We start from the raw sequence: 56323 nt of genomic DNA on the forward strand, positions 1-56323 counted from the left end.
TCACCTTCACCCGCCGCGCCGAATCCGGCTACACCGCCGGCCGGTTCTTCGGCCCCTCCTGGGCCTCCACCATCGACGAACGCCTGGAAATCGACACAATCGGCGTCCTCCACATCACCGACCACGGCCAACTGATCACCTACCCCCACCCCGTCCCCGGCCGCCCCGTCCTCCCCGGGACGGGAACCGCCCGCCACGCGCTCGCCCGCCTCGACAACGGCGACTACACGATCACCGACCCGGACACCGGCCGCACCCGCCTCTACACCGCGCCGCCCGGGGAACCCGGCGGGGACGGCACGGCGTGGCTGGCGCAGATCAGCGACCGCAACCTCAACACCATCACCTTCGACCGCACCGACGACGGCACACCCCTGGCCCTGGTCCACTCCGCCGGCTACCACCTGACCCTCACCACCGCCGGAGGCCACGTCACCGCACTGGCGCTGCTGGACCAGGGAGAGAGCCACCCGGTCCGGTCGTACGGCTACACGGACTGGGATCTGACCTCGGTCACCAAACCCTCCGGCGCCACCCTCACCCTCGCGTACGACGCCCACCACCGCATCACGGCCTGGACCGACTCCAACAGCAGCCGCTACGACTACACCTACGACCACCTTCACCGCGTGATCGCCGAAGGCGGCGAGGCCGGCCACTTCCGGCTCACCCTGACCTACACCGACCCCGACCCCGACACCGGCCACCGCACCACCACCCTGACCACAGCCGAAGGCCACACCACCCGCCATCTCATCGGCGACGGCTGCCGGGTGCTGGCCACCACGGACCCACTCGGCCACACCACCCGTTTCACCCACGACACCCGGGGCAATCCGCTGACACGCACCGACCCACTCGGACGGACCACGGCATACGCCTACGACGAGGAAGGCAGACTCGCCGTCGTCACCCGGGCGGACGGCGCCGAACTGCGAGCGGTCCGCGGTGATCCGAGCCGGCTCACCGAGGTCACCGAGGTCGCTGAGGTCATCGACTACGACGGCACCCGTCTGCGCCAGGAGCACGACGAACGCGGCAACCGGACCGCGGTCACGGACCAGGCCGGCCACACGTCGCGCTACACCTACAACGGGAACGGCCATCTCTCCTCGATCACCGACGCGCTCGGCGCGGTGACCACGGTCCGCTGCGACCGTGCCGGGCTCCTCCTCGAAGTGTCCGATCCGCTCGGCGGCACCACCCGGTACGAGCGGGACGCCTTCGGCCGCACCGTACGCGTCACGGACCCTCTGGGAGCGACCACACAGCTCGACTGGAACGCCGACGGTGAACCGGCCCGCCGCACCGGACCGGACGGCTCCGTGGAGAGCTGGACGCACGACGGCGAGGGGAACTGCGTCAGCCACACCGATGCCAGCGGGCTGACCACCCGCTTCGAGTACACCCACTTCGATCTGCTGGCGGCCCGCACCGGCCCGGACGGGGTGCGGTACACCTTCCGGCACGACGCCGAGGCGCGGCTCACCGGGGTCACCAATCCGGCCGGCCGGAGCTGGACCTATGCCTACGACCCGGCCGGGCGGCTCATCTCCGAGACGGACTTCGACGGCCGGACCCTCACCTACGGCCTCGATGCCGCCGGGCGGGTCACGAGCCGTACCGACGCGACCGGCGGGGTGATCACCTTCGTACGCGACCTCTTCGGCCGCGTGACCCGGAAGGAGGCGGGTGGCGCCGCGACGACCTACGCCTACGACGCGGCCGGGCGTCTCGTCCACGCGATCGGGCCGGACAGCGAGCTCGTCCATCAGTACGACCGGCGCGGGCTGCTCAAGACCGAGATGGTCAATGGCCAGGTCACCACGTACGGATACGACAGAGCGGGCCGTCGCGTCCACCGGATCACTCCCACCGGGCATCGCACCACCTACGGATACGACGCCGGCGGACGACGCAGCCATCTCACCCCGGGCGGCCACCGCATCACCTTCGCGCACGACGCGGCCGGGCGGGAGCGCGAACGCGTCTACGGCGGCGCACTCACCGTCGCCTCGGCGTGGGACCCGGCAGGCCGCCTCGTCGCCCAGCACCTCTCCACGGGCGACCGCGTCCTCAACCGGCGCACCTACGGCTACCGGGCGGACGGCCACCTCACCGCGGTCGACGACGCGCTCCGCGGCCCGTCCCGCTTCGAACTCGACACGGCCGGCCATGTCATCGCCGTTTCGGCAGCTGACTGGACCGAGTCCTACGCCTACGACGACCTCGGCAACCAGACCTCGGCCTCCTGGCCCACGACCCACCCCGGCCACGATGCCACCGGACCCCGGGTCTACCACGGCACCGCCCTGACGAGGGCGGGAAGCATCCGCTACGAGCACGACGCCCTCGGCCGCATCACCCTGCGCCAGAAGACCCGGCTGTCACGCAAACCCGACACCTGGCGCTATGAGTGGGACGCCGAGGACCGCCTCACCGGCGTCGTCACCCCGGACGGCACCCGCTGGCGCTATCTCCACGACCCAGTCGGCCGCCGCACCGCCAAGCAACGCCTCGCCACCGATGGCCGGACCGTCGTCGAGGAGACCCGCTTCACCTGGGACGGCACCACCCTCTGCGAGCAGACCAGCACCGGCCCGGGGCTCCCCCGCCCCGTCAGCCTGACCTGGGACCACCACGGTCCGCGCCCGCTCGCCCAGACCGAACGCATCCTCGGCACCGACACCCCCCAAGCGGTGATCGATGAACGCTTCTTCGCCATCGCCACCGATCTCGTCGGCACCCCCACCGAACTCATCGACGAAACGGGCGACATCGCCTGGCGCACCCGCACCACCCTCTGGGGCACCACCACCTGGAACGCCGACGCCACCACCTACACACCCCTCCGCTTCCCCGGCCAGTACCACGACCCGGAAACCGGCCTCCACTACAACTACTTCCGCCACTACGACCCGGAAACCGCCCGCTACCTCACCCCGGACCCGCTGGGACTGGCCCCGGCACCCAACCCGATCGCCTATGTCCACAACCCGCACAGCCGGGTCGACCCCCTGGGCCTCGCACCCGGCCTGTGCCCCGAGCGCATCGAGGGCGGAGGCTGGGACACCCGAGGGAAGAACCCGCTGAACATCGTTCCGCCGGACGCGTCGGTCCGCCAACTGACTCCTGACCCGAACGGAGGAGCGCAAAAGGGCGTCGAATACAAATGGACCGACCCGATCACCGGTAACGCAGTCCGCATGCGCATCCATGACGCGGACAAAACCGCACCCGAGGGATCTCACGCATACAATGGGGACATCTACAGGATCTCCATCGGCGGAAGATACCAGGACGAGTCCGGAGTGCTGCACCACCGGCAGGTCCACAACGAAAGAAGCCCGCACTACAACCCCGATGCCGCGAACAGCACCCATATCCCCTGGCCCAGCGAGTACCAGCTACCCTACTAGTTCGACGGAGCAGCCATGCCCCTCACCGCAGGACAACTGCGTGAGCTTGTCCGCCAAGTGACGGATACGGACCCCAAGCAGCGAGAACTCGGAGCGGACCGCGTTTCCGACTGGCTGGGAAGCTACTCACCGAGCGACATCAACACGCTCTGCGGAATCCTCTCCATGAGTGCGGCAGTCGAGGACAATTCCGCCACGGCCGAGGCACAGTTGAACGCACTCACCGAATTGGGATCGACCGGTTCCGTGCACGCGGAATACATCTCACGGCTCCGGGAGATCAATCTGGATCGCCTTCACCCGAATCTCGTGGAATATGTGAACGACCTCCTGGAAACCCCTTGAGTTTCCCCGCGGACAGCTGAACTCCGGTGCGGTCAGGAAGAGGCCGGTTGCCCGTGCCCGGGCAACCGGCCTCTCATCCGTTACGGCACGAGCCGCAGCAGGCGGTTCGGGGAGCCGGTGCCGATGGAGGTGAGGACGTTGGGGGTCGCGCCGTTCACGAGGGCGGTGGAGACGGCCGCCGGGGAAGCGCCGGGGTGGCTGGTCAGATAGATCGCGGCGGCGCCGGAGACGTGCGGCGCGGCGAAGGAGGTGCCGTTGCCCGTGTAGGTGGCGGTGTCGGAGTTGTTCCAGCCCGCCGTGATGTCGGAGCCCGGGGCGAAGATGTCCACGACCGGGCCGTAGTTGGAGTAGCTCGCCTTGGCGTCGGTCCTGGTCGTCGCGCCGACGGTGATCGCGGTGGCCACCCGGGCGGGGGAGTAGTTGGAGGCGGGGGCCGCCGAGTTGCCGGCGGCGATGGAGTACGTCACGCCCGCCGCGATCGACCGGCTCACCGCGTTGTCCAGCGCGGTGCTGGGGCCGCCGCCGAGCGACACGTTCGCGATGGAGTTGGCGACACGGTTGGCGGTGATCCAGTCGACACCGGCGATGACCCCGGCGGTGGTGCCGGAGCCATTGTTGCCGAGGACCCGGACCGCGACGATCTTCGCCTTCTTCGCCACCCCGTAGGTGGTCCCGGCGGCGGTGGTGGCGACATGGGTGCCGTGGCCGTAGCCGTCCTGGGCGATGTTGTCGTTGTCGATGAAGTCGTAGCCGTTGAAGGCCCGTCCGGCGATCTGCTGGTGGCTGATGCGCACCCCGGTGTCGAGGACGAAGACGGTCGCGCCGCCGCCGGCCGAGTCCGGGTAGGTGTAGGTGCCGTTCAGCGGGAGGTTGGCCTGGTCGATCCGGTCGAGACCCCAGGGCGCGTTGGTCTGGGTGGCGGTCGAGTGGACCCGCTGGTCCTGCTCGACCGAGGCGACCGCCGGATCGGCGGCGAGGCGCCTGGCCTCGGTGGCGCTGAGCGCGGCGGCGTAGCCGTTCAGGGCCGAGGTGTAGGTGCGCTTGATCTGGCCGCCGTAGCCGGCTATCAGCTGCTTGCCGCGGGCCTCGGAGGCCTGGAAACCGGCCGTCCGCTTCAGCGTGACGATATAGCTTCCGGGCACCGCGCCGGCCGCCCCGGCGTGCAGGACTCTGCCTTCCGGCTGGGCCGCCTGAGCGGGTAAGGCGGTGCCCGCTCCGACCGTCAACGCCACAGTCGCCGCGGTGGCGATCGCCGCGGCGACGCGCCGCCTGGTGGTGCGCACTGCTGCCATGGGGAGGTCCTCCTCGGACGGTGGCGCGCCTCCGGGTGGGGCGCGTCCAGTGGGTGCGGCGGTACGGGGTTCGTCCGCCGCACCCGACGATGGCGCGGTGTTCCGGGGCGGAGCAAGGAGGGACGAGAAGCTGTCATGAGCGCGACATGTTGCGTGACGGGCGTCAACTCGCCGTACACACGGCGCAATACGGCCGTCGTCTGTTGTGCACGATCCAGGGCGGGCGGGGGGAGCCGTACCGGCGGGCGGGGGGGGTGCGCGGTGCGAGCGGGGGGGAGCGGTACCGGCGGGCGGGGGTGCGCGGTGGGGGGTGCCGGCGGGCGCCGGTCAGGTCGCGTTCAGCGCCACCGTCGGATGGAGGCGGGAGGCGCGGACCGCCGGGTAGAGACCCGCGATCACACCGATCAGCAGGGTCGCGGCGAGACCGCCCGCCAGCGACCACGGCGGGACCACCGCCGTCCAGCCCTGGACCCGCGCGAAGGCGTGGGTCGCCGCCGCGCCCAGCAGGGCTCCCGTCACACCGCCCAGACCCGAGAGCAGCAGGGACTCGGTCAGGAACTGGAGCCGGACCGCGTTGCGGGTCGCGCCCAGGGAGCGGCGCAGACCGATCTCCCGGCGGCGCTCCAGAACGGAGATGACCATGGTGTTGGCAACACCCACCCCGCCGACCAGAAGGGCCACGGCGCCCAGGCCGAGCATCAGGGCCGTCAGCCCCTCGTCGGTGGCGGCCTTGGCGGCCAGCGCGTCCGACGGGCGGGAGACCTTGATGCCCGCACCGCCGCCGCCGGGGTCGATGGTGCGGGCCAGGACCGCGCGCACCTCCTCCACCGAGGCGTCCGTGGAGCGCTCGAAAACGGTGGTGGGGTGGCCGTCGAAGCCGAAGTACCGCTCGGCCGCGGGGAAGCCCACCATCGCCACCCGGTCCAGGACGGGGACCAGTTCAAGGGGTTTCAGGATGCCGACCACCACCACCCGGGTGTCGTTCATCATGATCGTCTCGCCGGTGCGGACGACACCGAGGCGCTCCGCCGCCACCGCGCCGAGAACCGTCGTGGGGAGGCGTTCGCCGCCCGGGGTCAGCCAGGTGCCCCGGGCGACCTCGCCACCGAGGGCGGAGAGCAGGTCGAGACGGGCCGCCTGGGTCGTGACACCGGCGGTGCGCTCCTGCGGGACCAGGTCGCTGCGGCGGACGCGGGCGTCGACATCGGCGGTGGCCGTGGCGTGCTGCACCGGGCCGATGCGCTCGACCATCGCGACCGCGTTCCGGGGGAGCCTGATCGCCTTCCCGGCCGGGTCCTCGCCCGCCTCGGCGGTGAGGAGGTTGGTGCCGAGGCGGTCGAGCCGGGCCATCAGATCCGCGCGGCTCGACTCGGAGAGGCCGACCACCGCGACCATGGTCGCGATGCCGATGGCGATCCCGAGCGCGGAGAGCACCACGCGTGCGCGCCGCGCGCGCAGCCCGACCGCGCCGACCCGGAGGATGTCGCCGAGGGAGAGGCGGGAGGGTTTGAGGGTGTCTCTCATGGGGTGGTGCCTTCCGCTCGGGCGGCACGGGCGGAGCCGGCCGAGCGGGTCGCGGGTGACCCGTCGGCCGTGACCGCGCCGGGCCCGTCCGCACGCGCACCACCGGCGCCGGGCTCATCCCCGACGACGACGGCAACCTCCGCCGCACGGACCGCACCGGACCCCTCCGCACGATCAGCGCGCACCTCCTCGGCACGCACCGCCCATGCCTCTCCCCCGCGCACACCGCTACCGGCACGGGCCCCGTCGGCCGGGACAGCACCGGACCCACCCGCACGATCAGCACACACCTCCTCGGCACGCACCACACGCGCCCCTCCCCCGCGCACACCGCTACCGGCACGGGCCCCGTCGGCCGGGACCGCGGCGGGCCCGGCAGGCCCCGTGTCCGAGACGATCTCGCCGTCCCTGAAGCGCACCCTCCTCGGCAGCGAGGCCGCGATCCCGGTGTCGTGGGTGATCACACAGATCGTGGTGGACTCGGCGTTCAGCTCGCGCAGCAACTCCATGACGATCTCGCCTGACGCGGTGTCCAGCGCCCCGGTCGGCTCGTCCGCCAGCAGCAGCAGGGGGTTGCCGACGACGGCGCGAGCGATGGCCACGCGCTGCTTCTCGCCGCCCGAGAGTTCGCCCGGGGTGTGCGAACGGCGGTGGTCCAGCCCCACCCGGGCGAGCGCCTCGCGGGCCCGGGCGCGCCGCTGCCCGCGCGGTACACCCGCGTACAGCAGTCCGTCGGCGACGTTGTCCACCGCGTCGCGCCCCGCCGCCAGGTGGAAGTGCTGGAAGACGAAGCCGATATGGCGGGCGCGCAGGGCGGAGAGCCGGGAGTCGGAGAGCCGGGACACATCGTGGCCGGCGATCCGGACGGTGCCGGTGGTGGGCTTGTCAAGAGTGCCCATGACCTGGAGCATCGTGGATTTGCCGGAGCCGGACGGGCCGACGACGGCCACCAGTTCGCCCGCGCCGACGGTGAGGTTCACCGCGCGCAGGGCGTGGACACCGCCGGGGTAGGACTTGCCGAGGTCCCGCAGTTCGATCACCGGGGTGTCCGTCATGACCTCGCCACTCCCACCCGCAGACCCTCGCGCACATCCGGGCCGCTGACCTCGATCTTCCCGTCGGCGGTCATCCCGGTCTCCACCCGCACCATCGTCGAGCCGGCGCCCCGGACGACCTCCAGGCCGTAGCCGCCGTCCTCGCCGCGCAGGGCGACGACCGCCTCGACCGGAACCGCGAGCACGCCCTCGCGCGCCTCGCTGACGAAGCTCACGCTCGCGGTCCCCCTGGCGTCCTCGCCGGAGGCCGCGCGCGCACCGCCGTTCAGGACGATCTCGACGGTGATGCCGTCCTGGGCGCCCGCGCCGGCGCCCTCGCCCTCCCCGCCGCCGTCCGCCTCGGGGCGCACCGTCCCGATGACCTTGCCGGTCGCGGTCCGCCCGCTCGGCAGGGCGACCTCGACCCTGGTCCCCTTCGAGGTGAGCGGACCGTCCGTCTGCTCCAGTTCCGCCCGTACGACGGGCTGGGTGGAGGCGATCGTCAGCACCTGCCCGCCGGGGGCGACCTGGTCGGCGAGTGCGGCGTCGGCGGAGGCCACCTTCACCCGGCCGGGCTGGAAGACGACATCGCCCCGGCCGACCCTGCCGGTGGTCTCGCGGTTCAGGGACTTCTGCCACCGCTTGACGGCGTCCGCGGTGTCCTCGCCGTACCAGATGTCGACGGCGAGCCCCGCCCCGTACCCCAGATCCCGCAGATTGCGCTCCAGTTGGAGGACGTCGCTGCCCCGGTCGCCCTCCTTCATCTCCCGGAACATCGGGACCGGCCCGTAGAGGAGGGTGACGGGCTTGTCGTTCAGCTCGTACAGCGCCTGGCCCAGGGACAGCGTCCGGCCCTCCTCCGCCGCCACCGTGACGGTGCCCTCGACGGCGGACCTGACGGCGCGGCGCTGGGCGAAGTCGAGCCGGCCGTCGACCGTCTTGGACTGGACGAGATCCGTCCGTACGACCTTCGCGGTGGCGGGCGGGCGGTCGCCCGCGCCGCCGGAGGGGCCGGGGCCGCCGCCGTCGCCCAGCAGGAGCGTTCCCCCGGCGACAGCGGCGGCGACGGTCGCGGCGCCGAGGGTGAGGGTGAGCGGGGCGGCGCGGAGCCTCACTGCATACCGCCGGCGGCGTCGATCAGCTTGGACGCGCACGCCCTCTCGGCCTTCTTGTACGCCGGGGAGTGCGGGTCGAGCACCGGGGACGCCGGGCTGGGGTCGCCGCCGGGGATCACCCTGCCGCCGCTCATGGTGGGGTTGGTGAACCGGGAGAGCCCGTTGTCCCGCATGCACGTGGCGTGCGCGAGCATCGACTCGTACGCCTTCTGCTCGTCGCGTTCGGGCTCGGCGTCCATCGCGGCCTGGAGTTCCGGGAGGCAGACATTGTCCCGGCCGGCCTTGATGCCGGAGTTGCGGCCGGGCCGGGAGCCGATCTCATGGATCCTCGTCCAGTCGGGATAGCCGCTGAGCCTGGGATCGGGGTAGTCCTTGTAGCCGCCCCTGGCGCGCATGCACTGGACGAACGTCACCTGGGCGTCGTAGTAGGCGCTCTTGCCCCTCGGCCGGGACTCCGCGCCCGGACCGCTCCCGCCTCCGCCCCCGCTCTCCGGGGCGCTCGCGGACGGCTCCCCGGGCACATCGGCGACCGCCTCGCTCCTCTCCGGCCCGCCGGAGCTGTCGCCGGTGCCGCCGCAGGCCACCGAGAGGGCGAGGAGGGGAGCCGCGACGAGCGCGGTCAGCCGCAGCCGGGCGGCGGGACGGGAGGGTGTCTTCAGGCTCATGGCCCCACCCTCGCCATGCCACGTGATGGCCCTTCCATGGCCACATGATGGGAACGTAACAATGCTCCCGACCTGCGTATCCGTCCCCGGCCCGGGTGCCCGGAGACGGGCGGCGGTGCCCATAATCGACCGCATGCCGCATGTGCTGCTCATCGAGGACGACGCGTCCGTACGGGACGGAATGGAGCTCGTGCTGCGCCGGCACGGGTACGGCATCGACACGGCCGCCACCGGCGAGGAGGCCCTCGCCCTGCTGGACGGGCCGCGCGGCGCGTCGGTCGAACTGGCGGTACTGGACCTGATGCTGCCCGGCATGGACGGCTTCGAGGTGTGCCGGCGCATCCGCGCCAGGACCACCACCCTGCCGGTCATCATGCTGACCGCGCGCGGAGACGACCACGACATCGTCACGGGCCTGGAGGCGGGCGCCGACGACTATGTGGTGAAGCCGGTCACCGCCCCCGTGCTGGAGGCCCGCATCCGGGCGGCGCTGCGCCGGGCGGAGCCGGCCGCGCGGCGGGGTTCGGACGCCGATCTCGCGGGGCTGGTGATCGACCGGGCCGGGCTGACCGTCACCAAGCACGGCGCCCCGGTGCCGCTGCCCCCCACCGAGCTGCGGCTGCTGCTGGAGCTGTCGGCCTCCCCCGGCCGGGTCTTCAGCCGGGAGCAGCTCCTCCAGTCGGTCTGGGACCACACCTTTCTGAGCGACTCCCGGCTGGTGGACGCGGCGGTCGGCCGGCTGCGGGCGAAGCTGGAGGACATACCGGCGAAGCCCCGGTACGTCCAGACGGTGCGGGGCTTCGGCTACCGCTTCGGGCCGCTGTGAGCGGCGGGCGACGCGGGGAGCGCGAGGAGCGCGAGGAGCACGGGCGGCCGGGGCGGCGCGGGGAGCGCGAGGAGCACGGGCGGCCGGGGCGGCGCGGGGAGCGCGAGGAGCACGGGCGGCCGGGGCGGCGCGGCGGCTCCGGGTGGCGGCGGCCCCGGCGGCTCGTCGGCGGGCTGCGGCTGCGGCTCGTCGTCGCCTTCGTGATCGTCGCCCTGGCCAGCGCGGTGACCGCGACCGCCCTCGCCTACCGGGACGCCCGCACCGCCGTGCTCCAGCGCACCCAGAACGCCGCAGTCGACGACATCCGCCAGCGGGTCGGCGCGGTCGCCGCCGACTTCGATCTGCCGCCCGACCAGCGGTCGCTGGCCCGTTTCGCGGCGAAGGTGTCGGAGGGCATCGGCGCCCGGATCGTCGTCGCCCGCTACCAGGACCTCTCCGCCGTCTCCGACGCGCTCGCCGAGACGGAGGGCCGGATCACCACCGAGCTGCGCGCCGCCGTGCGCGCCGGTGAGGGGGCCCGGTTCCAGCGGGTGATGTGGCGCGGCGAGCCCTATCTGACCGTCGGGATGCCCGTGCGGTACGCCGACGGGGACCGCCGCACCTCCGGTCTGGAGGTCTTCGCCATCACCGATCTGCGGGCCGAGCGGGACGACACGGCCGCTCTGCTGGACTCGGTGCGGGCGGGCACCGTGCCGGTGGTGGTGCTCGCCGCCGTCCTGGCGCTGCTGGCCGCGGGGACGGTGCTGCGCCCGGTGCGGAAGCTGGGCCGGGCCACCCGGGAGCTGGCCGCCGGGGACCTGGGCAGCCGGGTCGCGGTCACCGGCCACGACGAGCTGGCGGAGCTGGCGCGGACGTTCAACGAGACCGCCGACGCGCTCCAGGCGTCCGACGCGGAGCTGCGCGAGCAGGAGGCGAAGGCGCGCCGCTTCGTCGCGGACGTCTCGCACGAACTGCGCACCCCGCTCGCGGCGATGACGATGGTGGCGACGGTGCTGGAGGAGGACGCCGACCAGCTCCCGCCGGACGCGGCGCGCGCGGCCCGCACCGTCGGCGCGGAGACGGCCCGGCTGGCGAGGCTGGTCGACGATCTGATGGAGATCTCCCGCTTCGACGCGAAGGCGGCCCGGCTGAACGCGGCCGAGACGGATCTCGCCGACACGGTACGGGCGTCTCTGGAGCTGCGGCGCTGGACGGACCGGGTGGAGACGGAGCTGGACGAGGGCGTACGGGCGGTGGTGGACCGGCGCCGGGTCGATGTGATCGTCGCGAATCTGGTGGGGAACGCGCTGCGGCACGGCGCGCCGCCGGTCACCGTGGGGCTCACGGCGGACGGCCCGTGGGTGGTCCTGTCGGTGGCCGACCGCGGCCCGGGGCTGCCGCCGGCGGCGCGGCAGCGGGTCTTCGACCGGTTCTACAAGGCGGACGCGGCCCGCACGCGCGGCGCCGTCGACGACAGCGGGCAGGGCAGCGGCCTCGGAACGGCCATCGCGCTGGAGAACGCGCGGCTGCACGGCGGCACGATCGAGGTGGCCGGCGCACCGGGCGGCGGCGCGCTCTTCACCCTGCGGCTGCCGCTGCGCGGGGCGGAGGAGGGTACGCGGTGAGGGCCGGGCGAGGGGTCGTGGCCGGCGTGCTGGGGGTGGCCCTCCTGGGCTGCGGCGTCCAGCCGACCGGGGTGGTGGGCGCGGGTGAGCCGGCGTCCGGGCTGACGCGCGGGATGCGGCTGTACTTCGCGTCCGACGGCGGGCTGCGCAGTGTGCCGCTGCTCGACAGGAGGCTCGGGAACCTCGGCGCGGTGGTGAAGCTGCTCGCCCAGGGCCCGTCGCTCGCGGAGCGGCAGGACGGTCTGACCACGCTGGTGAACGGTCTCGGCGGCTACACGGTCAGCGGCGAGGGCGACCGGGTCACCGTGGGCCTCGTGGGCGCGTACACCCTGACGGGCGGTGAGCAGGCCAAGGGCCAGCTGGTGTGCAGTCTGGCGCGCGGCCAGTCCGTGCTCGACCCGCGGGTCGAGGCGGACGAGGTCGAGGTCACCTTCCGCCCCACCGAGGGACCGGAGCTGGGCCCGTACACCTGTGAGACCTTTCTCAGCGGGTGAGGCGGGTGAGGCGGGCGCGGGGCGCGCGGTGCCGGGAGGCCGGGCCCGGAGTGCCTGCCGCCGGGAGGCCGGGCGCGGGGCGGGCGGTGGCGGGGAAGCCCGCGCGCCGCGCCGGAAACGCTGTCCTCCCGGCCGATCAATATCTGTCGCGGTGGGATGAGAATTCACCGCAAGGCGCCATGAGAGTTTCTGGCACAACAGGCGGAGCAGAATTAATTACCACACCCGGCGGGTTCCGGCGTGCTACTGTCGATCTCAGTTGCAGTTTTGATTCCCAGAACTTCTAGCGCCTCCACCAGCCCTCACAGGCCGATGGGAGTGCTTCTGTATTTCCGGTCTTTTTCCGGGCGGGGCAATCATCGCGGCGACGCGGAGTCCACACGGTGTGGGCTCCGGGCACTGCCCCGAAGGAGAAATTGACATGGCTGCTGGTACCGTTAAGTGGTTCAACGCTGAAAAGGGTTTTGGCTTCATCGAGCAGGATGGTGGCGGCCCTGACGTGTTCGCCCACTACTCGAACATCGCCGCCCAGGGCTTCCGCGAGCTGCAGGAGGGCCAGAAGGTGAACTTCGACATCGCGCAGGGCCAGAAGGGCCCGACGGCCGAGAACATCGTTCCCGCCTGACGCTGACGCGCACTTCGCAGCTGGGGCCCGCACCTTGGGGTGCGGGCCCCAGCTCGTTGCATTTCTCCATGATTCCGCCGGGCGCACCGGCCCACTCGGGCCACCCGTCCCCCCGGATTCGCTTTCGCATGACACCCGGCTCGTTCACGCGGTTCTCTGCGCTGCTCATCAGCTGCGGGAACCCCTTGATACGTGCCGTATCGAGGAAGGTTCCGCATGAACCGCACACGTACGAATAACCGCACGAATAATCGCTCGAACGAGCGCCCGACCGAGCGTTTCACCCGCACCAGGTCGGGAGGCACGGGGTCCGGTTCGGGCGCGGGCCGGAGCGGCAACCGCTCCGGCGGACCGCGCCGTTCCGGTGGCCCGGCCCGGCGGACCCGGTCCCAGTCGGGCGAGTTCGCGCTGCCGGTGACGGTCACGCCCGCGCTGCCCGCCGTGGAGGCGTTCGCCGACCTCGCGATGCCGAGGCCGCTGCTGGCGGCGCTGACCACCGAGGGTGTGAGCGTCCCCTTCCCCATCCAGGCGGCGACCCTGCCGAACTCCCTCGCGGGCCGCGATGTGCTCGGCCGCGGGCGCACCGGATCGGGAAAGACCCTCGCCTTCGGCCTCGCGCTGCTCGCCAGGACCGAGGGCCGGCGCGCCGAGCCCCGGCAGCCGCTGGGCCTGGTCCTCGTCCCCACCCGTGAGCTGGCCCAGCAGGTCACCGACGCCCTCACCCCCTACGCGCGCTCGCTGAAGCTGCGGCTGGCGACCGTGGTCGGCGGGATGCCGATCGGCCGGCAGGCCGGCGCGATCCGCGCCGGGGCGGAGATCGTCGTCGCGACCCCGGGCCGGCTGAAGGACCTCATCGACCGCGGCGACTGCCGGCTGGACCAGGTCGGCATCACCGTCCTGGACGAGGCGGACCAGATGGCCGATATGGGCTTCATGCCGCAGGTCACCGCGCTGCTCGACCAGGTGAACCCGGACGGGCAGCGGATGCTCTTCTCGGCCACGCTGGACCGCAACGTGGATCTGCTGGTGCGCCGCTACCTCAGCGACCCGGTGGTGCACTCCGTCGACCCGTCCGCGGGTGCGGTCACGACGATGGAGCACCATGTGCTGCACGTCCACGGCACCGACAAGCACCGGACGACCACCGAGATCGCCGCCCGCGAGGGACGGGTGATCATGTTCCTGGACACCAAGCACGCCGTGGACAAGCTCACCGTCCATCTGCTGAACAGCGGGGTGCGGGCCGCGGCGCTGCACGGCGGGAAGTCCCAGCCGCAGCGCACCCGGACCCTGACCCAGTTCAAGAACGGCCTGGTGACCGTGTTGGTGGCCACCAATGTCGCCGCGCGCGGCATCCATGTCGACAACCTCGACCTGGTGGTGAACGTCGACCCGCCGAGCGACCACAAGGACTATCTGCACCGCGGCGGCCGGACCGCCCGGGCCGGTGAGTCCGGCAGCGTGGTCACCCTGGTCACCCCGCAGCAGCGCCGTGACATGGTGCGGCTGATGGCGGACGCCGGGATTCGCCCGCAGACCACCGAGGTCCGCTCCGGCGAGGAGGCGCTGAGCCGCATCACCGGCGCGCGCACCCCCTCCGGCGTACCGGTCGTCATCAAGGCGCCGGTGGCCGAGCGCCCCAAGCGCGCGGGCGGCGGGACCGGCTCCCGCACCCGGCGCGGCCGTACCGCCCAGCGCCCGCGCACCGGCGGCGGCACCGGACAGACGGGCCGGCGCCCCTCCCAGCGGGGCTCCGCTCTCGGCTCCGCGGCCTGACACAGGCCCCCGGGCCGCGCCGGTCCCGCCGACCGGTGCGGCCACCGCATCGACAGCCCTTCCCCCTCTTCCCTGTGAGGCATCATGCGCTGCGTTATCGCCCGGTTCCCGTTCGAGCTGACCAAGAGTGGCGTGCTGGAGTCGATGAAGGGCGTCAAGCCCGAGCCGATCACGGGTGACTCGGTGATCATCGGCCGCCGGCACTACCCCGTGAAGCAGGTGGGTGAGGTCATCACCCGGCAGGACCGGCGCGACTTCACCGCCGACGAGGTCACCCGGGCCATGGCGGCCCTGGGCTTCACGTGCCGCGCCCTCCCCAAGGCCGAGCCCGCGCCCGTGCTGACCCCGGTCCAGATGGCGTCGGCGATGCTCGGCGCCCCCGTGCCCGTGTAGCGGATACGGCCGGGGACACGGCACCACCAGAACAGAGCAGCACCAGGGCCCGACCGGCGCACGCCGGTCGGGCCCTGGTCGTGTGCGCCCCCTCCACCGGGGCAGAAGAGAAGAGCCGCAGATTATTTCCCTCCCGCGGCGCGGAAAATCTGATCCCGCCGGAGTAGACATGGGGAAGTGCCGGGGTTACGTTTCTCGCGTGGGCGCCGTCATGGGCATCCAGCGGAAACGAGGGGAGGAATCAGACACCACCGGGACCGCCCCGCCCCCGGGCGGGCCGGCGGAAGGGACGCCGGTGCGGCGGGATCGCCGGCGGATGGTGTTGAATTTCCTTCGGGGCCCTGGTGCCGTACGGCACCGGGGCCCTCGACGCGTCGCACAACGAGGTGAGAATGACAGCAGATACTCCGCTCAGTGGCCGTCTGGACGACGACGACTACCCCGCGTACACGATGGGACGGGCCGCCGAGATGCTCGGCACCACTCCCGGATTCCTCCGGGCCATCGGGGAGGCACGGCTCATCACCCCGCTCCGTTCGGAGGGCGGGCACCGCCGGTACTCGCGCTATCAGCTCCGTGTCGCCGCCCGCGCCCGCGAGCTGGTCGACCAGGGCACCCCGGTGGAGGCCGCCTGCCGCATCGTGATCCTGGAGGACCAGCTGGAGGAGGCCCAGCGGATCAACGCCGAGTACCGGGCCGCGGCGGAGTCGTCCGACAGCCCTCGCTGAGCCCACCGGGCGGGAAGTGCGGAAGCAGCTCCTCCGCCAGTTCGGCCATCACCTCGGCGGCCGGGCGGGTGTTGTGGCGGAGGTTCATCATCAGCTGGTTGACCCCGGCCGCCTCGTGGGCGGCGAAGAGTTCCAGCAGCGGCTCCCGCCCCATCGACCAGCCCTGCGGCAGGGCGCGGGGCGCCGAGCGGGGGTTCTCGTGGAGGACCAGATACCCCGCCTGCGCGTACGGCTTGAACCGCCCGCTGCCCGGCTCGCCGGTGAGCCGGCGCCAGCGCGCGGTGTTGAGGCGCTGCTGTTCGGGGGCGAGCGCGGTGTAGAGCCAGCCGTCGGCGTGCTCGGCCGTCCACTCCAGGGTCTGTCCGCCGCGCCCGGTCATCAGCATCGGCAGCCGCCCGTGACGGGGCTTGGGGATCACTTCCGCTCCGGGGGCGAGCTGCCCCAGGGACGAGGTGTGGCCGTCGGTCGACGTGGACGTGAGATGGCGGAGATACGACCAGCCGTCCCGGAGCCGGGCCGGTCCGCCGGTCCGGGGCACCCCGAAGGCGGGCACCTCCGACGGCCGGTCGCCGCCCGCCAGGCCCAGCAGCATCCGGCCGGACGAGAGCTGGTCCACGGAGGCCGCGGCCTTGGCCACATGAACGGGGTGCCGCAGCGGGAGGACCGTGCTCGCGGTTCCCAGGGTGATGAGCCGGGTGGTGGCGGCGAGCATCCCCAGATAGACCCAGGGGTCGTAGAGCTGGCCGCCGTCGCCCTCGCCCGGGACGAGCAGCGGGACATCGCGCAGCCACAGGGAGGCGAAGCCGGCCTCCTCCGCGGCGGTCGCGAGGGCCAGATGACCCGTCATGGACGGGATGTCGCCGGTGAAGGACTCCAGAGGGGCGATCAGACCGAGCGTCATCCGCCCCGGCGGGAAGGCCCGGGCCATCCCCGGGTGGGCGCTCCCCGGGGCGGGCTCCCGCGCGGAGCCGGTGGAACCGGTGGAATCGGTGGAATCGGTGGAATCGGTGGAGCCTGTGGACCCCGTGGGGCCCGTGGGCACGGGCGGTGCGGCGGACCCGGCCGGTGCGCTCACCTGGGGACTCCCCCGGCCGGGAACTCGTCGGCCGGCAGGCCCTCCACCGGGTGCTCGCCCCGCAACCGGGCGTTCTCCCGCTCCAGTTCGGCTATCCGGTACCGCAGCGGGCCCAGCACCTCGTCCAGTTCCTCGGCGGTGTAGCGCGGTTCGATGTGCTGGGGGCAGTTCCAGTCGTACGCCTCCACATCGATGACCATCAGCCGCTCGACGGTGGTGCGGTGGCCGCGCGGGGCCGGGGTGCCGGGCGGCCACTCCCGGGGGTCCACCGCGCGGGCCCGGCCCAGTATCTTCAGCCGGCTGCGGGCCGGGTAGTCCATCAGCAGCAGCGCGACCCGGTCGTCGGTGTCGAGATTGCCGGTGGTGATGTACTGCCGGTTCCCCCGGTAGTCGGGGAAGGCGAGGGTGCGGTCGTCCAGGGCGCGCAGAAAGCCCATCGGCCCGCCCCGGTGCTGGACATAGGGCCAGCCGGCGGAGCTGACGCTGGCGAGGTAGAAACTCGTCCGCGTACCGGCGAAGAGCGCCTCGCGCGGGCCGAGGCGGTCGGACTCCTCCGGGCCCAGCGCCATATTCGCGTACGCGCGGCGGCTGCCGTGCTCCTCCTGGTGGCGCTGGACCGGCGAGGTGAAGAGCAGTTGGGCGTATCGGCTGGTCATCGGCGGGCCCCTACCACCAGTAGGTGGGGTAGCGGGCGGTACGGCCACTGCGTCCGGCCACGATGCCGACACCGACCAGGACCAGGGTGGCGAGCAGCAGCAGGCCGAGGAAGAGCAGCGGGGACGGTTCCACGAGGACGGCGATCACCGCGGTGGCGGCGGCGGGTGAGTGCGGGGCGCGGGCCAGCGCCATGGCGCCGATGGCGAGGCCGCCCGCGACCGCCGCCGTCCAGAGGGAGTCGCCCGCGACGGCGACGGCGATCAGTCCGACCGCGCCGGAGATCAGCTGTCCGCCGATGACGCTGCGCGGCTGGGCGAGCGGGAGCGCGGGGGCGGCGAAGACCAGGGCGGCACTGGCCGCCAGCGGCGGGATGAGGACCTCCTGGTCGAGCACGGTGCCGATGACGACGAGCAGGAGCAGGGCGACGACGCCCCCCAGGGTGGCGACCCCGATGGCCGCGAGCGGAGCCCGCGCGGGAGCCTTCCCGGCCAGGGCGGCCCGCACCCCGCCGGCCGGGGTCCCGGGGGCAGGGGTGGGGGGCGGGGTCGGGGGCGGTGCGGGCTCCGGGGTCCGGCCGGGGGCCGGGGCCGCGGTGGTACCGGAGGTGGGTGTGGTGGACACAGGGCTTCCCTCGGCGAAGGCCGAGCCCTCCCGGGCTCGGGGTGAGCAGGACGGTACCGCTTGAGCTAATGGAAGCGTAGCGAATGATGCATTAGCTCGCACGGGGTTCGCCAGGGGGGCGGGGGTGCGGAGTGCGGGGGCCCGGGGTGCGGGATGCGGTGACCCCCGGGACCCCCGGGGCCCCCGGGGTGCGGGATGCGGTGACCCCCGGGCACCCCGGGGTGCGGGTGCGTCCTCAAACGCCGGACGGGCTGGAGTGGCCGGGCGGGTGGCATGACCTGAACCCCCGGGCGGGCCCGGGGGTGGGTGGGGTCAGAGGATGTTCGCGTACACCTCGTCCGCGACGTCATAACCCAGCTTGAGCGCGGCGGAGTTGTCCCACTCGTAGTGGACGCCGATGTACTTGCGGCTGTCCGCCTTCTCCTTCGCGGCGGCGCTCAGGCTCGGGAAGGAGCGCGTCACGCCCTGCGCCCAGGGGTCGTCCGTGCCACCGGTGAAGGAGAGGTTGTCACGGCCGAAGTAGTTCTTCAGGATGCCGGCCCAGGAGGAGGCGACTCCCGAGTGACCCGAGACATAGCTCGGGAAGTTGGGGGTGAAGCTGTTGCCGGCGAGGTCCTTCTCCAGCGGCTCCCACGTCGGGTCGGCCGTCAGATTCGGGTTGGGCACGAGGTTCGCCTTGTTGATGGCGTCGACCGGGCGCCAGACGTCCCAGTCGGTGTTGTACTTCGAGTCCCAGATGGCGATCGCGCCGTCGGCCAGCGCGGCGGAGGTGAGCCCGAAGAGCCTCGCGCTCTCGAAGGAGCTGGCGTACGGGCGGTACTTGCGGAAGATCACCGCGGTGTGGTCGTACTGCTGTCCCACGGGCTTGTAGGTGCCGTCCACGTCATTGGCCCAGAAGTGCGCCAGCTGGGTCTGGTCCGCGGTGCGCTCGGTCGAGTTCTTGCCGCCGACCCGGCGGATCTCGTTGACCTGGGCGGCGTACTCCGGGCTCCGCAGCAGCGCGTCCGGGGTGGCGAAGCCGCCGATGTTCCCGGGCCGGAACTGCGAACCGGACGTCAGCGCGAACGGCTTGACGCTGCCCCAGTTGGGGGCGCCCGCGGGCTTGCCCGGGGCCGGCTTCCAGTGGCCGGGGAGGTCGGTGACCGTGTACGGGGTCGCGTTCGTCGCGCCGTCCCCGGTGCGGTTGACGATGATGGCGTTCGCCGTCTTCAGGCCGAGCAGCCGGCCCTGCTCGCGCTGGGCGGTGGTGCCGTTGTTGGGCATGGCCAGCGCCGTGGCCAGCTTGGCGTCGAGGTCCGCCACCGGGTAGTTGGGGAACGCGTTCCGCAGCGCGGTGTACGCGGCGTGGTCGATCGCGGTGTTCAGCGCGCCGATGTTGCCGGCCGCCGTGGTGTCCTTGATGACATACGGCCTGCCGATGGTCCTGATGGAGTTCACCGCGTCGTAGATCGCCAGGTCCATCATCGCGCCGCCGCGGGTCAGCGGGCCCGGGGTGCCGCCGACCTGGCGGAAGACGTCCAGGATCGCCTTGTTCCAGTACAGGACGTGGTCGTTGGCGCCGCGCGAGGAGGCCGGCACATGGTGCGATATGGCCTCGGCGGGGTCGGTCGGGGTCGCGGCGGCCGGCGCCATGGAGGTGGTGACCCCGGCGAGGGCCAGCCCGACCACGGCGGCCTTCAGAGCGGTCCTTCTGCCCGGGTGTGCGGAGCGAAGCATGAGGTGGAGCCCCTGTCTCTGGAGGGTTGGGTGACGCCCACGGCACGGACCGGCCGCGGTGCGTTCTCCAGAAATTTATGGCGCGTTCCCGATGTGCCATCGCTGTGATCACAGATGCCAGACATCGAGAATTCCGATGTGGGCCGGAGGGGTTCCGATCGGCGCCGGACGCCCCATGGGCCCCACACGCACCAGTCGACGCTTATAACGGCGTACTTACACTCAAGGCGTTAGGCTGAACCGCACACTGCCGGGCCTGATCGGCTAGGAACAGTGTTCACCGTGGTGGCGGCCGTGGTGGCGGGCGTAATGACGGGCCGCGCGGGCCCGGTTGCCGCATCCGGTGGAGCACCACTCCCTCCGGGAGCGCGCGCGATCGAAGAGGAAGACGCAGCCCGGGGCCGGGCACGGCCGGGGATCGGCACCGGAGGCACCGGCCAGCAACCGCACCACGGCATGCGCGATCTCCGCCTGGACGGCGACAAGAGGAGGGGTGGTACAGATGTTCACGACGGACGGACGCTCGCCCGGGCTCCAGCGCAGCAGCGGCCAGGGCCGGTCCATCCCCGCCGCCCGGTTGACGTTCTCCACGTCCCAGGGGTCGTGTTCGCCCTGGCCCACGAAGGCGTCGATGAGCCGGCGGCTGGCGTCGCGGAGCAGGGTGAAGCACCGGAGGTCGGCGGTCCCGATCTCCGCGAGCGCCCGCTCGGACAGCGGCGCGGAGAGCCGGTCCCCGCAGGCGCGCAGCCACCACGCCAGATGTTCGGGGCTGCGGAAGACATCCAGCAGCTCACCGCGCACCGGGTACACCGTGTTGACGAACTCGATCGGCAGGGGCTCCCCGTTGAGAGGAGGCACGTCGACGGGGGACGAAGTCTGCGTCTGTACAGGCATGTTGGCCCTTCGGGGAGCGATCACGCGGGGGGTTGCCGGAAGCACTTGCCACATGCCACAATTCGCGACACTAACGCTTCGGCACCTCAGCACCCGTTAGTATAGTGATAATCACACCGCTTCAGAACAGGGCGTCTCTCAGCACGAGGGAAATCCAGGGGCAGCGACCGGACGGGACCGCCTCCGGCCGTGATCGGATTTCCGCGGAGACAGCACCACAAAGCAGGCTGGTACTTGTGTTCCATGGGGGAATTCGTGACCTACGATCTTGCGATATACCAACTGACATCATTCCGGGAAGTGGCACGCCTGGGGAGTCTCACCAAAGCTGCCCGAAGCCTTGGTTACGCACAATCGAGCATCACTTCGCACATTCGGTCACTGGAATCACGAGTGGGGCTCCAGCTCATCCAGCGCATGCCCCACGGTGTGCGGCTCACATCGGCGGGCGAGATATTCCACGATCATGTGGTGCGAATATTCCACGTGATGGACGAAATGGCCAGTGACCTCAGCCCCACGGGGGAGATGAAGGGGCGTGCGTCGGTGGGGGCCTCGGCGCTGCTGCTGGAGTCACGGGTGGGGTCGCTGATACGGGAGTGCCGATACCGCTATCCGCAGGTGCAGGTCTCGCCCCGGCAGCTGGCGATCAGCAGGGCCGAGGAGAAGGTCCGGGCCGGCGAGGTCGATGTGGCGCTGGTGCACGGGGACTGCTGGACCGACGGCGCACCGCCGAGCGGCCTGGTGGTGGAGGAGCTGCCGCCGCTGGAGGTCGCCCCGGTCGGCGCCGCCGCGCTCGCCGCCGAGCTGGACCGCACCGGAGCGCTCTCCACCCCCCGCGTGCTGATGGTCGATCCCGACTGCGCCTCGCACCAGGTGCTGGTCGAAGCCCTGCGGACCCGGTACGGCGCCGATCCGCTGACCATCGAGGCGGGCTCGGTCGGCGGCGCCCGCGAACTGGCCCGCAGCGGCTACGGCATCGCGATGCTGCCCGCCGAGTCCGTGCGCTCCGAGGAGGGTTACGGCCTCGCGGTGATCCCGGGGCTGCCCCGGATGCAGCTCGGTGTGTGGGCGCTGTGGGCGGGCCGGGAGCGGGCGATGCCCGCGGTGGCCGCCGTCTGCGATGTCGCGATGCGCATCGGACGGGAGCCGGCCGGCCAGCCCGCCTGAACCGTTCCCGGTGACGGTCCGTGTACTGGCGGGAGCCCCCCGCGGACCCACCGGTGGAAGCTCTTTCGGCATCGGCGCCGAGATCACAGCGGTAATTCCGCTGTGATCTCGGCGTTTTCCGTTTCCCACCCGGCAAATGATCCCATCGGATTCACCGATGGCACTCATCAATAGACAAGCGGATCTGTCTCCGAAAAGCGCGCATAGGCTGGTCAAGACCCGTCGGAAATCGCTCCGGCGGGAGGGTCGGCCGCAGGTGGGGCCAACCCTATCGGGACCACCCGCCCGCCCGTTATGCACAGTCGCCGAAACAGGAGAGGTACTCCGATGTCTGACGTTTCCTACATAGCGAACGTGTTCCGCAGCGGCTTCGAACTGGATCAGCTCGACTGGGTGCCCTGGGCCGAGCCCGGCCGGATCGGGGTCGAGCACCATGTCCTGTGGGGCCCGGACGACGCCTCCGGGGAGGACTCGGTGGGTCTGCTGCTGCGCTTCCCGCCGGGCGCCCACGGCGACTTCCACGAGCACCTCGGCTACGAGTTGATGCTGGTCCTGGACGGCGTGCTCGACCACAGCGACGGAATCTCCTACGTCAAGGGCGACCTGGTCGTGGAGGGCCCCGGCACCGAGCACCAGATGTCCAGCAGGACCGGCTGCACCTGCCTCGCCATCCGCACCCGCCCCGCGTCGGCCCGCACCCCGCAGAAACCGATCCGCCCGGTCGGTCTGACCGCCTCCTCCTGAACCGAGGCCCCGCCGGAACCGTGCGCCTCGCCGCGGACGGACCGGCCTCCGGCACCTCGTGCGCCCGCGCGCGCGAGCGGCCGGCCCCTGAACCCCTTCTCCGCCGACCGAAAGAGCCGCACCGTGTCGTTTCCTCCACTCCAGCCCCACCCGTACTCCGCGCCGGACCGGGCCGTCGCGGACCCGGTGCCCCACGGCGGACGCCGCGTGCTGGTCTCCAGCGTCTCCTCCGACTCCCACACCTGGAATCTCGTCTTCCTCCAGCTCCTCCTGGAGGAGCTGGGGCACGAGGTCACCAATGTGGGCTCGTGCGTGCCCGATGAGCTGCTGATCGACGAGTGCCGCCGGGTCCGGCCCGACCTGGTGGTCATCAGCAGTGTCAACGGGCACGGCGCCCTCGACGGGGGCCGGGTGATCCGGCGTATCCGCGAGCAGCCGGACCTGCGGGACCTGCGGATCGTGATCGGCGGGAAGCTCGGGGTGCGGGGCGCCGAGGCGGGTTCGTACGGACCCGAGCTGACCGCGGCCGGCTTCGATGCCGTCTTCGAGGACGCCGCCGGGGTGGCGGCCTTCCGCCGCTATCTCGCCCAGCAGCCCGACCGGCCGCAGCTCACCGCCGCGGGGGTCCGGTGAGCACCGGGACGACACCGGGCCCCGGTGGTCCGGCCCCCGCCGGCGCGCCGGGACCGGAGGCCGCCGGGTCCCCGGGCCCGGCGGTCGTCGAGGCGTCCTTACGGGGCTCGTTCGCCGAGGCCGTCGCGACCGCGCGCCGGGCCGGGCAGCTCGTCGTACAGCCCCGGATGGGCTTCGCGGACGTCGCCCGGATGGGGGCCGGGCTGCGCGCGGTCAAGGGCGCCCGCGCCCGGACCGTCGGCACCCTCACCATCGACAGCTACACCCGTGTCGGCGACAACGAGTCCGCCCGGCGGGCCCTGCGCGACGGCACCGATCTCAACGGCTATCCGATCGCCGCCCATGGCCCCGGCACCACCCGGAGCCTCGTCGATCCGCTGCGCTCCGACGGCTTCGCCGTCCAGGTGCGGCACGGCTCGGCCCTCCCCGAGCACATCATCCGCGCCCTGCTCGACGCCGGGCTCGACGCGACCGAGGGCGGCCCGGTCTCGTACTGCCTGCCCTACAGCCGCACCCCGCTCGGCGCGTCCGTCGACGCCTGGGCGCGCACCTGTGAGCTGCTCGCCGGCCGTGAGGGCAGCCATCTGGAGAGCTTCGGCGGCTGCATGCTCGGCCAGCTCTGCCCGCCGTCGCTGCTGGTGGCGATCTCCGTCCTGGAGGGTGTCTTCTTCCGCCGGCACGGGCTGCGCAGCGTCTCGCTCAGCTATGCCCAGCAGACCCACCACGACCAGGACGTGGAGGCCCTGGGCGCCCTGCGCACCCTCGCCGGTGAGCATCTCGCGGGCCTGGACTGGCACATCGTGCTCTACACCTACATGGGGGTCTTCCCGCGCACCACCGGCGGGGCCCTCGGGCTGCTCCGGGACAGCGCCCGGCTGGCGGCCGTCACCGGCACCGAGCGGATGATCGTCAAGACTCCGGCGGAGGCCCACCGGATTCCCACCATCGAGGACAACGTCCACGCCCTGGAGGAGGCGGCGCGGGCCGCGGCCCCGCACCGGCCCCGACCCGTCGTGACCGAGGGCGAGTTCGGGGTGCTGGCCGAGGCTCGCGCCCTGGTCGAGGCCGTGCTGGAGCTGCGCTCCGACATCGGGAGCGCGCTGACGGAGGCGTTCCGGCGGGGCATCCTCGATGTGCCGTACTGCCTGCACGCCGACAACGCCCAGCGCACCCGGAGCTATATCGACGCCCGTGGCAGCCTCCAGTGGCACACCACGGGCTCCATGCCGATCCCGGCGCTCCCGTCGCCCGGGGGCCGGCGGCTGCGCGCGGACGATCTGCTCGGAATGCTCTCGTACACCCAGGAACGCTTCGACCTCGCCGCCCTCGGCAGCGGGGAAGGGCCCGGCGAGAGCGCCGCCCTGACCGTCTGACGCACCGACCGTCCGACCCCGAGGCCGCCGCGGGATGTCCGGCCCCGCCGCCACCGCGCCGGCCGTCCGATCCCGTGGCCGGCGCGCCGGCCGCGGCCTCCGGCATCTCCCGGCGGGCTCCGCCGTTTCCGCGTCTCCCCCAACCACCAAGGAAGAACTGTGTCCGGATACTCGTCCGATGCGCGCCCGCTCGTCGTCGCGATCGTCGGCAGCGGCCCCCGCGGCATCTCCGTACTCGAACGACTGGCCGTCCGTACCACCGCCGAGGCCGGGCACCCCGACCCCCGCCCGGTGCGCGTCCATCTCATCGACGCCACCGAGGTCGGCGCCGGCCGGGTCTGGCGCACCGACCAGGACCCCTGGTTCACCATGAACACCGTGGTCAGCCAGGTCACCATGTACTCGGGCGACCGGGACGAGGGCCCCGCGCGGCCCGGCGCGGGACCCTCGCTCGGCCAGTGGATCGAGGAGCGCGCGGCGGCCGGGGAGGAGCTGCTCGGCCCCGACGACTACGCGCCGCGCGTCCGCTACGGCCAGTACCTCGCCGATGTGTACGCGACGATCGCGCGCTCGCTCCCGGCCCATGTCGAACTCGCCTCCGTCCGCGGCCGGCTCACCGCGCTGCGCCCCGGACCGGACGGCCGCTATCTGCTCTCCATCGACACCGCGCCCCATCTGCTGGAGGCCGACCGGGTGGTGCTGGCCACCGGCCATCCGCTGAACGCCCCGGACGCCTTCGAGCGCGAGATGCTCGGCTTCGCCGCCCGCAACCCCGGCACCCGCTATCTCTGCGGGGACTCGGCGGCCGACATGGAGCTGGACGAGGAGACCGTCCCGGCGGGCAGCGCGGTCGGCATCCGGGGGCTCGGGCTCTCCTTCTACGATGTGATGCTCTCGCTCACCGCGGGCCGCGGCGGCGCCTTCCGCGACGGCCCGGACGGCACGCTCGTCTACCTCCCCAGCGGGCGCGAGCCGCGGATCGTCGCCGGTTCCCGCAGCGGGCTGCCGATCCCCGCCCGGGGCCGCAACCAGAAGGCGCCCTCGTTCAGCCACCGCGCCCTGTTCCTCACCCGCGAGGCGCTGGCCGCCGCGCGCGCCGCGCGCCGGGCCGCGAGCGGCAGCGGTCAGCTCGACTTCGCCGAGGACGTGCTGCCGCTGCTGCTGAAGGAGGTGGAGCACGTCCACTGCGTGACGGAGGTGCGGAACCGGTCCGGCGAGGCCGCCGCCGCCGCGTTCGGCGAGGCGCACGCGCGGGTGCTCCGCGCCGGCGGCGACCCGGGCGGTCTACGGGTGGCGGCCGGGCTCCCGGCGGGGCCGCCGGTCGATCTCGACGCGCTGGCCCGGCCGTTCGCCCGGGGCCGCTTCACCTCCCCGGAGGACTTCCGGGCGCGGCTGCTGGAGGTGATGGACGAGGATCTCGCCGCCGCCGCGCTGGGCACGTCCGACGGTCCGCTGAAGGCCGCGCTGGACGTGCTGCGGGACATCCGCAATGTGGTGCGCGAGGCCGTCGACTACGGCGGGCTGCTGCCCGAGTCGCACACCGGCTTCTTCCACGGGAGGTTCCTGCCGGTCAACGCCCTGCTGTCGGCGGGGCCCCCGATGTCCCGGGTCCAGCAGCTGCGGGCGCTGATACGGCAGGGCGTTGTGGAGGTCGCCGGGCCCGCCACCCGCTTCGAGACCGATGAGCGGGCTGGTGCCTTCCGTATCGTCTCGCCGCAGGTCGACGGGTCGGCGCGGCGGGTGCGCACCCTCATCGACGCCCGTATCCCCACGCCCGATCTGCACCGCGACACCTCGCCGCTGACCCGGCAGCTCATCGAGGAGGGCATGGCCCGCTCGTATGTCATCCCGGGGCCGGGCGGCGGCACGGGATATGTCACCGGCGGTCTCGATGTCACCGGGGCGCCGTTCCATGTGGTGTCCGCCGACGGCGCGCCGCAGCCGGATCTGTACGCGCTGGGCATCCCCACCGAGCACACCCGCTGGTTCACCCAAGTGGGCAGCAGCCGCCCCGGGGTGGGCACGCTCTTCTACCGGGACGCCGACGCCATCGCGGGCGACGCGCTGCGCCCGGTCGCCGGCGCCGCGCACCCGGTCACGGAGGCCGGGCGTCCGGTCCGGTCGGCCGGGGAGCCGGTGGAGGCCGTCCGGCCGGCCGGGGAGCCGGTGCTCGTCGCCCCGGGTTCCGGTTCCGGTCCGGCCGCCGGGCAGGGGGAAGCGGCATGAGCGCGTCCCGCTCCCGGGCCGTCGCGCGGTTCCGCGCCGCCCGTGATCTGCTGCTGCTGCACCGCACCGACGCGGTCAAGGCCACCGAGGGGTTCCGCTGGCCGGAGCTGACCGAGTTCAACTGGGCGCTCGACTGGTTCGACACCGTCGCCGCCGCCCGGCCCGACCAGCCGGCGCTGCGGCTGATCGGCGCGGGCGGCCCCGGGAGCGACCGGGTGCTCACCTTCGCCGAGCTGGCCCGGCGCTCCGACCGGGTCGCCGGCTGGCTGCGGTCGGCGGGGGTGCGCCGGGGCGATCCGCTGCTGGTGATGCTCGGCAACCGCGCGGAGGTGTGGGAGACCCTGCTCGCCGCCATGAAGCTCGGCGCGATCGTCATCCCCACGTACACCACGGCGACCCCCGCCGAGCTGGCCGACCGGCTGCGCCGGGGCGGGGTGCGCCATGTCGTGGCGGAGGCCGGACTCACCGGGCGGTTCGCGGGGGTGCCGGGCGGCTGGTCGGGCATCGCCGTGGGCGGCGGGGCCGGAGACGGTGTTCCCGGGGGCTGGCGGTCGTACGCCGAGAGCGCGGGGGCGCCGGAGGGCTTCGAGCCCGACGGGCCGACCGCCGCCGGCGATCCGCTGTTCCGCTACTTCACCTCGGGCACGACCTCGCAGCCGAAGATGGTCGAGCACACCCATGTCAGCTACCCGGTGGGCCATCTCTCGGGGATGTACTGGAACGGGGTCACCCCCGGGGACGTCCATCTCAACATCTCGGCCCCCGGCTGGGCCAAGCACGCCTGGAGCTCGTTCTTCGTGCCGTGGAACGCGGAGGCGACGGTGGTGGCGCTGGACGCCGCCGACAGCACCCCGGAACGCGTGCTGGAGGTGCTGCGCACCCGGGCGGTCTCCACCTTCTGCGCGCCGCCGACGGTCTGGCGGGGCCTGGCCGCGCACGGTCTCGGCGAGGCCCCGCCGGCGCTGCGGGAGGCGGTCGCCGCCGGGGAGCCGCTGGAGCCCTCGCTGGTGGAGCTGGTGCGGGAGCGGTGGGGGATCGATCTGCGGGACGGGTTCGGCCAGACCGAGACCACCGGCCAGATCGGCAATCCGCCGGGCCGCGCCCCGCGTCCGGGCAGCATGGGGGTGCCCCTGCCGGGGTACCGCGTGGTGCTGCTCGACCCGGTGACGGGCCGGGAGGTGCCGGACGGCGAGCCGGGCGAGATCTGTCTCCCGCTGGACCCGCGCCCGCTGGGGCTGATGCGGGGGTACGTCGGCGATCCGGAGCGCACGGAGAAGGCGTTCGCGGGCGGGTACTACCACTCGGGGGATCTGGCGGTACGGGCCCCGGACGGCAGCCTCACCCATGTGGCGCGCGCCGATGACATGTTCAAGGCCTTCGACCACCGCATCTCGCCGCGCGAACTGGAGGAGGTGCTGCTGAGCCATCCGGCGGTGGCCGACGCGGCGGTGGTGCCGATCCCCGATCCGGTGGGCCTGTGGGCGCCGAAGGCGTACATCGTGGCCGGCTCCGGCCGTCCGGCGGACGCGGAGGCGGAGGCGGAGACGGCGCGGCTGGTCTTCGACCTGGTGCGGACGGAGCTGCCGCCGGAGAAGTGGGTGCGGGCGGTGGAGTTCACCGATGTCCTGCCCCGCACGACCTCGGGGAAGGTGCGGCGCGCGGAGCTGCGGGACCGGTCGGCGGCGGGGGGCGGCGGCACGCTCCACCGGATCGACGGGAGCGGCGGGAGCGGCGGGGCGGGTACGGAGCGCCGGGCCGTGTCCGGGCGGTAGCGCCGTCCGCCCTCGGGGCGGGGCTCGCGGTGTCCGGTGGGCGCGGTCGCGCGGCGGAGGGTTCCCGTGCGGGACGCCGGGGGGCGATTCCGGCGGCGCGGCGCGCGCGGGTGCCGCCGGGCGTCGCGGCCGGACGGGACTCCGCGGGCACGGCCCGGGGCCGGTCCGGTGCCGGGCCGGAGCGGCCGGTGCCGGGCCGGAGCGGCCGGTGCCGGGCCGGAGCGGCCGGTGCCGGGCCGGGGCGGCCCGGGGAGAGGCGCGTTCTCCCCGGGCCGCCGTGTCAGTCCCGCGCGGCGGGGCTCTTCGCCGGCGCGTCCCGGCCCTCCCGGTCCGCCGCGCCCTTCTCCCCGTCCTGGAGGTGCCGGGCGTAGTGCCGCAGTGCCTTGGCGCGGTTGCCGCAGCCCGCCATGGAGCACCAGCGCCGGGTGCCGTTCTTGGAGACGTCGTAGAAGTGCAGCACGCACTGGGGGTTGGCGCAGGGGCGGATGCGCGCGGGGCGGTCGGCGAGCAGCCCCAGGTAGTTGTCGGCGGCGGTCCAGGCGGGCCGCCAGGACGGCTCGTCCAGCTCGACGCCGATCTCGGGGCCCTCCGGGCCGAGGGTGTGCCGGACGGCCCCGTGCGCCAGGACGGCGTTGAGCGCGGCGACCGCCTCGGCTCGGTAGGGCGGGGTGGCCGTGATGAGGGTTTCGAGTGCCGTGCGCGCTTCCAGCAGATACCGCAGGGTGTGCTCATCGGCTGGAATCCGATGGTCGCGCAGGGCCTCGCCCGCGGCGTCGCCGGCCAGCCAGATCGTCAGCCCCTCAAGGGAATCCAGCAGGTCATGCGGGCCCGTGGCGTCGATCCAGCGGGTGTTGAGCAGGTCAATGGCGAGCGGCTCGCCGGTCAGCGGACGGGGGTCCGCCTCAAAGGGTCGCGGCACGGAACGTCCTTCCTTGGCGGGAAGTCGCGTGTCTCGCGCTCCCCTCTATCCACACTAACCGGTCACAACAAGATTACCGGTTGCGCTCCCGCTACCTAACCCCTAAAGTCATTTTCACCGGTTACGGGGATGTCCCGTAACCCCTACGGAGGGCATGGGACGAAGATGAGCAAGGCCACAACCCTGCAGACCGGTCACGTCGGGCTGAACGTCACGGACCTGGACCGCTCGCTCGCCTTCTACCGCGAGGTCTTCGACTTCGGGGTGATCGCCGAGGGCAAGGAGGAGGGCCGGCGCTGGGCCTTCCTGGGCCGCGACAACCAGCTCCTCGTCACCCTCTGGCAGCAGAGCGAGGGCGCCTTCCGCACCGACGCCCCCGGTCTGCACCACCTCTCCTTCCAGGTGGAGTCCATCGAGGCGGTCAACGCCACGGCCGAGGTGCTGCGCGGCCTCGGCGCGGAGTTCACCTACGACGGAGTGGTTCCGCACGGCGAGGCCGGCACCTCCGGCGGGATCTTCTTCACCGACCCCGACGGCATCCGGCTGGAGATCTACGCGCCCACCGGCGCCGACCCGGCCGACGCCCCCACCCCGGGCGCGCCGACCTGCGGCTTCTTCTAGACAGCAGCGCGAGAGACATCACAGCGCACGACCGGAAGGGAATGCCGTGGCCGACTACCACCGGGGCGAGGCAGCCGTACAGGACCGCGCGGGCCTCCTCGACCACGCGAAGTCCTCGCTCGGCGCCATCAACGACGCCATCCCCGAGATCGCCGCGGCATTCCTCGCCGAACAGCCGATGATCGTTGTCGGGGGCACCGACACCACGGGCCGCATCTGGGCCACACAGCTGACGGGGCCGCCCGGATTCCTCCGGGCGGCCACGCCCCGGGTCCTCACCATCGGCACCCTGCCCATCCCCGAGGACCCCCTGGCGCACCTGCTGACCGGGGCCGGGCCGGCCGGCGGGGCCGTACCGCTCGGCATGATCGCCATCGAGCCCGCGACCCGGCGCAGAATGCGGATCAACGGCCGGGCGGTCCGGGACGGCGACGGACTGAGGGTCGACCTCGACCAGGTCATCGCCAACTGCCCCAAGTACATCCAGAAAAGGGCCCCGCACACCGCCGGCCCGGCCGGCGGCGGCGCCGGAGCGCGCACCGTGACCGACAGCGACGCGCTCGACGAGGCCCAGCGGCGCGCCGTCCGCGCGGCGGACACCTTCTTCATCGCCACCGCGTCGGACCGGGGGGACACCGACGCCTCCCACCGGGGCGGCAACCCCGGCTTCGTCGAGGTGCTGTCCCCCACGCGGCTGCGCTGGCCCGACTACACGGGCAACGCCATGTTCCTGACGCTGGGCAATCTGGCGCTGAACCCGGCCGCCGGGATCGTCCTGCCCGACTGGGCGACCGGCTCCACCCTCCATCTGTCCGGCACGGCGCACACCGTGTGGGACCCGGAGGAGACCGCCCGCGTCCCGGGCGCCCAGCGCCTGGTCGAGTTCTCCGTCGAGGCGGTACGGGAGATCTCCGCCGCCTCCCCGCTGCGCTGGAGCGACCCCGCGTACTCCCGCTTCAACCCCCCGGTGCGCTGAAGCCCCGCCGCCGGGCGGCACCCATCCGCACCCTCCCACCGGAGCACCCCATGCAGATCACCGTGGACATGAAGGTCTGCGAGAGCCACGGGCAGTGCGTCTTCGCGGCGCCCGAGGTGTTCTCGTTCGACGACGACGACTACCTCGTGCACGAGGCCACAGCACCCGAGGCCCTGCGCGACAAGGTCGAGAAGGCCGCGTCCGCGTGCCCGGTCCGCGCCATCACCCTCTCCGCAGCCCCGGCCGTCCGGTGAGCCCGGTCCGCGAGCACCTGGTGATCGTGGGCGCATCCCTCGCCGGGCTGCGGGCGGCCGAGGCCCTGCGCGGCCAGGGATTCACCGGCGGTCTGACCCTGATCGGCGCCGAGGAGCACCTCCCGTACGACCGTCCGCCGCTCTCCAAGGCGGTGCTCACCTCCGACGCCGAGCAGCCCCCCGACACCGCGCTGCCGCTGCCGGCGGCGCTGGACGCGCGGTGGCTGCTGGGCCGGCCCGCCACCGGGCTCGACCCGGACGCGCACACCGTCACCCTCGCCGACGGCACCCGGATTCCGTACGACGGGGTGCTGATCGCCACCGGGGCGACGGCCCGCGCCTGGCCCGAGGCCTTTCCCCGGCCACCGGCCGGGGTGCTGACCCTGCGCGGCCGGGACGACGCGGCGCGGCTGCGGGAGCGGCTGCTCCCCGGCCGGCCCGTGGTGGTCGTCGGCGCCGGGTTCCTCGGCGGCGAGATCGCCGCCGCCGCGCGCGCGCGAGGCGCCGAGGTCACCCTGGTGGAGGCGGCGGCGCAGCCCCTGGCGGGGCCGATCGGCGCCGAGGGCGGGGCGTTCGTGGCCGGTCTGCACCGGGCGGCGGGGATCGATCTGCGGACCCGCACCACGGTCACCGCGTTCACCTCCCGGGAGGGCCGGCTCACCGGGGTCACGCTCTCCGACGGCTCCCGGCTCCCGGCCGAGACGGCGGTACTGGCGCTCGGTGCCGAGCCCGCCACCGGCTGGCTCGCGGACTCGGGGCTCGACACCGGCGCCGGGCTGCGCTGCGACCCGTATCTCCGCGCGCTCCGCCCCGACGGGAGCGTCGTCCCCGACGTGGTGGCGGCGGGCGATGTGGTCCGGGCGCCGTACGCGCTCGCCGGGGGCACCCCGCTGCTGCTCGGCCACTGGACCAACGCCGCCGAACAGGGCGAGGCCGCGGCCCGCACCCTCCTCCAGCCGGAGCGTCCGCAGCCGTTCGACAGCATCCCGTCCTTCTGGTCGGATCTGCACGGCACCCGGCTCCGCTCGGTGGGGCTGCCCGCGCTCGCGGACACCACCGAGGTCCTCGAACTCGACGAGGGGGCACGGCGGCTGGAGATCGCCTACCACCGCCACGGCCGGCTGATCGGCGCGCTGACCATCGGCCGCACCAGCCGCCTCGCCGGCTACCGGGAGCGGCTCCGGCACACCGCCGGGCAGTCACCGGTGCCGGTCTGACCGGCCGTCCGGCCCCCTGCCGGGCTATCGAGAGGTGATGTCCGGGAGGAGGATCGCCCCGGCGGGGCAGGAGCCCGCGGCGAGACGGACCGCGCCGAGACGGGCGGTGGGCGGGGCGGGGTCCAGGAGGAGCACCCGGCCGTCCTCGTCGTCCTGGTCGAACACCTCGGGGGCGGTCAGCGCGCACATCCCCGCGCCGACACACCGCTCGCGGTCGACGGCGAGCCCCATCGCCTACTCCTCGTCCCAGGTGACGGGGAGCCGCTGCACCCCGTACAGCCCCGGGCCGCCGCGCAGCGGCACCTCCTCCGGCGGGACGGCGAGGCGCAGCCCCGGGAAGCGGGTGAGGAGGGCGGGGAAGGCCACCCGCATCTCGACCCGGGCCAGTTGCTGCCCCAGGCACTGGTGGATGCCGTGGCCGAAGGCCAGATGGCCGGTGGCCCGGCGCCGCACATCGAGGGTGTCGGGGTCGGGGAAGCGCTCCGGGTCGCGGTTGGCGGCGCCCAGCGCGATGGTGACGGACTCGCCCGCCCTGATCAGCCGGCCGTCGATCTCGACATCCTCCAGGGCCGCGCGCACCCCGGTGTGGGCGATGCTCAGATAGCGCATCAGCTCCTCGACGGCCGTCTCAGCGAGACCGGGATCGGCGCGCAGGGCGGCGGCCTGGGCGGGGTTGCTCAACAGGGCGAAGGTGCCGAGCGCGAGCATATTGGCGGTGGTGTCGAGCCCGGCGGCGAGCAGGAAGCCGCCGATACCGGCGAGTTCCTCCTCGGTCAGGTCGGTGGTGGTGAGATCGCTGAGCAGGTCGTCGGTGGGGTGGGCGCGCTTTGCCGCGACCAGTTCCCGGACGTACTCCGTCAGCGCGGCGAACGCGGTCATCATCTCGTCGATGGTCGCGCCGGTGCCGCTCACCTCGGCGGCGAGACGCTTGAACTCGTCCCGCTCGGACGGGGGAACACCCAGCAGTTCGCAGATCATCAGCGCCGGAATGGGGTGCGCGTACATCCCCACCAGATCGAGCCCGGGGCCGTGGCGCTCCATGGCGTCGAGATGTTCGGCGGTGATCTCCTCGACCCGCTCGGTGAGCGCCCGCATCCGGCGGACCGTGAACTTGCCCGCGAGCAGGCGCCGGTAGCGGGTGTGCTCGGGCGGGTCGACGCCGGTGAGGTCGCCGATCGGCGCCGCGGGCAGCTCACCGACCGCGAGCCCCGGGAACGGGTTGTGCATCAGTTCGAGCCGTGAGCTGAAGCGGGGGTCGGCGAGTATCGCCCGGACGGTGGCGTGCCCGGTGCCCAGCCAGCCCACGTGTCCGTCGTCGTAGCGCAGCCGGCGCAGCGGCTGCTCCTCGCGCAGCCGGGCCAGCGCGGCGGGCGGATCGAAGGGGCAGCCCTCGGTCCGGTCGGCCGGAAGGGTGACCGGCTCGTCGTCGGGTAACGCGGGGTTCTCCCCGGCGGCGGGGGCGGCGGTGCGGGGTTCCTGACGCATGGTGTCCTCCTGTACGGGAATGGTGGGCGCGGCCCGCGGGCCGGTCAACGGGGGCGGTCCGCAGGGCCGGTGATAGGCCGGTGACGGATCGCCCCCGGGGTCGCGGGCGGCGCCGGTGACCGGGCCCCGGCGGGCCGGAAGCGACCGCCCGGGCGGGCCGGGCCCGGCGGGCGGTGGCAGCCGCGGCCGGAAGCCGCCGGGGGCCCGGGGTGGCGCCACCGGGCGGGGGAGATCCATAGCGCCACTATGGCATCACACTAGCGCCACCACAAGCCCAAGTGGTGCCAACGTAGCACCACGGCAACCCCGCTGACGGAGCGTCACACCCTCCGGTGCATCCCCACCGACGCGGGCGCGGTCTCCGTGAAGCCGTACCGCGCGTACAGCCGGCGGGCCTCCCCGTCGGCGATGAGCGAGACATACGCCCCGGCGGGGGCCCGCCGCTCCAGCTCCCCGGTCAGCTCGGCCATGATCCGTTTACCCAGGCCGCGGCCCTGGTGCTCCGGGAGGACGCAGATGTCGACGACCTGGAAGAAGCACCCCCCGTCCCCGACGATCCGCCCCATCCCGACCGTCTCGCCGCCGTGGTGCACGGTGACGCCGTGCCAGGTGGCGGGCAGCCCGATCACCGCCGCCTCGACCGGCCAGACGGTGAGACCGGCGGCGCCGCGCAGCCGCCCGTACAGCTCGACCGCCGGGACGCCCACCCGGAGTTCATAGGGGTCGCCATCCCGACGGTAAGAGTCACTATTCCTATTCATGCCTTACACATTAGCGTCCGGCGATGTCCCGCCCCCGCATCCGTACCGCCGCGACGGCCAGGGGCAGCAGGGCGTACAGACAGAGCACGGCGGCGGCGGCCCACGGCGGCAGCACCGCGCCGTAGACGCTGTCGTCGTTGCCGGTGCCCGCGAGCTGGCCGGGGAGGCTCCCCGGCAGCAGGGAGGTGACCCGGTCGCCCCAGGGGCCCGGCAGATGCTGGGTGAGCAGCGGCCCCACGTACAGCAGCACGACCACGGTCACCACCGCCCCGGTCGTGGAGCGGAGCAGCGCACCGAGACCGAGGCCCAGCAGGGCGAGCGCCATCACCGAGGCGCTCAGGGCGAACAGCAGGCCCGGGGTGTGGGACGACTCGTCGGAGAAGAAGGGGACGGGCCGGTCACCGACGATCGCCCGGGTGAGCCAGGAGGTCGTGAACACACCGGCCAGCCCGGCGGCCAGACCGGTGACCCCGACGACCCCGGCCTTGGCGCCGAGCAGCCGCACCCGGCCGGGGACCGCGACGACCGTGGTCCGGATCATCCCGGTGGCGTACTCCGAGGTGATCGTCAGCGTGCCCAGCACCGCCAGCGCGATCTGGGCGACCACCGCCACCAGCGGTTCGAGCGGCGAGAGGGCCACCCCTTCCCGCTCCGCGCCGGAGAGCCCGTCCCAGGTGCCCGCGATCGAGGCCGCGAGCACACAGGCCAGGGCCACGGCGACGGCCACCGTGCCGAGCAGATGGGCCGTGGAGCGTACGGTGCGCAGCTTCAGCCACTCGGCCGCGAACACATCGGCGGTCCCGCTCGCGCGGGTCCCGCTCACCGGGGCCGGGCTCATCGCGCCGCCTCCGGCGCACGGTGATCGGCGGCGCCCGCGGTCAGCTCCATGTACGCCTCCTCCAGGGACGCGGTGCGCGGGGTCACCTCCCACACGGCGATCCGGTGCGCGGCGGCCAGGTCGCCGATGCCGGAGACCTCCATCCGCGTCACGGTCAGCCGGTCGCTCCCCGGCTCCCGCACCACCCCCGCCCCCGCGTTCTCCAGGACGGTCGCCAGCTCCGCCGCGCGCGGGGACCGGACGAGGACGCCCTTGCCGAAGCGCTCGGTCAGCTCGGTGACCGAGGTGTCGGCGATCAGCCGTCCGCGCCCGATGACGACCAGACGGTCGGCGGTCAGCTCCATCTCGCTCATCAGATGGCTGGAGACCAGGACGGTGCGGCCCTCGCCGGCCAGGGCCCGCATCTGCTCGCGGAACCAGCGGACACCGTCGGGGTCGAGCCCGTTCACCGGCTCGTCGAAGATCAGCACACCCGGATCGCCGAGCAGGGCGGCGGCGATGCCCAGGCGCTGCCGCATCCCCAGCGAGAAGGTGCGGATCTTCCTGGACGCCACGTCGGCGAGCCCGGTCCGGCCGAGAACGGCGTCGACCCTGGCCCTGCCGATGCGGTGGGTCCGGGCGAGCCAGCGCAGATGGGCGACCGCGCTCCGGCCTCCGTGCACCGCGCTCGCGTCCAGCAGCGCGCCCACCCGGGTCATCGGGCGGTCCAGCGCCGCGTAGGGGGTGCCGTCGACGGTGGCCCCGCCCGACGTGGGGACGTCGAGCCCGAGAACGACCCGCATGGTGGTGGACTTGCCCGCCCCGTTGGGGCCGAGGAACCCGGTCACCCTGCCCGGCCGGGCCCGGAAGGACAGCCCGTCGACGGCGGAGGTCCGCCCGTACCGTTTGGTCAGCCGATTGACTTCGATCATGGCCGCCATGCTCGGGCGGGCGGACGCGCGGCGCATCGGGCCGCCGTATGACATCCCCTGGCAGGAGGTGCGGCCGCCGCGGGTCCGGATACCGTCGCCGGGTGGACGACTCCGGACCGCGCACCCTGTTCGCCCAGCCGCTGACCGGGCGGCGGCTGATCGCGTTCGACGCCCTCGCCGCGGTGGTGTTCACCGCCGTGGCCGTACCGGCCGCCCGGGACTCCGGCTGGCCCGCGTGGGCACAGGTACTGATCGCGCTGGGGGCGGGCGGGCCGGCCGCCGTCCGGCGGCTGTGGCCCGTGCCGGTGTTCTGGGTGGTGCTGGGGGTGTCGCTGGTCGCGGAGGTGTGGCTGGGCGCGCGGACCCTCTTCGCCGCCCCGGCCTTCGCGCTCTACACGGTCGCCGTCACCCAGCCGCCCCGCCGCTGGCTGCCGACACCGGCCATCGCCGCGCTGGGCGCGGCCGGGATGTTCGGGCTGACCGCAACGGGGGCGTCGGAGACCGGGGGGTTCGATCCGGTGCGGGTGCTGTCGGCGGCGGGGGTGCTGGGCGGGACCTGGACGATCGGGCGCGCGGTGGCCGAGCGGCGCGCCTTCGCCGAGCGCTCGGCGCGGCAGCTCGCGGCCCGCGCGGTGGTGGAGGAACGGCTGCGGATCGCGCGCGAGCTGCACGACATCGTCACCCACAGCATGGGGCTGATCGCGATCAAGGCGGGGGTCGCCAACCATGTGGCCGAGGCCCGGCCGCAGGAGGCGCGGGACGCCCTGAGGATCATCGAGTCCACCAGCCGGGGCGCGCTGACCGAGATGCGCCATCTCCTCGGCGTCCTGCGCTCGGAGAGCGCGGGGCCCCCGGAGAACGGCCCCGAACTGAGCCCGGCCCCGGGGGTGCCCGCCCTCCCCGGGCTGATCCGGCGGGCGGAGGCGGCCGGGGTCCGGGTCACCGCAGAGGTGGCGGGGGCGGAGGGCGTGCCGGAGGGGGTGGGGCTCTCGGTGTACCGGATCGTGCAGGAGGCGCTGACGAATGTCGCCCGGCACGCCCCGGCCGCGCGCTGCCGGGTGTCGGTCCTGGGCGGCGACGGGGAGGTACGGGTGGAGGTCACCGACGACGGTCCCGGAAGCCCCGGAACCGGAACCGGAACCGGGGTGGCCGGGGGTGGCGGTCACGGTCTCATCGGGATGCGGGAGCGGGCCGCGCTCTACGGCGGCAGCCTCACGGCGGGCCCCGCCGACCGGGGCGGGTTCCGGGTGGTGGCCCGGCTGCCGTACGGGCGGGCCGCTCAGCGCGGAGCCGCCACCACCAGGCCCGTCTCATAGGCCGTGATCACCAGTTGGACGCGGTCGCGGGCCCCCAACTTGTCCAGCAGACGGCTCACATGGGACTTCACCGTGGGCAGCCCGATCCGCAGCCGCCCGCCGATCTCGGCGTTGGAGAGCCCCCGGGCCACCAGGACGAGCACCTCCCGCTCCCGGTCGGTCACCCCGCCCAGGTCCGCCGGGAGACCGGCGATGTCCGCGTGCCGCTCGGGCAGCCGCCCGAACTCGGCGATCAGCCGGCGGGTGATCCCCGGCGCGAGCAGCGCGTCGCCGGCGGCGACGACCCCGATGGCGGTGAGGAGTTCGGCGGGCGGGGTGTCCTTGAGCAGGAAGCCGCTGGCGCCCGCGCGGAGCGCCGCGTACACGTAGGTGTCGAGGTCGAACATGGTGAGGATGAGCACCCGGACCCCGGCGGGTCCGTCCGGCCCGCAGATGCGCCGGGTCGCCTCGATGCCGTCGGTTCCCGGCATCCGCACATCCATCAGCACCACATCGGGGTGCTCGCGCTCGGCCAGCGCGACGGCCTCGTCCCCGTCCGCGGCCTCACCGACCACCTCGACCCCCGGTGCGGTCTCCACCAGCACCCGGAAGCTCCCGCGCAGCAGCGCCTGATCGTCCGCGACGACCACCCGGATCGGCATATCGGCGTGCCTCCGTCCGTCGGGGGGAAGGGTATCGCGGGGGGGTGGGGTGGGTGCCGGGGGCGGGAGCCGGGAGCCGGGCGTCGGGTCCCGGGCGTCGGGTCCCCGGGGCGGAGGGTCCGTCCTCAAACGCCGGACGGGCTGAACGACTCCGGAACCGACCGCCCTTCGGAGCGCGGGCACCCCGGGGCAGGGGTCCGTCCTCAAACGCCGGACGGGCTGGATGATGCCGAGAGCCGTCCTCGAACGCCGGAGAGGCCGGATGATGCCGAGAGCCGGCCCCAGACGCCGGAGAGGCCGGATGATGCCGAGAGCCGGCCCCAGACGCCGGAGAGGCCGGATGATGCCGAGAGCCGGCCCCAGACGCCGGGCGGGCTCAATGGCGCCAGCTCCGGGTATCGGGGGTCCGGGTCAGTGGGGGTCGGATGCCGAGGTCAGGGATCGGTCGAGGGCGTGGCCCCGGAGGCGGTAGCTGTCGCCCTTCAGGGTGACCACGTCGGCGTGGTGGGCGAGGCGGTCGATCATCGCGAAGGTCACCGGGGTGTCCCCGAAGACATCGGTCCAGCGGCCGAAGGGCTTATCGCTGGTGACGACCACCGAGGCCCGTTCGTAGCGGTGGGAGACGAGCCGGAAGAGCAGATGGGTCGCCTCGGCGTCGAAGGAGCTGTAGCCGATCTCGTCGACGATCAGCAGGGCGTACCGGTCGAGCCGGGCCAGTTCCTCCGAGAGCCGGCCGGCGGCACGGGCGTCGGTGAGGCGGGACACCCACTCGGCGCCGGTGGCGAAGAGGACCTCGTGCCCGGCCCGGCAGGCCCGCATGCCCAGGGCGATGGCCAGATGCGTCTTGCCGGTGCCGGGCGGGCCGAGGAAGACGGCGTTGCTCCGGGACTCGACGAACTCCGCCGTTCCCAGACGGGTGATGGTCTCCCAGTCGATGAAGCGCTGGTGGTCGTCGTCGAACTCCTCCAGCACCTTCCTGGCCGGGAACCCGGCCGCGCGAATCCGGGCCTCCGCGCCCGCGCCGTCGCGGGACTCGCGGGCCTCACCGCTCTCCCGGGGCGTGCCCTTGCCCTGGGCGGGGATGAACTCCCGCAGGACGACCGGGGGCGTCGGTCCCCGTCCCCCCGGCGGCAGTTCGGGCAGCTCCCCGATCTCCGGCAGCTCCGGCAGATTGAGGTCACCGGAGGGCAGGGTGGCCCGCCGGCCCGCCGGGTGGCCGTGGGCGGAGTGGCCGCTCTCCATGGGGCCCGACATATAGGCGAGGATCGCGGCCGAGAGGATGAACGCCATATGGATCACCGTTCCCCACAGCAGTGAGTGGTGGGAGGTGTGGTCCACGTCCACGAACATCTGGAGCAGGTGGACGGAGGAGATTCCGACGATCGCCGTGGCCAGTTTGACCTTCAGCACATTGGAGTTGACGTGTGACAGCCACTCGGGCTGGTCGCGGTGGCCCTGGAGGCCGATACGGGAGACGAAGGTCTCGTACCCGCCGACAATGACCATGATCAGCAGATTCGCGATCATCACCACGTCGACGAGCTTCAGCACCGCGAGCATGACGTGGGTCTCGTTCACCTGGCCGCTGATCACATGCAGGATCAGATGCCAGAGCTCGTTGAAGAACTTGTAGACGTAGACGCCCTGCGCCGCCACCAGGCCGAAGTACAGCGGGGCCTGGAGCCAGCGGGTGGCGAACAGCGCGTAACCGAGTGAAGGAGCCGCATAGCTCCGGAAGTCGTGCTTGGGGGGCGCGGACATGGCCTGGCCGAGCAACAGCGTCTCCAAAGGTGACATGGCGAAGTACGGGCGCAGCCCGCGTACACGCCTCCAACGACCCCGTGCGCGGGGGCGTCACGGACACCACGCCGGCAACCGGGGCACGACCCCCGGGCGGGCTACTCCTCCCGTGCCGGGGCGGCGCTCCGGCGGCGGGCGACGGCGCGGGCGGTCTCCTCCTCCACCAGACCGTGGTTGATGCCGATCGCGGCGGCCGATCCCATGCCGGCTGCGGTGATCACCTGCGAGCGGGGGTCGGCGACATTGCCCACCGCCCACACCCCGGGGACACCGGTGCGGCCCGACGCGTCGGTGACCGTCCACCCGTGGTCGTCGACGGGGCAGCCCAGTCCGCTCAGCAGGGTGTCGCGCGGCACCATGCGCGGCTGCACGAAGACCGCGTCGCGCGGGACGGTGCGGCCGTCGGCGAGTTCGACCCCGCGCAGCGGGCCGTTGTCCGTGATCAGCCGCCGGACCTCGCCGCCGACGATCCGGACCTCGCGGGCGGCCAGGCGCTCGCGCTGCTCCCCGGTGAGCTCCAGGGTGTGGGTGAAGAGGGTCACGTCACCGGACCACTGGAGGAGGAGCAGGGCCTGGTCCACGGCGCGCGGCTCCGTGGCGAGCACCCCGAGGGGCCGGTCGCGGACCTCGTGGCCGTGGCAGTAGGGGCAGTGCAGGACGTCCCGGCCCCAGCGGTCGCGCACGCCGGGGAGCGCGGGGAGTCCGTCGCGGAGGCCGGTGGCGACGAGGACCCGGCGGGCGGGGAGGACGGGGCCGCCGGAGAGCCGGACGAGGAAGCCTCCGCCGGCGGCCGGGGTGATCTCGTCGACCGTGCCGTCGATCAGGTGCGCCCCGTACCCGGCGGCCTCCGCGCGCCCCGCCTCCAGGAGCGCGGCGGGGGCCATGCCGTCCCGGGAGAGGAAGCCCCGGATCTGCCCGGCCGGGGCGTTGCGCGGCTCCCCGGCGTCCACGACCGCCACCCGGCGGCGGGCCCGTGCCAGCACCAGGGCGGCGCTGAGACCGGCGGCGCCGCCGCCCGCCACCACGACGTCGTACATGTCCGTGACCGTGTCTGTGTGGTTCATGCCGGTGAGGCTGCGCCCGTGGGCCGGAAACAGCAATCATTGTTGCCATTATCGGGACGGCGCGGTGCAATGGGGGCATGGACCACACTCCCGCCGTCTCCAAGGCCCTGGCCGAGGTCGGCCCCCGCCTCAAGCGCCTGCGCACCGAGCGGGGTGTCACCCTCGCCGCGCTCGCCGAGGCCACCGGCATCTCGAAGAGCACCCTGTCCCGGCTGGAGTCCGGGCAGCGCCGCCCCAGCCTGGAGCTGCTGCTGCCGATCTCGGGGGCCCACCAGGTGCCGCTGGACGAGCTGGTCGGCGCCCCGGAGGTGGGCGACCCCCGCGTCCGGCTCACCCCCCGGCGGGCGCACGGCAGCACGGTGGTGCCGCTGACCCGGCAGCCCGGCCCGCTCCAGACGTTCAAGATGGTCCTGCCGCGGGACCGGAGCACGCCGGAGGTCGTCACGCACGAGGGGTACGAGTGGCTGTACGTCCTCGCCGGGCGGCTGCGGCTGGTGCTGGCCGACCACGATCTGATCCTCGGCCCGGGAGAGGTCGCCGAGTTCGACACCCGGCTGCCCCACTGGTTCGGCACCACGGGCGAGGGCCCGGTGGAGGTGCTCAGCCTCTTCGGCCGCCAGGGCGAGCGCATGCACGTCCGGGCGAGGCCGGCGCCACGGGAGACGCCCGGGGGCTGAGGGGGCCGCCGGGACCGGTCCCGGGTGCGTGCCGCGCGCGGGTCCGTCCTCGGACGCCGGGCGGGCCGGGGCGTCCGGCGGCCCGGCGTACCCCGGCCGGTCGCCCAGCGGATGCCGTCCCCGGCGAAGACCGGCAGGGTGATCGTGAACAGGGAGTTCCCGCACCTTCCCGCACAGACAAGGACGGCCCATGTCCGTGACCCACCGCCGGCGCCTCGCCGGTGCCGCCGGGGCGGCACTTCTGACCCTCACCGTCGCGGGCTGCTCCGGCCTCGGCCGGTCCGCGCTGGGCACCGTCAACTACGACACCCCGGGCCGCCGCCATCTGACGGTGTCGAACCCCCCGGTCACGGGGTGCCACAAGACGGTCGACGAGGGCGCGGTCTTCTTCGACAACAACACCCTGGTGGACATCGTGGTGTACCCGACGGACGACTGCTCCGGCGAGGACTCGATCTACATCCCGACGACCACGTCCGACGTGGTCGCCCCGGGGGCGCCGCCCTGGCGGGCGTACAGCATGATCCACTGACCGTACGGCTCCGGAAGCGGCCGTACGCTTACGGCATGACCGAGCACCTGGGTGACCGCCTGGGACGGCTGCGGCGCCTCTCAGGGCAGACACAGGAGGGGCTGGCTGAGCGTTCCGGCGTATCCGTGGATGTGATCCGGAAACTGGAGCAGCAGCGCAAGCACAGCGCGCGGCTGCCCACGCTGCACAGCCTGGCCAGGGGGCTGGGGGTGGAGCTGACCGCGCTGCTGGGAGACCCTCCCGGCGTGCCCTCCACCGGGGAGGCCGACCCGCCCCAACTGGTCGCCGTGCGCCGGGCCATCGTCCCGCCGATGTTCGCGCCCCCGCCCGAACCGGCCGAACCGGCCCGGCTCTCCGCGCCGCTCCTGCGGACGGAGATCGCCGACGCCTGGACGCTCTACCACCGGGCGGAGTTCGCCCCGCTGATGGAGCTGCTGCCGGGGATCATCGCGGACGCCCGCTTCCTGGCGGCCGTCGGCGGCGCCGACCAGCGGGCCGCCGGGCAGGCGGCCCTGGGCAAGGCGCTCCAGCTCGGCGGGCATCTCGCCATCCGCCTGGGCAAGACGGATCTGGCGCTCGCCGCGCTGGAACGGGCCATGGCCGCCGCCCGGCAGTCCGCCGACCCGCTGCTGGCACCCATGATCAGCAACTCGGTCGCCTGGAACTACCAGCGCCAGAACCGGCTGCCGGACGCCGAGCGGCTCGCACTGCACGCCGCGGAGACCATGGAGCGCGAGCACGGGGGGTCCGCCGAGGGGCTGCGTGTCTGGGGCGGGCTGGTGATGTCCGCCGCCACGAGTGCCGCCCGTGGCGGCGACTACACCACCGCCGACGGCATGATGCGCGCGGCGGAGGACGCGACGGCCCGGCTGCGCAGGCTCCCGGCGCCGGTGGACAGCAGAATGGTGTCCGTCTTCAGCCGGTCGTCCGTCCGTATCGAACGCGTCCGCCTGGCGGTCCAGCACGCCCGCCCGGACGAGGCTCTCACCCTGGCCCGGGGCCTGCGCCTCAGCGCCGACACTCCCCCGTCCTGGCGCACCTGGCTCCTCCTCGACGTGGCCCGCGCCCACGCCGATCTCGGCAACCCCGAAGGCGCGGTGAAGGCGCTGACCTCGCTGCGGCGGATGGCTCCGGGGTGGATACGCCATCACACCCACGCGGTGTCCGTCGTACGGGACCTGTGGGCCGGGACGGTGCACCCTCCGGGGCTGCGCAGGCTCGCCGAGTTCCTTGGCATCGCCACCCGGTAACCGGGCGGAACTGGGACGTTCCGTCCCTGTGCCCACGTTGCCGCGGGCGAGAGGCTCGGAGGGTACCGAGCGGAGAGGACAACCGACCATGAGCGCCACGGTCCAGCGGCAGACGCGGCCCATCCACGCCGACGAGATCACCGAGCTGATCGCGCTCATACGGCTCGGCGGGGTCTGGGGCATCGCCCCCGGCCAGGTCCCGCGCGGCGGATGCGCGGAGCCCTCGCACGACATCCCGCGCCGGCTCGAAGCCGCCCTCGCACGGCTCGCCGCCGAGGCGCGCGTCTTCGGCGGGGCCGGGAGCGAGCCCGTGGCCGTGGACGGGTGCCGGGTGTGCGGGGTGCTCGGGGAGGAGCGGGAGACCGCGCGGGCGCAGCGGGACGCCGCGTCGATGGTGGAGGTCAACGCGCTGATCGCCGCTCATCCGCACCGGGGCGGTGCGACATGACCGAAGAGGCGCGGCCGTACGAGCCGGGGCCCGGGGAGGTCGCGAAGGACACCTCCGCGGAGAGGGTCGGGCGGGTCATGGGGCAGGTGGGGGGCCGGTACCAGCTCAGGCCGCTCGGCGGAGGACGGGAGTGGGACGTGCTGCCGGAGCATCTGGGGCCCGCCACCCGGGCCGAGCTGCTCAGCGCCTGGGTCGCGGAGGTCAACGACCGGAGCCGCAGGGGGCTGTGATCCGGGGGAACCGGCTGAGCGGGCCGTGCGTTCATCCGGTACCCGGTTTCCGGCCAGGCGCCGGGCGCCCACCGACCCCGCAAGGACCGCGCATGTTCGAACTCGTCGACCCCATCAAGACCGAACGACTGGTCCTCCGTCCCTTCACCGCGGACGACGAGGACGACATGTTCGCGTTCGAATCCCGGGACGACGTGGCCCGCTACCTCTTCAACGAGCCCCGCACCCGTGAGGACAATGCCCGGGAGCTGGCTCTCCGGCAGCGGCTCACCGTCCTGCGCAAGGAGCAGGACAGCCTGATGGCCGCCGTCGAGCTGGACGGCACGGTGATCGGATATGTGCTGCTCGTCTGGCGGAGCGAGGAGCACCGGCAGGGTGAGTTCGGCTATGTCTTCCACCCGGACCACGGGGGCCGGGGCTATGCCACGGAGGCGGCCCGGGAGATGCTCCGCATAGGGTTCGAGCGGCTCGGCCTGCACCGGATCATCGGCCGCTGCGACCCGCGCAACACCGGCTCCGCGCGGGTCATGGAGCGGCTGGGGCTCCGCAAGGAGGCCCACTTCGTGGAGTCGGAGATCTTCAAGGGCGAGTGGGGCGGCGAGCTGCACTTCGCGATGCTGGCGTCGGAGTGGCGGGAGTCCCACGGCGCGGAGTGATCCGCGCCCCGGCCCCGGCCGGGAGCGGGCGATCCGCGGAAGAGCGCCGGCCCCACCGCCCACCGGGCGGGACCGGCGCTCTCCGGTCTCCGGGAGCCGTGCTCTCAGTCGCAGGTGTTGTAGTCGTAGCCGGCGTCCCGCCGGTGTCCGGCGCCGTCGTAGAAGGAGTAGACGCCCTGGCCGTCCCGCCGGAGACCGAAGCTCCAGTCCCGGCCGCGGTAGGTCACATTGAGCTGCTCGCCCCGGCCCTCGCTGCCGCCGGCGTACCGGAGGTTGTTGTCGGCGCGGCCGAAGGTCAGGTTGCCGACCACACCGTCATTGTCCAGCTTCCACCTGGACTGCAGGGACCTGGTGGCGTGCTCCGTGTTCTCCCCGAAGTGCCCGTCGATGTCCGCCTGGTCGAAGGTGGACAGGTCCTTCTCCTGGGCGCCCTCCGCCCAGAGGACCTTCTGCCACAGGCACACGGCGTTGGAGTTGTTGTGCGCGCCGAGGCCGTGGCGCAGTTCTCCCTCGTCGCCCCAGTCCCCGGCGAAGGTGTCGTAGCCTCGCACATAGCCATCGCTCATCGCGGCGGAGGCGGGCGTGACGCCGGCCGCCAGAGCGCCGAGTGTCAGGAAGCTGATCGCGGCGGCGGTGAGCCGGCCGCCTCTCGTTCTGTGTCGCACAGAGCTCTTCCCTCCTGGGATGGAGATACCTGATGGGTCCGGGCTGCCGTCCTCTGTCTGTCTGCTGTGGCGGTAACGATGCACGGCGGGCATAAACAAACCCTGAACGGCCTGACCGGCCGGGGTCTCGCGGGCATGGGGGCCGGGTTCACGGGCGCGCCGGACTCCCGGGGAGCCGGACGGTGCCGGCTCCGTGGCGTCGGGCGTCGGGCGTCGGGAACAGGACGCATCGGTCGCGGCGGCACCGTCGTCCCGGGCAGGCCGTTGATCCCGGGGAAACGGCCTGAGACGCAAAAAACTCCCTAGGTCGTCTTCTTTCGGATCGTGCCGGGCTCGCGAGCCCCGGCACCGCGCCCCGCCGCGTTGTCGTCGGTCGCCGACGCTCCGCGTGGGCTCCCTCCTCCGCCTCGCGATCCACGGCACCGGACCCGCTCACCTATCCGGCCCGATCCGAAAGAAAATCCCTAGGCGTCCTGGGCCGCCCAGCCCTGGCGGCGCAGGACCGCGGCCACGTCCGGGGGCTGGTAGTGGTCGCCCTTGAGGACCTTGCCGTCCGCGCGGCGGACGGGAGTGCCGTCGGGGCCCAGCTTGGACATATTGGCCCGGTGGACCTCGGCGAGGACCGCGTCGAGGTCGATGCCGTGGACGAGCGCGGTGCCGTAGGCGACATAGACCACATCGGCCAGCTCGTGCGCCAGGCTGTCGAGCGGCCCGAGGACGGCGACCTCCTCGACCTCGGCGACCTCCTCGGCCAGCAGGTCGTGACGGTGGGCGGCGAGCTCCGGCGGGACCTGCGCCGGGACGGCCCGGGTGTCGAGACCGAAGGCGCGGTGGAACTCCTGGACCAGGGTGGCGGGCGACTGCTTCACCCAGCCGACTCTACGTGCCGGGACGCCCGGGGAGACCCGCGCACGGTGGAAGAAGGTCAGCCCGACGGCGACCAGCGCCGCGCCGAGCAGCACCACGCTCAGGGTGTGGCCGATGCCGGTCTCGGAGAGTATCGGCTGGACGCCCCCGGCCGGGCCCTCGACGGGCTTCCCCGCCCACACTGGTTCCGCGAGCACGGTCACGGCCCCACCCCTCCCCGTTCGAGCCCTGCGCCGGCGCTGCCGCCGTCTCCGAAGACGGCGGCGGTGGCGACTTGGTTGTTCACGTACCCGGGGAAATCCCTCGAACCGGACTTCCCCGCCACGGCGGTCGAACAACCATCGGACGGCGGGCGGAGCGCAGCGGGAGGGGTGGCGCTCACCCGGACAGCCGGTGTTTTCACTCTCCCGGCGCGCGGAGCGCGCGGCCGTGCACCGGGGCGCGAACGCTGGGGAGGGAGAGCCCTCCGGCAGAGAAGAGCACCCCATGGCCGTGCCGCCCGCCCCCGCCGCCGCCCCGCGCCCCGGACGCCGGATATCCCGGATATCCCGGATATCCCAGCCGGCCCGTATCCCGAACCTGGCGCGGGTCTCCTGTCTCACCCTCGCCCTCGCCGCCACCGCCGCCGGCACAGCAGCCGCTCCCGCCGCGGCCTCCGCCTCCGTCTCCGTGTCCCCCTCCGGAGAGGAGCGAGCGGGCGGCCCCAAGCCCACCGTCGTCCTGGTGCACGGCGCCTTCGCCGACGCCTCCGGCTGGAGCGAGGTCGTCGAACGGCTCCGGCACCACGGCTACCGGGTCGTCGCCCCGCCCAACCCACTGCGCGGACTGAGCAGCGACTCCGCCTCCCTCGCCGGGGTCCTCCGGGGCATCGAGGGCCCCGTCGTCCTCGCCGGCCACTCCTACGGCGGCGCGGTCATCACCGGGGCCGCCGCCGGGAACCCCGCCGTCAAGGCCCTGGTCTATGTCTCGGCCTTCATGCCCGACGAGGGCGAGACCCTGGGCGCGCTCTCCGCGAAGTTCACCGGCAGCGCGCTCCAGCCCGCGCTCCGGCCCGTCCCGTACACCGACGGCACCACCAGCGGCAGCGATCTGTACATCAGGAACGACCGGTTCCATTCCGTCTTCGCCGCCGATCTCGCCGCCGGACAGACCCGGGTGATGGCCGCGGGGCAGCGCCCGATCGCCGCGCGGGCCTTCGAGGAGAAGGCGGGACCGGCGGCCTGGCGGACCATCCCCTCCTGGTTCGTCGTCGCGAAGAACGACCGGGCCATCGCCCCCGACCTGGAGCGCTTCGAGGCGGAGCGGGCCGGTTCGCACACCGTCGAGGTCGACTCCTCGCACGTGGCGATGATGTCCCGTCCGGACGATGTCACCGAGGTGATCCGCCGGGCGGCCTCCGACACGGCCGGGCCACCCGCGCTCGCCGCGACGGGCGCCCGCACCGAGGCCCTCGCCGCCCTCGGCGCGCTGGCGGGCGCGGCGCTCCTGACGGGCGCCGCACTGCTGCGGGCGGGCCGCGGACGCCGGGGCCCGGGTGCCTGAACCGGCCCCGCGCCCCGGGTGCCCGGACCGGCGGCGGCGCCCGAGGCCGTGCGGCGCCCCGCTCCTCAGTGCCGGCCGATGAAGTCCAGCACCGCCGCGTTGAGCGCGGGCGCGTTCTCCTCGTGCGTCAGATGGGACGCGTGGGCGATGCTGATCCGCTCGGTGTCGGGGAGGAGTTCCTCCAGCCGGTCCATCAGCCGGTGGAATATCGGCGCCGTGTGCACCCCCGTCACCAGCAGGGCGGGGGTGCGGACCCGGCGTACCGCCTCCGTGTCCAGCGGCGGCATCCCCGCGTCGAAGAGCCCGGCGCGGAGCGCGGAGAGGTTCTCGCGCATCTGCGGCAGCCGCTCCGGTTTCAGCGCGGCGTACGCCCGGTCGTCGAGCACCCCGCGCAGAAAGATCCGCATCGCCCGCTCGTCGTCCCCGGCGGCGAACGCACGCCCGGCCGGTGTGACGGTCCTGAGCTGGAATTCGGCCAGGAGCCGCAGCGCCCCGGGGTGCCCCAGCAGCTTCAGCAGCTCCACCGGGCGGGGCCGGGGGCTCAGATAGAGCGGCACCACCGGCGGCTCCTCCAGCACGAGGCTGCGGACCGACTCCGGCCGCCGCACCGCCGCCAGCAGACTGATGAACGCGCCCCAGGAGTTGGCGACGAGATGCGCGGGGGCGGCGCCGACCTCGTCGAGGAAGGCGAGCAGATCATCGACATGGGGCTCCATCGGGTTGGCCGTCCCGGGCGGGATGTCCGGGTTGGGCCTGGCGTAGCGCCTGCTGTAGGCGATGGCCCGGTGGGACGCGCCGACGACGGGGAGCTGGGCGTCCCACGTCCGCAGATCGCTGAGGTCACCGTGGACGAAGACGACGGGATCGCCGTCACCGGTCTCCTGGTAGGCGAGGGAGACTCCGTTGACATCGGCGGTTCGGGTGCGCGCTTGGGAAAAGGTCATCACTGGTCCTGTACGTCAGAGGCCGGGAATAAGCGGTGCATGGGTCTCCGGACATCGGTGGGCCGGCTCGGTCCGGCGCCGGAATTCTCCGCGCGGGAACCCCTCGCGCGGAAGGGCCCGCCGCCGCGGTGCGCCTCCCCGCCGCCCCACGGAGGGTCAGCCTTCCCGGTTCGTACGGCCCCCTAACAGACCTGCGGTGATGACCCGTACGGCGTACACGGGCGTGCGGGCCGGCCCGCCCGCTCCTTGACTGGTGCCATGGAGCGGACGGAGAAGGCGGGCGCGCGGTGGCGCGGGGCTGTGGCAGGGGCCGGGATCACGGTGGCGCTGACGCTCGTGGCGGCCGGGTGCTCGGACGGGGGCGGCGGCGGCGCGTCGGATGTCGCCTCCCGGGCGGTGTCGGCGGTCTCCTCGGCAACGGCCTCCGCCGGGAAGCGGCTCGACGAGATCAAGGGCGGGGTCGACGCCCGGGCCGATGTGAGGCTCGGCTCCCCGGCGACCGACTCCGACGGCCGCGCGACGGTCGAGGTGAGCGCGCGGAACACGGTGGAATCGGCGAAGTCCTTCGCCGTGCGGGTCGACTACCGCGACTCCAGCGGGAATCTGCTGGACACGGTGGTGGTCACGGTGGCGGATGTCGCCGCCGGAGCGACCAAGGACGCCACCGCGCGCAGCAACCGCAAGCTCTCCGGCGAGGTCAGGGCGGAGCTGGGCACGACGCTGCGGTACTGACCCCGATCCGGCGGAGGCCCCGGCGCCGGGGAAGCGCGGACCGCGCACCCGGCACCCTCCGGCACCGCCGCCTCCGGCAGCACGACCGCCGCGCCCGCCCGGCGCAGACGCACGCCACCGGCACCCGGGCGCCGGGACGCTGACGGTACGACGCCGGGACGACGACCATCCGCCGCGGCGCCCCACACCGAGCCGGCCACACCACCGGACCGGCCGTCCGGGCATCCCGACACCGGGACGACGACCATCCGCCGCGGCGCCCCACACCGAGCCGGCGCCGAGAACCGCCCGACCGGGCACACCACCCGACCCGGCGGAGGCCGGCGCCGGGCAGAGCCCGGACCACGCACCCGGCACCCGGCACCCGGCGCCCGGCGCCCGGCGGCCTCCGGTCGGCGGGCCGGTTCCGTGCGAGGGCTCCCCGGGGCTCCCCTGATCCCGGCTCTCCAGCCCCTCCGGGCACGGGTCTTGATAGCGTCCTCGCACTGACGCGCACGGGTCCGCGGCCGTGCGGCGGGTGGCACGGGAGGTTGCGCACGGTGGGAGAGCACGGGGGCACGGATCGGGCCGGGGCGGGGAGCGGGCGGGGCGGGCGGCCCGTGATCGTCTTCGTGCACGGCGTCGGCGGGCCGCGCGACCCGGACGCTTCGCGGCAGAGCTGGACCAGCGCCCTCGCCGAAGGCGCCCGCGCGGCCGGTCACTCGGCCGCGATATCCGGGCTGACCGGCGGCTGGGACGTGGAGACCGTCTTCGCCCACTACGAGGAACTGTTCCACCCCGACTCCGGCGCCGAGCCGCAGGGCGCGGGCGGCGTGGTGGACGCGGCGGACCGGCTCGACGAGGAGCAGGCCCGGATAACGCTCGCGCTGATGGGCGAGTTCCTCGAACGGGAGGCCGAACGGCCCGAGAACCGGGGCGACGCCCGTCTCGCCCGGGCGCGCGCCCAGCTCTCCCCCGAGGCGCTGGCCGGCGCGGAGGCCCAGGGCCTGCTGGGCACCGCCCGCCATGTCATCGACGCCTGCTCCCTGTTCGCCTCGCTGCCGCTGGCGCGCCGCCTCGCGCGCTGGGCGACCGCCCACGAGGCGCTGCGGGACTGGTCGCAGCCCGGCCGCTATCTCGCCCGCCACGCCGAGAACGGCCACACCACCCCCCTCGACCAGCGCATCCGGGAGCGGGTGCGGAGCTTTCTGGACCCGGAGCGGCCGACGATCGTCATCGGGCACTCCCTGGGCAGTGTGATCGCCCTGGAGACCCTCGCCGACGGCTACCCGGGCGAGGTGCCGCTGTTCGTCACCATCGGCTCCCCGATCGCCACCCGGGCCGTCGTCTGGCCCCGGCTCCGGCCCAGCCCGCCCACCACCCCGGCGTGCGTCGGCCGCTGGCTGGACTTCGCCGACCGGGACGATCTGATCGTGCCGCGCCATCCGTTCGACGACATCGTCCTGCCCAACGAGGCCGGTGTGCGGCCGGAGTCGGTGCCGCTCGACTCCTGCCGGCTCTGGGTCCACAGCGCCACGACCTATCTGCGCAGGCCGGAGCCGGCCGGAGCGGTGATGGAGGCGCTGGCCTCCCTGTCCGCCGCTTCATGACCGCCGCCACCGCCGCCCCGGGGCCCGCCGGGCCGCCCCGGCAGGCGCTGGTGGTCGCCACCCAGTGCGCCCGGGAGCGGAAGCTGACCGGTCTCGCCCCGGTGGCCGCCGCGCTCTTCGACGCGCTCACCGACCCCCGGACCGGCGGCTGCGAGCCCTCCGGCGCCGACGGCACGGACGAGGTGCGCTCCGGGGCGGCGACCCGGCAGCTCATCGACGAGACGGTCCGCGCGGCGATCAAGTGCGCGGGGGAAGCGGGGGCGGTGCTGGTCCTCGTCTTCATCGGCCACGGCCAGGCGCCCGCCGACGCCACCACCCTGCACTACATGGCGAACGACTCCGCGCCCGGCGAGGCCGGCGGCTCGGTCGACGTGGGGGCGCTGCTCGCGGCGGCGGCCGACCAGCCGGGGATCGGCGGGGTCGTCGCACTCGTCGACACCTGCCACGCGGCGGCCGGCGCGCCGCCGGCCGCCAATCTCGCCGGCGGCTACGCCCAGGGCCTCAAGCGGGTCACCGTCCTCGCGGCCACGGCCGCCCACCGGCCCGCGTACAGCCTGGACTTCAGCCGCGCCCTCACCTCCGTGCTGCGCGAAGGTGTCCCGGACGCCGGGGAGTTCCTGCTGCCCCGGCACGCCAAGCGGGTACTGGGCGGGAAGCTGTCGAACCAGAACGTCATGATCAACGACTTCGACGGCGACCCGGACGCCGTGGACGAGCTGTGGCTCGCCCACAACGCCTGCCATCTGCCCGCCGGGGGCCGGCCCGGCGGCTGTCTCGGCGAGACCGGTGGGGCGGACCTCGCCGACGCCCTCGCCGCCTGGCCCGGGGCCCCGCTCCCGCCGCCCGGCGGCTGGACCCGCGCGGAGCTGGTCGCGCTGACCGCCCGGGCCATCGGCTCGCCCGCGCCGGAGGCCCTGTGGGTGCGGGAGGTCGCCGGGGCCCTGGTGGCCGCCGTCGACACCGCCGCGTTCCTCACCGGCTGGGCGTCGGGCCTCACCACGGCCCGGCTCCGGGACGCGGTGACCCTGGTCAACCGGCTCTCCGCGACCTCGGGACCGGCCCACCCCCCGCTCCGGCCGCCCGCCGGGCTGACCGGCGGGGAGCTGCTGCGCCATCTGCTGGAGTACGCGGCCCTGCGCACCGCCCCCGCGAGCGCCGGCGGCACCGGGGGAGGGCTCGCCCGGTGTGTGGCGGCGGTCGCCGATGTCTGCGGCCTGGACTGCTCGGACGGCCCGGCCCGGGAGTGGGCGCGGCGGACCGACGCCGTGATCGCCCTCGCCGACGCCCGGGACGGCATCGCCGAGCTGCGCGCCCGGCGCGAACCACGGCTGGTGATCAGTCTGCACGCGGCGCGGGTCGACTGGCCGGAGTCGCTCTCCGTCTGGCTGCGCGAGGGCGACCGCTGCGACCACCGGCAGGAGTTCGGCTGCGAGCCCACTCGGGCGGGGGTCGAGGAGATGCTCCCGGAGATCCTCGACTGGGCGGAGGCCCTGCTGCCGCCGGGGGCTCCGGTGCGCCATGTCGACATCGTGGCCCCCAGCTCCGTCCTGCTGAGCTGGCAGCCGGAGCGGGCCCGCGCGGGCCTGTACGAGCTGGGTGTCGACCGCACCGTCACCCTGCGGTGGGCGCACCGGCTCTCCGTGCCGGGGCGGCTGGGCCGGATGAACAGGGTGGCGCGCGAACAGCTGCGGGCGCTGGCGGAGCCCGCCCCGGGCGGGCGGGCGCCCGTCGACTGGCTGGACGCGGACGCCGCCGGGGATCTGGCGGCCCTCGGGGAGTTCCTCCGCATCGGCCGCTACCAGCGGGCCATCGGGGTCGACCACCGGCCGCCGCACCTGGCCGAGGTCGCCGACGCGCTGCTCCCGTACACCCCGATCCTGCTCTGGCCCGGCGCGGAGGACGGGCGGGCGGGCACAGAGCAGCGGCGGAGCCTGGACGAGCTGTGGTCCCGGCTGCCGGCCGGTTTCGGGGACGCCTACCGGCGGCGCCGGCACGCCGACGCGGGCCTCGCCCCCGCTCCCGGGACCGACGACGGCCCGCTCCTCGACGCGCTGGCGGAGCTGCGGGCCGTCTGGCACGACCTGGAGTGGCTGGACTTCTGCCAGTGGTTCGAGACCGCCCGCTCCCCCGCTCCCTCCCCGGCCCCCGCCCACCCGTCTCCCCGAGGAACCCGATGACCTGGAACGCGTACTACACCGGCGACGGCACCCCGCGCGATGTGACCCTCGCGGGACCGCCGCCGTGGCGCACCTTCCCGCGCCGGCCCGCCCCCCGGACCTTCCAGCCGCCCGAGGGCCTCACGGACGCGGTGAACGCGGCGCTCTATCTCCGCCGGCCACTGCTGATCACCGGCTCGGCGGGCACCGGCAAGTCCACCGTCGTCGAACAGGTCGCGGCCGAGCTGAAGCTGGGGCCGGTGCTGCGCTGGCACATCACCTCGCGGAGCACCCTGGCCGAGGCGCTCTGCGGCTATGACGCCCTGGCCCACATCCACGCGCTGCGGCTGCGCCAGATGGCGGCGAGCCCGCCGCCGGGGCCGGGGGACGACGCCACACGGGCGGACCGGGCCGAACAGGCCGACCGGACCGGCCAGGCCGAACAGGCCGAACAGGCCGAACAGGCCGACGAGATCGCGCCCTTTCTGCGCCTCGGCCCGCTGGGCACCGCGCTGCTGCCCGGCGGGGGCAACCCCCGGGCGCTGCTGATCGACGAGATCGACAAGAGCGACCTCGATCTGCCCAGCGATCTCCTGGACGTGCTGGAGCGCGGCGAGTTCGAGATCCCCGAACTGGCCCGGCGCCCCCGGGCGGGCGTACCCGTCCGCACCTGGGACACCCGGGGCACCCACCCGGTGACCGACGGGGTGGTGCGGTGCAGCCAGTTCCCGTTCATCGTGATGACCAGCAACGGGGAACGGGACTTCGCGCCCCCGTTCCTGCGCCGCTGCATCCGGTACGCGATGCCCGCCCCCACCGCCGACACCCTGCGCCGCGCGGTGGAGGCGCATCTCGGCGAGGGCACGGCCTCCGTGGGCCCGGTCCCCGAGCTGATCGAGGGCTTCGCCGCCCGGATCGTCCGCGGCGAGGGCCTGGCCGTGGACCAGCTCCTCAACGCGGTGGCCCTGGTGACGGACGACCGCGCGCCCGGGGGAGAGCAGCGTGAGCGGCTGCTCGCGCTGCTGACCCAGCGCCTGAACAGTGCCTGAGGAGCCGGGGAGGCCGGCAGGTCCGGGGGAGGCCGCGGGTGCCTCCGGGGCGGCCCCCGGCGCTGGGGCTCCCGGTGGCGGGAGGCCCACGCCCGATCCGGCGGGCGGCGCCACGGGTGACCCCACGAGTGGTACGGGGAGCGACCCCACGAGCCCGCTGCCGGGCGAACCCACAAGCAGCCCCCCACCCGCCCCCACAGGCCATCCCACCGACCCACCGCCCGCCGGACCCGGCGGGATCACCAGCGGTGCGGCTCCCCCGGGCACGGGCGCCCCCACGCCCGATCCAGCGGGCAGTGCCACGGGTGACCCTCCGCCCGGCCTCACAGACGGCGCCATGCGCGACGCCACGGTCGGCCCCACGGGCGGCGCGGGGAGCGACCCCACGGGCCCGCTGCCGGACGAACCCACAGTCAGTCCCCCGCCCGCCCCCACAGGCCATCCCACCGACCCACTGCCCGCCGGACCCGGCGGGATCACCAGCGGTGCGGCTCCCCCGGGCACGGGCGGGCTCGGGCGGGTGCTCACCGACGTGCTCGTCGAGCTGCTGCCCGAGGGGACCGACTCCGCGGCCCTCGCGGATGTGCTCTGGCTGGCGGCGGGGAGCACACCGGTCCCGCCCGCGAACCCTTCCGCCGGGGAGGCGGCGGGCCCCGGGGGCGGTGTCGAGCGGGCGGGCGGGGCGCGCTCGGCGGGCGAGCCCGACCGGCCGCGTGCGGCGGACCCCGCCGCCCCCGCCCCCGCGCCCGTTCCCGAGCCGCGCCCCGCGCTCGCGCTGTACGAGACGCTGCCCGGCACCCCGGCACCCCCGGGCACCCCGGTGACCGTCGCCGCCGGGCCCGCGCTCCCCGGGAGGCTGCGGCTCGCCCGGGCCCTGCGCCCCTTCAGCCTCCGCTGGACGCAGGGCCCGCGCCGGGTGCTGGACCTGGCGGCGACCGTGCGCCACAGCCTCCGCGCCGGTGAGCTGCTGCCGGTGCTCGGCCCGGCGCCCGAGCCGTGGTTCGATGTGCTGCTCGTCGTCGACGACAGCCCGTCGATGGCCGTGTGGGCGGACACCGTCGCCGAGTTCACCTCGCTCCTCGCCGGCCTCGGCACCTTCCGCCGGGTCGACACCGTACGGCTCCTGCCGGGCGACGAACCCCGCGTGGTGGACCGCGCCGGGCGGACCGTCGCCCCGGGCCGGGTGGCGGCGCCCGGCGGGCGGCGGCTGGTGCTGGTGGTCTCCGACTGCACGGCCGGCGGCTGGTACGCGCCGCGGAGCTGGCAGTTGGTCCGCCACTGGGCCGCCCGGGTGCCCGTCGCCCTGATCAATCCGCTCCCGGGCAGGCTGTGGGGGCGCACGGCGCTGGATCTCCCCGCCGTCCGGGTCACCCACCGCACCCCCGCCGCCGCCAACCGGGACCTGGAGTTCACCGCGCCGCTGCTCCCCGCCCCGCCCCCGGCGCCGGGCGGCGGCCCCGTC

At 73.9% G+C, this 56323-nt stretch carries 53 protein-coding genes and 1 pseudogene (1 of these 54 cut by a window edge); 32 read left to right on the forward strand and 22 right to left on the reverse strand.

The genetic code is table 11. The features are described from left to right. Both ACWCRA_RS15205 and ACWCRA_RS15210 read left to right on the forward strand, forming a co-directional pair. The coding region (locus ACWCRA_RS15205; protein WP_451067804.1) for a polymorphic toxin type 30 domain-containing protein at nt 1-3419 on the forward strand (3419 nt) is incomplete at its 5' end. A gap of 15 nt (nt 3420-3434) precedes the next feature. Further along, nucleotides 3435-3764 (forward strand): hypothetical protein, encoded by a 330-nt coding sequence (locus ACWCRA_RS15210; protein WP_351558173.1) that lies wholly within the window; start codon nt 3435-3437, stop codon nt 3762-3764. Between the two features lie 80 nt (nt 3765-3844). Here the strand turns inward: ACWCRA_RS15210 and ACWCRA_RS15215 are convergent, their stop codons facing one another. From ACWCRA_RS15215 to ACWCRA_RS15235, 5 genes and pseudogenes are all read right to left on the reverse strand, one after another. After that, nucleotides 3845-5056 (reverse strand): S8 family peptidase, encoded by a 1212-nt coding sequence (locus ACWCRA_RS15215; protein ID WP_351558171.1) that lies wholly within the window; start codon nt 5054-5056, stop codon nt 3845-3847. Nucleotides 5057-5383: 327 nt separating this feature from the next. Beyond that, complete coding sequence (locus tag ACWCRA_RS15220) at nt 5384-6580, reverse strand: ABC transporter permease (protein ID WP_451067805.1); 1197 nt, start codon at nt 6578-6580, stop codon at nt 5384-5386. Between the two features lie 350 nt (nt 6581-6930). Continuing rightward, nucleotides 6931-7635, reverse strand: a pseudogene (locus tag ACWCRA_RS15225) (ABC transporter ATP-binding protein); the annotation flags it as partial. Next, nucleotides 7632-8729, reverse strand: coding sequence for a peptidoglycan-binding domain-containing protein (locus ACWCRA_RS15230; RefSeq protein WP_451067806.1), 1098 nt, complete (start codon nt 8727-8729; stop codon nt 7632-7634). The gene ACWCRA_RS15230 and the pseudogene ACWCRA_RS15225, both read right to left, overlap by 4 nt. Next, a complete protein-coding gene (locus ACWCRA_RS15235; RefSeq protein WP_451067807.1) occupies nt 8726-9394 on the reverse strand; it encodes a hypothetical protein in 669 nt (222 codons plus the stop codon). Before ACWCRA_RS15235 ends, ACWCRA_RS15230 begins: the two co-directional genes overlap by 4 nt. Nucleotides 9395-9527: 133 nt before the next feature. On the opposite strand from ACWCRA_RS15235, the gene ACWCRA_RS15240 reads away from it, so the two are divergent. The 7 genes from ACWCRA_RS15240 (at nt 9528) to ACWCRA_RS15270 (ending at nt 15840) form a co-directional block, all read left to right on the forward strand. Continuing rightward, the gene (locus tag ACWCRA_RS15240) at nt 9528-10220 is read left to right on the forward strand and encodes a response regulator transcription factor (RefSeq protein ID WP_351558163.1); all 693 of its coding nucleotides are present in this window, start codon (nt 9528-9530) and stop codon (nt 10218-10220) included. A gap of 173 nt (nt 10221-10393) precedes the next feature. Further along, nucleotides 10394-11824, forward strand: coding sequence for a HAMP domain-containing sensor histidine kinase (locus tag ACWCRA_RS15245; RefSeq protein ID WP_351558179.1), 1431 nt, complete (start codon nt 10394-10396; stop codon nt 11822-11824). Further along, nucleotides 11821-12318 carry a GerMN domain-containing protein gene (locus ACWCRA_RS15250; protein ID WP_451067808.1) on the forward strand — a complete coding sequence of 166 codons (498 nt, stop codon included), beginning with the start codon at nt 11821-11823 and terminating at the stop codon, nt 12316-12318. The genes ACWCRA_RS15245 and ACWCRA_RS15250 overlap by 4 nt, the downstream gene beginning before the upstream one ends. Nucleotides 12319-12739: 421 nt before the next feature. Then, nucleotides 12740-12943, forward strand: coding sequence for a cold-shock protein (locus ACWCRA_RS15255; RefSeq protein WP_031141049.1), 204 nt, complete (start codon nt 12740-12742; stop codon nt 12941-12943). A gap of 216 nt (nt 12944-13159) precedes the next feature. Then, nucleotides 13160-14719, forward strand: coding sequence for a DEAD/DEAH box helicase (locus ACWCRA_RS15260; RefSeq protein WP_351558158.1), 1560 nt, complete (start codon nt 13160-13162; stop codon nt 14717-14719). An 84-nt stretch (nt 14720-14803) separates the two neighbouring features. Next, complete coding sequence (locus tag ACWCRA_RS15265; protein ID WP_351558156.1) at nt 14804-15112, forward strand: SCO5918 family protein; 309 nt, start codon at nt 14804-14806, stop codon at nt 15110-15112. Nucleotides 15113-15504: 392 nt separating this feature from the next. Then, the gene (locus ACWCRA_RS15270; protein ID WP_351558154.1) at nt 15505-15840 is read left to right on the forward strand and encodes a MerR family transcriptional regulator; all 336 of its coding nucleotides are present in this window, start codon (nt 15505-15507) and stop codon (nt 15838-15840) included. Here ACWCRA_RS15270 and ACWCRA_RS15275 read toward each other — a convergent pair. From ACWCRA_RS15275 to ACWCRA_RS15295, 5 genes are all read right to left on the reverse strand, one after another. Continuing rightward, nucleotides 15791-16768 carry a TIGR03571 family LLM class oxidoreductase gene (locus tag ACWCRA_RS15275; RefSeq protein ID WP_451067809.1) on the reverse strand — a complete coding sequence of 326 codons (978 nt, stop codon included), beginning with the start codon at nt 16766-16768 and terminating at the stop codon, nt 15791-15793. The genes ACWCRA_RS15270 and ACWCRA_RS15275 overlap by 50 nt on opposite strands. A gap of 143 nt (nt 16769-16911) precedes the next feature. After that, nucleotides 16912-17571 (reverse strand): pyridoxamine 5'-phosphate oxidase family protein, encoded by a 660-nt coding sequence (locus ACWCRA_RS15280; protein WP_451067810.1) that lies wholly within the window; start codon nt 17569-17571, stop codon nt 16912-16914. Between the two features lie 10 nt (nt 17572-17581). Next, entirely contained in the window at nt 17582-18076 is a 495-nt protein-coding gene (locus ACWCRA_RS15285; protein WP_451067884.1) for an HPP family protein, read from the reverse strand. A gap of 429 nt (nt 18077-18505) precedes the next feature. Beyond that, nucleotides 18506-19909 (reverse strand): vanadium-dependent haloperoxidase, encoded by a 1404-nt coding sequence (locus ACWCRA_RS15290; protein WP_351558147.1) that lies wholly within the window; start codon nt 19907-19909, stop codon nt 18506-18508. A gap of 264 nt (nt 19910-20173) precedes the next feature. Further along, nucleotides 20174-20803, reverse strand: a complete 630-nt coding sequence (locus ACWCRA_RS15295; RefSeq protein ID WP_351558145.1) for a CGNR zinc finger domain-containing protein — start codon at nt 20801-20803, stop codon at nt 20174-20176. A 243-nt stretch (nt 20804-21046) separates the two neighbouring features. Here ACWCRA_RS15295 and ACWCRA_RS15300 point away from each other — a divergent pair, with 243 nt between their 5' ends. The 6 genes from ACWCRA_RS15300 to ACWCRA_RS15325 all read left to right on the forward strand — a co-directional run bounded on the left by ACWCRA_RS15300 (nt 21047) and on the right by ACWCRA_RS15325 (nt 28721). After that, complete coding sequence (locus ACWCRA_RS15300; protein ID WP_351558144.1) at nt 21047-21973, forward strand: LysR family transcriptional regulator; 927 nt, start codon at nt 21047-21049, stop codon at nt 21971-21973. Nucleotides 21974-22300: 327 nt separating this feature from the next. Further along, nucleotides 22301-22717, forward strand: a complete 417-nt coding sequence (locus ACWCRA_RS15305; protein ID WP_351558142.1) for a cupin domain-containing protein — start codon at nt 22301-22303, stop codon at nt 22715-22717. Nucleotides 22718-22840: 123 nt separating this feature from the next. Continuing rightward, entirely contained in the window at nt 22841-23350 is a 510-nt protein-coding gene (locus ACWCRA_RS15310; protein WP_451067811.1) for a cobalamin B12-binding domain-containing protein, read from the forward strand. Beyond that, the gene (locus ACWCRA_RS15315) at nt 23347-24723 is read left to right on the forward strand and encodes a methylaspartate mutase (RefSeq protein ID WP_351558140.1); all 1377 of its coding nucleotides are present in this window, start codon (nt 23347-23349) and stop codon (nt 24721-24723) included. The genes ACWCRA_RS15310 and ACWCRA_RS15315 overlap by 4 nt, the downstream gene beginning before the upstream one ends. Nucleotides 24724-24882: 159 nt before the next feature. Beyond that, a complete protein-coding gene (locus tag ACWCRA_RS15320) occupies nt 24883-26949 on the forward strand; it encodes an FAD/NAD(P)-binding protein (protein ID WP_451067812.1) in 2067 nt (688 codons plus the stop codon). Continuing rightward, complete coding sequence (locus ACWCRA_RS15325; protein ID WP_451067813.1) at nt 26946-28721, forward strand: AMP-binding protein; 1776 nt, start codon at nt 26946-26948, stop codon at nt 28719-28721. Before ACWCRA_RS15320 ends, ACWCRA_RS15325 begins: the two co-directional genes overlap by 4 nt. Before the next feature lie 280 nt (nt 28722-29001). On the opposite strand, the gene ACWCRA_RS15330 is transcribed toward ACWCRA_RS15325, so the two are convergent. Further along, nucleotides 29002-29640, reverse strand: a complete 639-nt coding sequence (locus ACWCRA_RS15330; protein WP_451067814.1) for a CGNR zinc finger domain-containing protein — start codon at nt 29638-29640, stop codon at nt 29002-29004. A gap of 165 nt (nt 29641-29805) precedes the next feature. Between ACWCRA_RS15330 and ACWCRA_RS15335 the strand changes: the two genes are divergently transcribed. The 4 genes from ACWCRA_RS15335 to ACWCRA_RS15350 are packed head-to-tail and all read left to right on the forward strand — an operon-like array spanning nt 29806 to nt 32708. Beyond that, nucleotides 29806-30261, forward strand: a complete 456-nt coding sequence (locus ACWCRA_RS15335) for a VOC family protein (protein WP_351555805.1) — start codon at nt 29806-29808, stop codon at nt 30259-30261. Between the two features lie 46 nt (nt 30262-30307). Then, nucleotides 30308-31237, forward strand: a complete 930-nt coding sequence (locus tag ACWCRA_RS15340) for a pyridoxamine 5'-phosphate oxidase family protein (RefSeq protein WP_351555802.1) — start codon at nt 30308-30310, stop codon at nt 31235-31237. Between the two features lie 50 nt (nt 31238-31287). After that, nucleotides 31288-31491, forward strand: a complete 204-nt coding sequence (locus ACWCRA_RS15345; RefSeq protein ID WP_351555799.1) for a ferredoxin — start codon at nt 31288-31290, stop codon at nt 31489-31491. Next, nucleotides 31488-32708, forward strand: a complete 1221-nt coding sequence (locus ACWCRA_RS15350; RefSeq protein ID WP_351555796.1) for an NAD(P)/FAD-dependent oxidoreductase — start codon at nt 31488-31490, stop codon at nt 32706-32708. The genes ACWCRA_RS15345 and ACWCRA_RS15350 overlap by 4 nt, the downstream gene beginning before the upstream one ends. A 24-nt stretch (nt 32709-32732) precedes the next feature. Here ACWCRA_RS15350 and ACWCRA_RS15355 read toward each other — a convergent pair whose 3' ends face one another. The 5 genes from ACWCRA_RS15355 to ACWCRA_RS15375 all read right to left on the reverse strand — a co-directional run bounded on the left by ACWCRA_RS15355 (nt 32733) and on the right by ACWCRA_RS15375 (nt 36703). Continuing rightward, nucleotides 32733-32939, reverse strand: a complete 207-nt coding sequence (locus ACWCRA_RS15355; RefSeq protein ID WP_451067815.1) for a ferredoxin — start codon at nt 32937-32939, stop codon at nt 32733-32735. Nucleotides 32940-32942: 3 nt separating this feature from the next. Continuing rightward, entirely contained in the window at nt 32943-34193 is a 1251-nt protein-coding gene (locus ACWCRA_RS15360; RefSeq protein ID WP_451067816.1) for a cytochrome P450, read from the reverse strand. A 320-nt stretch (nt 34194-34513) separates the two neighbouring features. After that, nucleotides 34514-34954, reverse strand: coding sequence for a GNAT family N-acetyltransferase (locus ACWCRA_RS15365; RefSeq protein WP_351555787.1), 441 nt, complete (start codon nt 34952-34954; stop codon nt 34514-34516). Between the two features lie 10 nt (nt 34955-34964). Continuing rightward, on the reverse strand, nt 34965-35777 hold the full coding sequence (locus ACWCRA_RS15370; RefSeq protein ID WP_451067817.1) for an ABC transporter permease: 813 nt from the start codon (nt 35775-35777) through the stop codon (nt 34965-34967). Nucleotides 35778-35788: 11 nt separating this feature from the next. Next, the gene (locus ACWCRA_RS15375) at nt 35789-36703 is read right to left on the reverse strand and encodes an ABC transporter ATP-binding protein (protein WP_451067818.1); all 915 of its coding nucleotides are present in this window, start codon (nt 36701-36703) and stop codon (nt 35789-35791) included. A gap of 101 nt (nt 36704-36804) precedes the next feature. Between ACWCRA_RS15375 and ACWCRA_RS15380 the strand changes: the two genes are divergently transcribed. Then, entirely contained in the window at nt 36805-38019 is a 1215-nt protein-coding gene (locus tag ACWCRA_RS15380; RefSeq protein WP_351555779.1) for a sensor histidine kinase, read from the forward strand. Here ACWCRA_RS15380 and ACWCRA_RS15385 read toward each other — a convergent pair. From ACWCRA_RS15385 to ACWCRA_RS15395, 3 genes are all read right to left on the reverse strand, one after another. Next, nucleotides 37983-38660 carry a response regulator gene (locus tag ACWCRA_RS15385; RefSeq protein ID WP_451067819.1) on the reverse strand — a complete coding sequence of 226 codons (678 nt, stop codon included), beginning with the start codon at nt 38658-38660 and terminating at the stop codon, nt 37983-37985. The genes ACWCRA_RS15380 and ACWCRA_RS15385 overlap by 37 nt on opposite strands. Nucleotides 38661-39071: 411 nt before the next feature. Beyond that, nucleotides 39072-40421 carry an IS21-like element helper ATPase IstB gene (gene istB / locus ACWCRA_RS15390; protein WP_351555816.1) on the reverse strand — a complete coding sequence of 450 codons (1350 nt, stop codon included), beginning with the start codon at nt 40419-40421 and terminating at the stop codon, nt 39072-39074. 137 nt (nt 40422-40558) lie between these two features. Further along, nucleotides 40559-41524, reverse strand: coding sequence for an NAD(P)/FAD-dependent oxidoreductase (locus tag ACWCRA_RS15395; protein ID WP_451067820.1), 966 nt, complete (start codon nt 41522-41524; stop codon nt 40559-40561). Between the two features lie 77 nt (nt 41525-41601). Here ACWCRA_RS15395 and ACWCRA_RS15400 point away from each other — a divergent pair, with 77 nt between their 5' ends. From ACWCRA_RS15400 to ACWCRA_RS15425, 6 genes are all read left to right on the forward strand, one after another. Beyond that, on the forward strand, nt 41602-42201 hold the full coding sequence (locus tag ACWCRA_RS15400; protein WP_351555771.1) for a helix-turn-helix domain-containing protein: 600 nt from the start codon (nt 41602-41604) through the stop codon (nt 42199-42201). Between the two features lie 190 nt (nt 42202-42391). Next, nucleotides 42392-42733, forward strand: coding sequence for a hypothetical protein (locus ACWCRA_RS15405; RefSeq protein WP_351555768.1), 342 nt, complete (start codon nt 42392-42394; stop codon nt 42731-42733). 35 nt (nt 42734-42768) lie between these two features. Next, complete coding sequence (locus tag ACWCRA_RS15410) at nt 42769-43983, forward strand: helix-turn-helix domain-containing protein (protein ID WP_451067821.1); 1215 nt, start codon at nt 42769-42771, stop codon at nt 43981-43983. A gap of 88 nt (nt 43984-44071) precedes the next feature. Then, the gene (locus ACWCRA_RS15415) at nt 44072-44431 is read left to right on the forward strand and encodes a hypothetical protein (RefSeq protein ID WP_451067822.1); all 360 of its coding nucleotides are present in this window, start codon (nt 44072-44074) and stop codon (nt 44429-44431) included. Next, on the forward strand, nt 44428-44661 hold the full coding sequence (locus tag ACWCRA_RS15420) for a hypothetical protein (protein WP_351555759.1): 234 nt from the start codon (nt 44428-44430) through the stop codon (nt 44659-44661). The genes ACWCRA_RS15415 and ACWCRA_RS15420 overlap by 4 nt, the downstream gene beginning before the upstream one ends. 92 nt (nt 44662-44753) lie before the next feature. Then, nucleotides 44754-45317 carry a GNAT family N-acetyltransferase gene (locus tag ACWCRA_RS15425; protein ID WP_351555756.1) on the forward strand — a complete coding sequence of 188 codons (564 nt, stop codon included), beginning with the start codon at nt 44754-44756 and terminating at the stop codon, nt 45315-45317. Nucleotides 45318-45421: 104 nt separating this feature from the next. Here the strand turns inward: ACWCRA_RS15425 and ACWCRA_RS15430 are convergent, their stop codons facing one another. Next, a complete protein-coding gene (locus ACWCRA_RS15430; RefSeq protein ID WP_451067823.1) occupies nt 45422-45982 on the reverse strand; it encodes a peptidoglycan-binding domain-containing protein in 561 nt (186 codons plus the stop codon). A gap of 464 nt (nt 45983-46446) precedes the next feature. Beyond that, nucleotides 46447-46851, reverse strand: a complete 405-nt coding sequence (locus ACWCRA_RS15435) for a pyrophosphohydrolase domain-containing protein (RefSeq protein ID WP_351555813.1) — start codon at nt 46849-46851, stop codon at nt 46447-46449. 484 nt (nt 46852-47335) lie between these two features. Here ACWCRA_RS15435 and ACWCRA_RS15440 point away from each other — a divergent pair, with 484 nt between their 5' ends. Continuing rightward, nucleotides 47336-48391, forward strand: a complete 1056-nt coding sequence (locus tag ACWCRA_RS15440) for an alpha/beta fold hydrolase (RefSeq protein WP_451067824.1) — start codon at nt 47336-47338, stop codon at nt 48389-48391. A 65-nt stretch (nt 48392-48456) separates the two neighbouring features. On the opposite strand, the gene ACWCRA_RS15445 is transcribed toward ACWCRA_RS15440, so the two are convergent. Continuing rightward, on the reverse strand, nt 48457-49335 hold the full coding sequence (locus tag ACWCRA_RS15445) for an alpha/beta fold hydrolase (RefSeq protein ID WP_351555747.1): 879 nt from the start codon (nt 49333-49335) through the stop codon (nt 48457-48459). A gap of 258 nt (nt 49336-49593) precedes the next feature. Between ACWCRA_RS15445 and ACWCRA_RS15450 the strand changes: the two genes are divergently transcribed. The 5 genes from ACWCRA_RS15450 to ACWCRA_RS15470 form a co-directional block, all read left to right on the forward strand. Next, nucleotides 49594-50067 (forward strand): hypothetical protein, encoded by a 474-nt coding sequence (locus ACWCRA_RS15450; protein WP_351555744.1) that lies wholly within the window; start codon nt 49594-49596, stop codon nt 50065-50067. Nucleotides 50068-50666: 599 nt separating this feature from the next. Beyond that, entirely contained in the window at nt 50667-51656 is a 990-nt protein-coding gene (locus ACWCRA_RS15455) for an alpha/beta hydrolase family protein (protein ID WP_351555741.1), read from the forward strand. Continuing rightward, the gene (locus ACWCRA_RS15460; RefSeq protein ID WP_351555738.1) at nt 51653-53833 is read left to right on the forward strand and encodes a vWA-MoxR associated conflict system protein; all 2181 of its coding nucleotides are present in this window, start codon (nt 51653-51655) and stop codon (nt 53831-53833) included. Before ACWCRA_RS15455 ends, ACWCRA_RS15460 begins: the two co-directional genes overlap by 4 nt. Continuing rightward, nucleotides 53830-54861, forward strand: a complete 1032-nt coding sequence (locus tag ACWCRA_RS15465) for a MoxR family ATPase (protein WP_351555735.1) — start codon at nt 53830-53832, stop codon at nt 54859-54861. Before ACWCRA_RS15460 ends, ACWCRA_RS15465 begins: the two co-directional genes overlap by 4 nt. 337 nt (nt 54862-55198) lie before the next feature. Beyond that, nucleotides 55199-56323, forward strand: partial view of an SAV_2336 N-terminal domain-related protein gene (locus ACWCRA_RS15470; protein ID WP_451067825.1) — the 5' portion only. 2448 nt of this gene lie beyond the right edge of the window; only the first 1125 of its 3573 coding nucleotides appear in the window; its start codon is at nt 55199-55201; its stop codon lies beyond the right edge, outside the window.

Source organism: Streptomyces sp. NPDC001889, assembly GCF_053594535.1.

Bases quoted from the DNA above. Each gene is read 5' to 3' on its own strand.
- ACWCRA_RS15255 (WP_031141049.1), top strand. From the start codon at position 12,740: ATGGCTGCTGGTACCGTTAAGTGGTTCAACGCTGAAAAGGGTTTTGGC.
- ACWCRA_RS15220 (WP_451067805.1), bottom strand. From the start codon at position 6,580: ATGAGAGACACCCTCAAACCCTCCCGCCTCTCCCTCGGCGACATCCTC.
- ACWCRA_RS15210 (WP_351558173.1), top strand. From the start codon at position 3,435: ATGCCCCTCACCGCAGGACAACTGCGTGAGCTTGTCCGCCAAGTGACG.
- ACWCRA_RS15440 (WP_451067824.1), top strand. From the start codon at position 47,336: ATGGCCGTGCCGCCCGCCCCCGCCGCCGCCCCGCGCCCCGGACGCCGG.
- ACWCRA_RS15215 (WP_351558171.1), bottom strand. From the start codon at position 5,056: ATGGCAGCAGTGCGCACCACCAGGCGGCGCGTCGCCGCGGCGATCGCC.
- ACWCRA_RS15280 (WP_451067810.1), bottom strand. From the start codon at position 17,571: ATGACCAGCCGATACGCCCAACTGCTCTTCACCTCGCCGGTCCAGCGC.
- ACWCRA_RS15295 (WP_351558145.1), bottom strand. From the start codon at position 20,803: ATGCCTGTACAGACGCAGACTTCGTCCCCCGTCGACGTGCCTCCTCTC.
- ACWCRA_RS15460 (WP_351555738.1), top strand. From the start codon at position 51,653: ATGACCGCCGCCACCGCCGCCCCGGGGCCCGCCGGGCCGCCCCGGCAG.
- ACWCRA_RS15400 (WP_351555771.1), top strand. From the start codon at position 41,602: ATGGACCACACTCCCGCCGTCTCCAAGGCCCTGGCCGAGGTCGGCCCC.
- ACWCRA_RS15450 (WP_351555744.1), top strand. From the start codon at position 49,594: ATGGAGCGGACGGAGAAGGCGGGCGCGCGGTGGCGCGGGGCTGTGGCA.
- ACWCRA_RS15465 (WP_351555735.1), top strand. From the start codon at position 53,830: ATGACCTGGAACGCGTACTACACCGGCGACGGCACCCCGCGCGATGTG.
- ACWCRA_RS15405 (WP_351555768.1), top strand. From the start codon at position 42,392: ATGTCCGTGACCCACCGCCGGCGCCTCGCCGGTGCCGCCGGGGCGGCA.
- ACWCRA_RS15360 (WP_451067816.1), bottom strand. From the start codon at position 34,193: ATGCGTCAGGAACCCCGCACCGCCGCCCCCGCCGCCGGGGAGAACCCC.
- ACWCRA_RS15385 (WP_451067819.1), bottom strand. From the start codon at position 38,660: ATGCCGATCCGGGTGGTCGTCGCGGACGATCAGGCGCTGCTGCGCGGG.
- ACWCRA_RS15300 (WP_351558144.1), top strand. From the start codon at position 21,047: ATGGGGGAATTCGTGACCTACGATCTTGCGATATACCAACTGACATCA.
- ACWCRA_RS15265 (WP_351558156.1), top strand. From the start codon at position 14,804: ATGCGCTGCGTTATCGCCCGGTTCCCGTTCGAGCTGACCAAGAGTGGC.
- istB (WP_351555816.1), bottom strand. From the start codon at position 40,421: ATGTCCGCGCCCCCCAAGCACGACTTCCGGAGCTATGCGGCTCCTTCA.
- ACWCRA_RS15325 (WP_451067813.1), top strand. From the start codon at position 26,946: ATGAGCGCGTCCCGCTCCCGGGCCGTCGCGCGGTTCCGCGCCGCCCGT.
- ACWCRA_RS15275 (WP_451067809.1), bottom strand. From the start codon at position 16,768: ATGGCCCGGGCCTTCCCGCCGGGGCGGATGACGCTCGGTCTGATCGCC.
- ACWCRA_RS15290 (WP_351558147.1), bottom strand. From the start codon at position 19,909: ATGCTTCGCTCCGCACACCCGGGCAGAAGGACCGCTCTGAAGGCCGCC.
- ACWCRA_RS15395 (WP_451067820.1), bottom strand. From the start codon at position 41,524: ATGAACCACACAGACACGGTCACGGACATGTACGACGTCGTGGTGGCG.
- ACWCRA_RS15235 (WP_451067807.1), bottom strand. From the start codon at position 9,394: ATGAGCCTGAAGACACCCTCCCGTCCCGCCGCCCGGCTGCGGCTGACC.
- ACWCRA_RS15445 (WP_351555747.1), bottom strand. From the start codon at position 49,335: ATGACCTTTTCCCAAGCGCGCACCCGAACCGCCGATGTCAACGGAGTC.
- ACWCRA_RS15270 (WP_351558154.1), top strand. From the start codon at position 15,505: ATGACAGCAGATACTCCGCTCAGTGGCCGTCTGGACGACGACGACTAC.
- ACWCRA_RS15305 (WP_351558142.1), top strand. From the start codon at position 22,301: ATGTCTGACGTTTCCTACATAGCGAACGTGTTCCGCAGCGGCTTCGAA.
- ACWCRA_RS15420 (WP_351555759.1), top strand. From the start codon at position 44,428: ATGACCGAAGAGGCGCGGCCGTACGAGCCGGGGCCCGGGGAGGTCGCG.
- ACWCRA_RS15415 (WP_451067822.1), top strand. From the start codon at position 44,072: ATGAGCGCCACGGTCCAGCGGCAGACGCGGCCCATCCACGCCGACGAG.
- ACWCRA_RS15365 (WP_351555787.1), bottom strand. From the start codon at position 34,954: ATGAATAGGAATAGTGACTCTTACCGTCGGGATGGCGACCCCTATGAA.
- ACWCRA_RS15410 (WP_451067821.1), top strand. From the start codon at position 42,769: ATGACCGAGCACCTGGGTGACCGCCTGGGACGGCTGCGGCGCCTCTCA.
- ACWCRA_RS15345 (WP_351555799.1), top strand. From the start codon at position 31,288: ATGCAGATCACCGTGGACATGAAGGTCTGCGAGAGCCACGGGCAGTGC.
- ACWCRA_RS15425 (WP_351555756.1), top strand. From the start codon at position 44,754: ATGTTCGAACTCGTCGACCCCATCAAGACCGAACGACTGGTCCTCCGT.
- ACWCRA_RS15355 (WP_451067815.1), bottom strand. From the start codon at position 32,939: ATGGGGCTCGCCGTCGACCGCGAGCGGTGTGTCGGCGCGGGGATGTGC.
- ACWCRA_RS15375 (WP_451067818.1), bottom strand. From the start codon at position 36,703: ATGATCGAAGTCAATCGGCTGACCAAACGGTACGGGCGGACCTCCGCC.
- ACWCRA_RS15240 (WP_351558163.1), top strand. From the start codon at position 9,528: ATGCCGCATGTGCTGCTCATCGAGGACGACGCGTCCGTACGGGACGGA.
- ACWCRA_RS15335 (WP_351555805.1), top strand. From the start codon at position 29,806: ATGAGCAAGGCCACAACCCTGCAGACCGGTCACGTCGGGCTGAACGTC.
- ACWCRA_RS15260 (WP_351558158.1), top strand. From the start codon at position 13,160: ATGAACCGCACACGTACGAATAACCGCACGAATAATCGCTCGAACGAG.